Origin of the sequence: Pseudarthrobacter sp. efr-133-R2A-89 (assembly GCF_030209315.1) — a bacterium.
GTDB lineage: Bacteria > Actinomycetota > Actinomycetes > Actinomycetales > Micrococcaceae > Arthrobacter.
Map to the genome: position 1 here is coordinate 55645 of NZ_JARVSE010000007.1, position 56112 is coordinate 111756.

A 56112-nucleotide genomic window follows, 5' to 3' on the forward strand; every position below is an offset into this window, starting at 1 on the left:
GCTGTTGACTGTGATCCGCCGCGAGGGGCCCATCCGGCTGACCGAACTGGCGATGAACATCGGGGTGGGCAAGCCCTCCGTCAGCCGGCAGATCGCGTTCCTTGAAGGCCTGGGGCTGGTTTCCAAGGAGGCCGATCCGTTGGACCGCCGGGCGCAGTCCATCCGGTTGACGCCCAAGGGGGAAGAAAAGATGCACCAGGTCCAGGACGCCCGGCGCCAGGTCTTCCAGGAACGGCTGCGGGAATGGCCGGTGGAGGACCTGCAGGAACTGGCCCGCTACATGGCCAAGCTGAACTCCACCTACGAGCCCGACGGATTCCCGAAGGAAGCACCGGGCGCGTCTCCGGCACGGGAGAGCTAGCCGCCTTCACGCAAGAAAAGCCCCCGGCCATGCCGGGGGCTTCTTTGTTCCGCGGCCCACCCAACGGGTGGGGGCTGCCCCTAACGGGCGCCGGAGAGAAGGCCTGTGGAGAGTTCGTCGTTCAGTTCTGCGTTGAGGTCGCGTTCCAGGTCACGGCCGTAACGCTGGGAGAATTCCTGCGGTACGGTGTCCGGCACTGCAACACCCTCGGCTACTGCCACCCGGTCGCTGACCTCCCGAAGCATGCTGGACAACGGCACGTCCAGGGCGGAGCAAATCGAGGACAGGAGCTCTGACGAGGCTTCCTTCTGGCCACGCTCCACTTCACTGAGGTATCCCAGGGAAACGCGGGCGCTGTGCGAAACTTCACGGAGCGTGCGCCCCTGACGCTGGCGGACATCGCGCAGCACATCACCGATTTCGTGACGAAGTACCACCATCTTGCGCTCCTTCTGTTCGCTCTTAGCCTGTTCGGCGAGGCCCACATCCTTCCAGCGGACAACGCCGTTTACGGATACGGGCTGCTTTACCATCTGTATCGCCTTGCTCCCTCATTGGTCAGGTCCGCCTAAAGGCGGACCGTCTGGTCGTTTCATCCTAGGCGCCTCCGCTCTCCGGAAGCGACACAATGTAATAACTAATCGGTACCGGCTTTTGTTCCCGGCAACTTTACGTGCGGTAACTTGGGCGGGCAAGCGTCAGGCTGAGATCGCCTCAAGGAGCCTTTCAAGGGCCGCCGCACACGCTTCGGCGCGGATGTCAGGCCGGCTGCCCGTGAAGGAATACTCAAATGCCGTGCTGCCGGCGGCGGTGGCGATCCCCACGTAGACCCGCCCGACAGGTTTGCCGTCGTGCGCCTCCGGACCGGCCACGCCGGTGGTGGAAACCCCGAGGTGGGCGCCCAGGACGTCGCGGGCTCCTTCGGCCATGGCGCGGGCGACGTCCGGGTCGACGGAGCCGACGCGGGCCAGGAGCCCGGCGGGGACGTGGAGTACTCCTTCCTTGACCGAGTTCTGGTACGCAACGACGCCGCCCTGAAGCATGCCGGAGGCGCCGGGGGTATCGGCGAGGACGGCGGAGACCATGCCGGCGGTCAGGGACTCTGCGGTGGCAACGGTCAGTCCCGCGTCAAGTGCCTGCCGCACGACCTGTCCGGCGAGATGGTGGAGGTTGCTCACGGTTCCTGTCCTTTCACCGTTCCTGCCTGCCGCCCCTTCGCGCGCAGGCGCAGGGCTTCGATGACATATTCGACGCCGGTCCACACGGTGATGGCCAGCGCCGCCATCATGACGGCGAAAGCAACCCACACCAGCCACGGCGCAAAGGCGCCCAAAGGGAGCAAATACAGGAAGATCGCTGCGGTCTGCACGACGGTCTTGAGCTTTCCGCCGCGGGAAGCGGGAATGACTCCGTAGCGGATGACGAAGAAGCGAAGTGCCGTGATTCCCCATTCCCGGACCAGGATCACGAGCGTTGCCCACCACGGCAGTTCACCCAGCAGGGAAAGCATGACCAGGGCCGATCCGATGAGCAGCTTGTCCGCGATGGGGTCGGCGATCTTGCCGAAGTCCGTGACGAGGTTCCGGCTCCTGGCGATGTCGCCGTCGAGCTTGTCCGTGTAGATGGCGACGGCGAACGCCGCCACCGCGGCCCAGCGCCACGACCCTGCCTCACTGTGCAGGCCGGGGGCATCTGCCACGAGGAACCACACGAAGAACGGGACCAGCGCGATGCGGATCATGGTCAGGACGTTGGGTAGGTTCCAGACCCCGGCACGGCGCGGGCCGGCGGCGGTGGCATCGGTGCTAGTCACGTACCTAGGCTACCTGCCCGGGGCTGCCGCAACGCCGGCGCGGCCCTACCGTCCGGTCAGCGACCAGGCGTCCTCGGAGCCGTCGTCGTCATCCCCGTACCCGCCGGGAGCGGAATCGGAGCCGTCGTAGTACTCGACGTTCTGCTTCCGTTTGTCCAGGTCCGCGGCCACCAGGTCCTCTGCGTAGCCGCCCTGGGCGATGTTGGCGTTGGCATTGTCACTGAGCGCGGCTGTCTGCGAATCCGGGGCGGCCGGTGCGTCCTGGCCCTTCATGGCCGCCAGCACGGCCGCGAGGTCGTCCGGCTTGACCAGCACGTCGCGGGCCTTGGAGCCCTCGGAAGGGCCCACCACTCCCCTGGACTCGAGCAGGTCCATGAGCCGGCCGGCCTTGGCGAAGCCGACGCGGAGCTTGCGCTGCAGCATCGAGGTGGAGCCGAACTGCGTGGTGACCACCAGTTCCGTGGCCTGCAGCAGCACCTCGAGGTCATCGCCAATGTCGTCGTCGATCTGCTTCTTTTCCGCCTCGGGGGCGACGTCATCCCGGTAGACGGCCTGGAGCTGACCTTTGACATGCTCCACCACCTTGTGGATCTCGGACTCGGTGACCCAGGCACCCTGCACACGCATCGCCTTGGAAGCACCCATCGGCAGGAAGAGTGCGTCGCCCTGGCCGATCAGCTTTTCCGCGCCGGGCTGGTCGAGGACAACGCGGGAGTCGGTGACCGAGGAGGTGGCGAACGCCATGCGGGACGGCACGTTGGCCTTGATGAGGCCGGTGACGACGTCCACCGAGGGCCGCTGCGTGGCCAGCACCAGGTGGATGCCGGCGGCGCGGGCAAGCTGGGTAATGCGCACGATCGAGTCTTCGACGTCGCGCGGGGCGACCATCATCAGGTCGGCGAGTTCGTCCACGATCACCAGCAGGTACGGGTACGGCCGGATGACGCGCTTGGAGTCCACCGGCGGGTGGACCTTGCCGGCACGGACGGCCTTGTTGAAGTCGTCGATGTGCTTGAAGCCGTAGTTGGCGAGGTCGTCGTAGCGGGCGTCCATCTCGCGGACCACCCACTGCAGCGCCTCGGCAGCCTTCTTTGGGTTGGTGATGATGGGGGTGATCAGGTGCGGGACGCCCTCGTAGGCCGTCAGTTCCACGCGCTTGGGGTCCACCATGACCATGCGCACCTCGTCCGGGGTGGCCCGCATCAGGATGGAGGTGATCATGGAGTTCACGAACGAGGACTTACCGGCACCGGTGGCACCGGCGACCAGGAGGTGCGGCATCTTGGCGAGGTTGGCCACCACGTAGCCGCCTTCGACGTCCTTGCCGACGCCCATCACCATGGGGTGGTCCGTGCGGCGGGCGTTCTGGCTGCGGAGCACGTCGCCCAGGGAGACGGTTTCGCGGTCCGTGTTGGGGATCTCGATGCCGATCGCGGACTTGCCCGGGATGGGGCTGAGGATCCGGACGTCGGAGCTGGCCACGGCGTAGGAGATGTTCTTGGACAGCGCTGTGACGCGTTCCACCTTGGTGCCCGGCGAGAGCTCGATCTCGTACCGGGTGACGGTGGGGCCGCGGCTGAACCCGGTCACCGTGGCATCAACGTTGAACTGCGTCAGGGTGTCGGTCAGGGCGGCGACGACGGCGTCGTTGGCCTCCGTGCGCTCCTTGGGGATGGATCCCGGGGTCAGGAAGTCCGAAGCCGGCAGCGTGTAGGTGACGTCCCCGGCGAGGGAGAGCTGCTCGGTCCGCTGCGGGATGGGTACCGGTGGCGGAGCGGGCGCTACCGGATTCGAGGGCACCGTGGGTGCGGCGGCCGGCTTCCCGGGAGCCGCGGCGCCGGGAATAACCAGCGGGATGGCCTCGGTGGCGTTCTCCGCGGCAGGCGCCGAACCGGCGCCCAGGCCCTGCGCAGCCTTGATTTTTTCGACGGCGATCTCCGCCTGGGTGGGGCGCCGGACGCCCGGTGCGGGCCGCGCGGGCTCCGGCTCGTCGTCGTCGATGACCGCGTGTTCGAAAGCTTCGTCGCCCACGTAGCCTTCCAGGCCGGCATCGGGCTCCTGGTCCTTGCCGAACAACCTGCGCTTCTTCTTTTTGGGCTCAGCGGCTGCGGGGCGTTCGAGGTAGCTGCGGTCGTGCACGTGGCCGGGGTCCTGGTCCATCAGGTCGATGCCCATGAGGTGCTCGTAGGCTCCGCGAAGGCGGCGCGGGATGGCCGTGAACGGGGTGGCCGTGATGATCAGCAGGGAAACGAAGGCCAGCAGCCCGTAGAGTGCCACCGGCACGGCGGGATGGATGGCGGCCAAGGGACTGGCTGCCAGGAAGCCGAGCATGCCGCCGGCTTTGCGGAGGCCGTCGAAGCCATCGGCAACCGTGGGCTGGCCGCCGAGGATGTGGGCCAGGCCGCACCCCGCGAAAGTCATGATGAGGAAGCCGATGCCCACCCGATTGTTGCCCCGGCCGTCCGAGGGGCGCCTGAACAGGCGGAACGCGCAGACAAAGAGCATGAGCGGGAGCAGCAGGGAGAGCCAGCCGAAGGTTCCGTTGACCACGGCATAGACGGCGTCCGGGAACCAGCCCGTCAGGCCCCACCAGGCGAACGTGGCAATGAACACACCCAGGGCCAGGTTGAACAGCGCGGCACCGTCGCGGCGTTCGTCCGCGGGGAGGTCGCTGACGTCGTAGCCGATCCGGCGTACTCCCCCGCCCACCAGGTGCCCGATTCCGAGCCATGCCCCGCCCACGACGCGCAGGGGCCAAGGCTGGTGGTGTTCGACGGCGGGAAGCTGGCGGGTGCGTGCAGTGCTGGTTGAGCCGCCGCGCCCTGTCTTGCCGGCAGTGGAGCCGGTTCCGCGGCCTGTGGAGCTTCCGGCTTTGCTGCCGGAGCTGCCCCTGCCGGTACCTTTGGGCGCGGAAGTAGTACGTGTGGCCATAGTAGCCACGGTACCGGAAGCATGCTGTGATTCCGGGGATATCGGGGCTGCCGGGCCGCCCGCCGGGGCTTGCCGATGCGCTTGAGGATGCGCATTGCCGGAGGCGCGAAAAGGCCCGGTCCACAGGGAACCGGGCCTTTCGGTGGTGCAGCGAGGCTGTCCGCGCAGGTCAGTCGCGCAGCCGGGCCGCGCGGGGGGCTCAGGCCTCGAGGACCACCGGGATGATCATGGGCTTGCGGCGCAGCTTGCGGTTGACCCAGGTGCCGACAACGCGGCGCACCACCTGCTGGAGCTGGTGGCTGGTGTGGTCGGCGTGGTTCTGGACTGCTTCCTCCAGCGCCGCGTTGATCTTGGGGATGATGTCGTCGAAGACGGAATCGTCCTCGGCGACGCCGCGGGCGTGGATTTCCGGACCGGACACCACCTTGCCGGTGGCGCGGTGGATGACCGTGATGATCGAAATGAATCCTTCGTCACCCAGGATGCGGCGGTCCTTGAGGTCGGCGTCGGTGATTTCACCCACGCTGGACCCGTCAACGTAGACAAAGCCCACTTCCACCTGGCCGACGATGTCTGCCTGGTGGTCGCGGAGGTCGATGACTGTGCCGTTGTCGGCAAGGATTACGCTCGCCTCGGGCACGCCGGACTCGATGGCGATCTTGCCGTTGGCGATGAGGTGCCGGGTTTCGCCGTGGACGGGCATGGCGTTCAAGGGCTCAAGGATGTTGTAGCAGTACAGCAGCTCGCCCGCGGCGGCGTGGCCGGAGACGTGGACCTTGGCGTTTCCCTTGTGGATGACATCGGCGCCGAGCTTCAGGAGGCCGTTGATGATCCGGAAGACGGCGTTCTCGTTGCCCGGGATGAGGCTGGAGGCCAGGATCACGGTGTCGCCGTCGCCCACCACCACGCGGTGGTCGCCGTTGGCCATCCTGGACAGGGCGGCCATCGGTTCACCCTGGGAGCCGGTGGACATCAGCACCACGCGGTTGTCCGGCAGATTGTCGATGTTCTTGATGTCCACGATCAATCCGGCAGGAACATCCAGGTAGCCAAGCTTTTCCGCGATGGCCATGTTGCGGACCATGGAGCGGCCCACGAAGGCCACCTTGCGGTTGTGCTTGGCGGCGGCGTCGAGGACTTGCTGCACGCGGTGGACGTGGGACGAGAAGGACGCCACGATGATGCGCTTGGTGGCCTGGCCGAAGAGGCGCTCCAGGGTGGGGCCGATTTCCTTCTCAGCCGTGGTGAATCCAGGCACGTCAGCGTTGGTGGAGTCGGACATGAAAAGGTCCACGCCCTCCTCGCCCAGCTTGGCGAAGTGCCGGAGGTCGGTGATCCGGCCGTCCAGCGGCAGCTGGTCCATCTTGAAGTCGCCGGTGTGCAGGACCGTTCCGCCCGCGGTGCGGATGAAGACGGCCAGGGCGTCCGGGATGGAGTGGTTGACGGCCACGAATTCGCATTCGAAGGGGCCGAACTTCTCCACCTGGCCCTCCTCCACGGTGAGTGTGTAGGGCCGGATGCGGTGTTCCTGCAGCTTGGCCTCGATGAGGGCGAGGGTCAGTTGCGATCCCACCAGCGGGATGTCGTTGCGCAGGCGCAGCAGGTACGGCACGGCGCCGATGTGGTCCTCGTGGCCGTGCGTGAGGATGACAGCCACGACGTCATCCAGCCGGTCTTCGATGTAGGAGAAGTCAGGCAGGATCAGGTCGACGCCGGGCTGCGTTTCCTCAGGGAAGAGGACACCGCAGTCCACGATCAGCAGCTTGCCGTCGATTTCGAACACGGCCATGTTCCGGCCGATCTCCCCCAGCCCGCCCAGCGGAACGATCCGCAGCGTGCCCTGGGGCAGGCGCGGAGGGGTGACAAGGCCGGTAAGGGCAGTTTGGGTCATAATGCACTACTTTCCAGGCGGAAGGGTGCCGGTCTTAGCCTCAGGAGAAGACCAGCCCCGCTTCCGCCAAATCCCCGCGGATGGTTTCGATCTCGGTTTCGTCCGGCTCCACGAGGGGCAAACGGACAATCGAGTTGGGCAGGACTCCCTGCCATTTAAGAATCTGCTTGGCCGCCACGGCCCCCTGGACGCGGGTCATGGTTGCCCGGACCACCGGCTGGAGTTCGACGTTGATCTTCCGGGCGGTGCCGAGGTCGTTGGCGTTGACGGCGTCGATGAGTTCGCGGAAGCGGCGGGTGGCCACGTGGGTGGTGACGCCCACCAGCCCCACGGCGCCCAGCGCCATCCACGGAAGGGTCAGTCCGTCGTCGCCGGAGTAGAAGAGGAGGTCGGTTTCCGCCATGACGCGGGTGGCCGCAACGAGGTCCGCCTTGGCGTCCTTGACGGCCACAATGTTGGGGTGCTGGGCCAGCCGGATCATGGTGTCGGGTTCGATCGCGATGGAGGACCGGCCCGGAATGTCGTAGAGCATGACCGGAACGTCCACCGCGGAGGCGATGGTTTCAAAGTGGGCGCGGACACCGGCCTGGCTCGGTTTGTTGTAGTAAGGGGTGACCAGGAGCAGTCCGTCGACGCCAAGGGCGGCGGCCTGCTTGGACAGGTGGACCGAGTGCGCGGTGTCGTTGGTGCCGGTACCGGCAATGATCGCGGCGCGGCCTCCGACGGCGTCCTTCACCGCGCGGAACATGCCGAGGTTTTCTTCGTCCGTCAGGGTGGAGGTCTCACCGGTGGTGCCGGTGACCACCAGCCCGTCGCAGCCGTCGTCGACGAGCTTGCTGGCCAGCGCAGCCGCCTGGTCGTAATCCACTGCGCCGTCCTTGGTAAACGGCGTGACCATGGCGGTCAGGAGGGTACCGAGGGCAGGGATGTGCGCGGAAGAATCAGCCATGGAAAAAACGTTACCCTGTCCCCGGCTGGTTAGGACAATGCCACGGGCGTGACGAGCGTCAAACAGCCCGGTTGCCGGGCCCCGGCGCGTTGGTTCCGGCGTGGCAATAGCGGCTGACGGCGGCCTGCCGCAGGTCCTCCGCCCAGGCAGCGAGCCGCTGCGCCGCCCGCACGTAATGGAACAGCTCGGTGGGCGTCAGCGCGTCGATATCCGTCTCGGACAGCCGCCGGGCGAGCTCGGCCCCCTCCGGCTGGGCGGCGAGGGTGATGCCCTCCCGCTCCCACTGGACGTCCTCTGACGGCCGCCCGGACACCAACTGCCGGAACAGGTAGTCCACCACGCCCGGGCTCATTGCCCTCAGCGGCAGGTTGACTGAGTGGGTAGGTGCCGGCTGCAGGCTTTCCCGCCGGGCGGGGGTTCCGGATGATGGCGTGTCCATTCCGCCATGGTATTCGAACATATATTCGAATACAAGGGTTTGCGGCGGCCCCTCCGGCACGGCAGGGCGCCGCCGGGCACCCTTTACATCGCCGGCAAGCCGCGCCGCACGGGCATGTGAGACGATCGGGTCATGACGTCCCGCACCCCGGCTACCCGGTCGCGAAAGGCCCCCGGGCGGAACCAGCCGGGCCGTCTTCGCGGCATCGATGCAGCGCGGGGCCTCGCCCTGCTGGGCATGATGGCCACGCACCTGCTGCCAACGTTCGAGTCGAACGCCAACCTCACCCCGACCTGGATCGGCCTCACCTTCTCCGGACGGGCCGCGGCCCTCTTCGCCGTGCTGGCCGGGGTGGGACTTGCCCTGTCCACCGGAAAGCACCAGCCGCTGGCCGGTCCCGATCTCGCGAAGGCCCGCCGCGGTGTCGCGCTGCGTGCCGTGGTGATTGCCGCCGTCGGACTTACCCTGGGCGGCCTGGAAGTGAACGTGGCCGTTATCCTGGTCCATTACGCCGTGTTGTTCCTGTGCGTACTGCCCTTCCTGGGCCTGGGCGCCAAGGCCCTGTGCGCCTGGGCCGCGGGCTGGATCCTTGGGTCGCCGGTGCTGGCCTACCTGCTGCGCCCCTGGCTCCTTGCCGCGGAGCCGCCACTGAAGCTGGGCCACAACCCGCGGTGGGAGGACCTGGGCACCCCCGGCCAGCTGCTCGGCGACCTCTTCCTGACCGGCTACTACCCCGTGGTGCAGTGGCTTGCCTACCTGTTGGTGGGCCTGGCCATCGGCCGCCTGGTCCTTGGCAAGGCCCTGGTCCCTGCCCTCCTGCTGGTGAGCGGATCGGTGGTGGCCGTCACCGCCAAGGCCATCGGGGTGGCCGCGATCGAGGATTGGGGTGGCCTGGCCGCCCTGGAGAAGGTTGTCAATGCCCCCGGCTACCCGTTGGACAGCGTCTTGCAGGTAAACCTGGCGGGGCTGCCGCAGGACGGCTCCTGGTGGTGGCTGGCCTCTGCTGCACCGCACTCCGGGACCCCCCTTGACCTGCTTCATACTTCGGCGGTGGCGGCAGCCGTCATCGGCGCATGCCTCCTGCTGGGGCGGCTCGCCGAGTGGATTGACCTGGACCTGCTGCTGCCCCTGCGCGGCGCAGGGGCCATGACCCTGACCCTGTACACGGTCCACGTCTGGGTGTTGTCGAACTTCTACCTGAAGCCCCTGCCGGCCGGCTGGACCGAGGACGGCATGTACTTCGCACACGCCGCCGTTGCCATCACCGTTGGCGTGCTGTTTGCCAGGTTGTCTTGGCGCGGCCCGCTGGAATGGCTGGGCCACGCCGCGGGCCAACTCGGCCGCGGTGTGCTGCCCTGGCCTGCTACTGCGGGGTCACGGTGAAACTGGACGCCTGGTCGCCGTAGTCATTGGTGACCACCACCGTGACGGGTCCCTTCTTGACGTCGAAAGCGATAACGCCCTGGCGCGCGTCTCCGGCGCCCACCTGCTCGGTCTGCAGGCCGCCGACTTCCTGGCCCAGGTAGATCAGCCCACCCTCCTTGCCGTCCGCGTCAAAGACGCTGAAGTTTGACGGAGTGGCAAAACTGCTACCCGTTACCGTCTCCCAGGACACCTGCACAGCCAGGAATCCGCCGTTCTTCGGTTCCAGGTAGGACATGCCGGGAATCTCGGCGGTGTAGAGGGAATCGAGCACGCTAACCCTCACCGTGTTGCCCTCGGACATGGTCACCACCGAGGCGTTCGCTTCCGTGGACGTGCCCGGTGACGGCGCCGTAGCGGCTTGGGAGGACGGGAGGGGCGCCTGGGCCGGGACGTTGAAACCCTCAACGGCAGCGGACACTACGGCGATGGAGGCAATGGCCAGCACCGTTCCCGTAATGGCGCCCGCAAGCCAGACGACCGCGGTGATGATCCAGGCCTTTTTCCTGGTCTCCGGATACCCCTCCAGCGGGCGGCCGTGGATGTCCCTGGTGTTCCCGGTCAAGGTCATGACCAGGTCCACGATGGCCCAGATGCCCAGGCCGCCCGCCGTCAGCAGCTTGGCCACGGCGGAACCGGTCTTGCCGAGGTAGAACCGGTCCGCCCCGAAGGTGCCCAGGAGCAGGGACAGGAGCCAGGTGGCCACGAAGGACTTGCGAGGCCCGTCACCGTAGGGAACCTGCGGGTTCGCCTCCGGCGGGTATTCCCCCCGGGGGCTCGTTGCGTAGGGCCCGCCAAACGGGGAGGGTGCCGGCGGAACCGGGGGCACGGACGGTCCCCTGCCGGTCGGCTGGGGGCACCGGGACTGGGGGTAAGGCGGCTGGCTCATGGATCGTCCTTCGTGCGGGTTCGGTGCAGGCATACGGGGTTTCGAAGGACGTTCGTGGCGGAGAACCCGCCCACCCCATCTCCGCCCCCAAGCCGGAAATTATTGCCAGACGAACATACCGCGGGCGGCATGCGGCTGCGATGGGCAGAAATGCCCATCGCAGGAAATCACCGGCAGGCGGCGGCCGTTGAGCCGGCCACGGGAACGGGCGGCTGCTAGGACGCGGCTGTGAACAGCCGGACGGCGTCGCGCATGGAGGCCCTGGCCCGCTTGCGGTCCCCGGCGGCGTCGTAAGCGCAGCTCAACCGGAACCACGAACGCCAGTCGTCCGGAGCCGATTCGGCTTCGATACGGTACTTTTCGAACTCGGCGTCTGCGGCCGCCCGGACAATCCGGCCGCCGGGCGTGCGCGGCAGCTCATCCACCGGCAACCCGCCTTCGGCTTCCAGGACCTTGGCCATCTGCTCGGTGCGGGCACCGAACATCAGTTCGCGGATCAGGGCCCATGCGCCGACGATGGGCAGCACCAGGTACGCCGCGCCAATGGCTTTGGCCGTGAGGTTGCTGTCCGCCAGGAGCAGGAGTGAGCGCTGGAAGGACACCACCAGGTAGAAGACCAGCAGCAGCGTCACTGCTCCCACCCAGATCTTGGTGCGGTTCTTCCGGAAGCCGGCAAGAAGCCCGTTCATGGTCAGAGTCCCAGGTCCAGGTAACCGTCCAGGCCCACGGTCAGGCCGGGGTGCGACGCTACCTGCCGGACACCCAGGAGAACACCGGGCATGAAGGACGCACGGTCGAAGGAGTCGTGGCGGATGGTCAGCTGCTCGCCGGGGCCTCCCAGCAGGACTTCCTGGTGCGCCACAAGCCCGCGGAGCCGGACGCTGTGGACGCGGACGCCATCCACGTCGCAGCCGCGGGCACCGGCACGTTCGCTGGTGGTGGCATCAGGGCTGGGCGGCACCTGCGCGGCGCTGCGCCCGGCGGCGATGAGCTGCGCGGTCCGGACGGCGGTGCCGGACGGGGCGTCCACCTTGTCCGGGTGGTGCAGCTCGATGATTTCCACGGACTCGAAGTATTGGGCGGCCTTGGCCGCGAAAGCCGAGGCCAGGACGGACCCGAGGGCGAAGTTCGGTGCGATGAGCACTCCGGTCTCCGGGTGCCCGGCCAGGACGGATTCCAGCGCAGAGAGCTTGTCCGCGTCCCAGCCCGTGGTGCCCACCACGGCGTGCATGCCGCGTTCAACGGCGAATCGGACGTTCGCTTCGGTGCTCTCGGGAACCGTGAGGTCCACCACGTACTGCGCACCGGAGGACGTCAGTTGATCCAGCGAGTCACCCCGCCCCAGGGCTGCGACGAGCTTCATGTCGGGCGCGGCGTCAATGGCTTTTACGGCCTCGGCGCCCATGCGTCCGTTGGCGCCCAGGACGGCTACCAGCTTGGGGGCGGAGTGTTGTTCGGTCATGCCATCCAGCCTACCGGCGGGACCGGTTGCCGCAGGAACCGGTCACTGTGCGTTACCTCGCACCGGAGCGGACAACCACGCCGGCCCGGGCCAGCCGGTTCCCGGACGCAGCAGGCATCAGCCGTCCGCGCCGACCCATTCGACGGTGCCGTCGGAAAAGAACTGTTCCTTCCAAATGGGAACCTGCTCCTTGATCCGGTCCACCAGTTCCGAGCAGACGGCGAAGGCCTGGCCGCGGTGCGCCGCGGAGACCGCGCACACCAGGGCGGGATCGCCGATTTCCAGCATCCCGATCCGGTGCGCTGCCCAAATCCGGACGGGTTGCCGGACGGCGTCGCCGCCTGCGCCCGGCGCAGCGTCCTGCTCGGCAACCAGGCGGGCCACGACGTCGGCCATCACCTGGTGTGCCGTGGGGTGCGCACTGTAGCTGAGCCGCTCGACGGCCTTGCCGGCGTCGTGGTTGCGAACTACGCCGCTGAAGCTGACCACGGCGCCCGCGGTGTCGCTTTCCACCGCGGCGATCGCCTGGTCGACGGAGATGGGGTCCGCGCTGAGGACTGCCCGGACCACCTCGAATGCCGCGTCAGTGCCCATGTCCGCCTTCCAGCTGGTCGCAGAGATGCCCGATCACCGGGTCCAGGACGGTGAGCCCGTCCATGACGCCCTTGGGTGAACCGGGCAGGTTCACTATAAAAGTAGCTCCGGCTGCGCCAGCGTGGCCCCTGCTCAGGGCGGCCAGCGGGGTCTTGGCGGCGCCGGCCCGCCTGATGGCCTCCATGATGCCCGGAATCTCCCGGTCCAGCAGGGGCAGCGTCACGTCCGGAGTCCGGTCGTCCGGGCTCAGGCCGGTCCCGCCGCTGGTAATCACGACGGCGGGACGCTGGGTCAGGAGCGCCCTGATGGCGGCGCCCACGGGCTCACCGTCCGGGACCACCATCGGCGGAAAGACATCGAAGCCGTGCTCGGCCAGCCAATCGCTGATCACCGGGCCGGTCTCGTCGTCGTAGATTCCGGCTGCGGCGCGGGTGGAGGCGATCACCACGCCGGCTTTCCGTCCCTGGACGTCGCCGTGCCGGTGCGGCTCGGGGGCGCCGAGGGGGTTGGTGTTGGTCACAGCGCCCAGTCTCCGCTCTTGCCGCCGCTCTTGGCCAGCACCTTGATTTCCGTCAGCACGGCGTGCTTGTCCACGGCCTTGATCATGTCGTAAACGCTCAGGGCCGCAACGGACGCAGCAGTGAGGGCCTCCATTTCCACGCCGGTGACGCCGCGGGTCTTCACGGTGGACCTGATGGTGACGGTATCGGGGCCGAGGTCAAAATCGACGGTGACTTTGGCCAGAGGCAGCGGGTGGCAGAGCGGAATGAGGTCAGGCGTCTTCTTCGCGGCCATGATGCCGGCCACCCGGGCCACGGCCAGCGCGTCGCCCTTGGGCAGGCCGCCGGCCCCCAGGAGTTCCATGACCTCCGTGGTGGTCCGGACGGTAGCGGTGGCCGTGGCTTCCCGGGTGGTCTCGGCTTTGGCTGACACGTCCACCATCTGGGCACTGCCGTCCTGGCGCAGGTGCGTCAGGGCGGGGGTCTGTTCTGCGTTCACAGCATCCATACTTCCACCTGATCGCCGGCATCGAGTTCCGTGACGCCGGCGGGGACGTGGACCAGGACGTTCGAGCCCGCGAGCGCATGCATCAGGTGGGAACTCTCACCACCCTCAAGCCGGACGGTGCCGCCGGGCTGCAGGCTGCCCCGCCGGACCTGGTGCTTGTGGCCGGGGGACGTGAGCGGGTGGGCCAGACGTGCCCGCAGCGGCAGCCTGGCCGCCGGTGCGCCCAGGAGTCCGGACAGCGCGGGGCGGAGGAACATTTCGAAGGACACCAGGCAGCTGACCGGATTGCCGGGGAACCCGAGGAAAGGGACGTCGTCGAACGTTCCCAGGCCTTGGGGCCCGCCGGGCTGCATGGCCACGTGCAGGAAATCGACGGGCTGATCCACCATGGCCTGCCGCACCACTTCGTAGGCGCCCTTGCTGACCCCGCCGGTGGTGACAATGAGATCGGCGCCCTGGCCCTCGGAGCGAAGCAGGCCGCGCAGTTCATCCGGATTGTCGGTGGAGATACCGGCCCGCCGGACCGTGAGGCCGGCCTGCATCATGGCGGCTTCCAGGAGGGTCCCGTTGGAATCGTAGATCTTCCCGGGCGGGAGGGGCCGGCCGGGTTCCACCACTTCGTCCCCGGTAGTGACCAGCAGGACGGTGGGAGCCCGGTAGACCGGCACCTCGGCCAGGCCCAATGCGGCGAGCAGCCCCAGCTGGGCCGGCCCCAGGCAGGTCCCGGTGGCCAGGGCCAACTCCCCCGCCGCGATGTCGCTCCCGGCGGACCGCACGTACGTGCCGGGTCCGGTGGCGGGCAGCCTGACCGTGCCGCCCCGGCCGGGTTCCAGGAAGTGGTCCGGCACGGCCCGTTCAATGGGTACGACGGCGTCCGCCCCCGCCGGGATCACGGCGCCTGTCATGATGGGCGCGGCCGTCCCGGGTTCGAGCACGGACGGCTTTGATCCGGCAGCTACCGGGGGCATGGTCTCCAGGTCTGCGCCGCCGTCGGGAATGTCGCCGGAGTGGACGGCGTAACCGTCCATCTGCGAATTGGCGAACGGCGGCAGGCTGACGGGCGCTGCCACATCGGCCGCCAGCCCACGGCCCAGGGCCCTGCTCAGTGGGAGCGTTTCGGTGCGTCCCGGCGCACGGAGCGGCTGCAGGAGTGTTGCGACGGCGGCCGCGTGCTCGGCAACGGAGCGGGCGTGTTCATGCGGGTGCCGGGCACGGCTTTCCGGCGGGTGGCCGTGCGGGGTGGGGCTGGTCATGGGTACGCCTTCGGTCGCGGACTTCAGGATTTCACGTCCACTCTAACCGTGTGGAATCCTGTGGCACCGTCAGGTTCGGGCGGCCGCTCCGTTTCCTCCTGGGGTTTGCCCGTGAGGTCCGTGGCGCGGACCTGGACCTCGTACTGCCCCGGGGTGAGGTCCACTGCCAGTTTCCACTGGTACCAGGTGTCCGCTGACAGGCCCGCAGCGAGTTCGGCCTCGCGCCACGGCCCACGGTTGATCCTCAGCTCAACCCTCCCGATGCCGGTGTGTTGGGCCCAGGCCACGCCCGCGAAGACCACGGACCCTGCGCTGACCGGACGCCCGCTGCGGGGCACGTCGATCCGGGAGGACGTCTTGACCGGGCCGCGCTCGGACCAGCCCCGGGGGGTCCAGTACCCGGCGTCCTGCGCGAACGTGGTGACTTTGAGTTCGGTGACCCATTTGGTGGCGGATACGTAGCCGTAGAGTCCCGGGACGATCATCCGGACGGGAAAGCCGTGCTCGAGAGGCAGGGGTTCCCCGTTCATTCCGACGGCGAGCAGGGCGTCCCTGGTGTCGGTGAGGACCTCCAGGGGCGTCCCTGCCGTCCAGCCGTCCGTGCTCCTGGACAGCACCATGTCCGCTCCGGGGTGGGGGCCCGCCTGGGCCAGCAATTCGCGGACCGGCCAGCCCAGCCAGCGGGCGTTCCCGATCAGGTCGCCGCCCACGCCGTTGGACACGCAGGCGATGGTGATGTGGCGCTCCGTGAGCGGCTTTGCCAGGAGTTCCGCGTAGGACAGCTGGATCTCCCGGTCCACCATGCCGGTGACTTTGAGGGCCCAGTTGTCCGGGTTGACTGCCGGAACGGACAGCGCGGTGTCGATCCGGTAGAACTCCCGGTTGGGCGTCACCAACGGCGTCACTCCGGCAACGTCGAGGTCGGCGCCGGCCGGAACCGGCGGCGCCGGTGACGCCGGAACTGGCAGGGTGATCCGAGCCCTGGCGTCGCTGACGGCATTAGTTGCCCCACGCCACGCACCGGCCAGGACGCCTGCCGCCGCGGACACGGCCGCCGTGCCGGCCAGGGCCTGGAGGAAGCTCCGTCGGGAACTTCCCGGTCCGCCCGGTAGGGTGCCCGCGTTCCATTCGCGAAGCTTTCCGATCAGGAATCGCAGCAGCACCACGGCCACCACCGCGGTCACGAGCGGGAGCGCCACGGCGATCGGCGTCATTTGGGCGCGGGTGAGGACAGCCACGGCTCCGACGGCCCCGAAGATGCCCACCACGGCCGCACCCCGGTAGCCGCGGCGGAACTCCAGCACCCCCGCCAGCGAGGCCAGGACGCCGATGACCAGCGCCATGCCCGCCAGGAGGGCAGCCTTGTCCGCCGTTCCGAAGACGGAGACCGCCCAGTCCTTGACGCCCGGCGGGACGGCGTCGATGACCGCACCGCCAACGGCCGTCAGCGGCGACAGGGAAGGACTGGCAAATCCTGCGAGCAACTCCCCCAACGCCACGCCGCCGGCAACGGCGGCCAGACCCGCGGCGGCGGCCCACCTGCCCGTGGCGCGTAGGGCAGCCTTGTGCGGGGCGGGACGGTCCGGCTGCTCCCCAAGGCGCCCGCCGTCGTCGTCCGCCGCCTCCGAAACCCGGGAATTGTTCACACCTCCAGCATAGGTTTGCCACCGCCCGACGGCACTGGCCCGCAACTGTGACCGGCACCCGTGCTGTTACGGGTGTGATGGGCGGCTCAAGGTGGCGTAGCCTGAATCCATGACTGTCCAGCTAGGCATGCCGCAGCCGCGGGAGGAAGCAGCATCGGAGCTGCCCGGCGTTCCCGCACGCCGTCCCGCGGATGCACCGGACGGGCTGGTGGACCGCTACGGCCGCCGCGCCACGGATATGCGGCTGTCGCTGACGGACAAGTGCAACCTCCGGTGCACCTACTGCATGCCGGCGGAGGGCTTGGAGTGGCTCGCGAAGCAGGCCGTCATGTCTGCTGAGGAGATCGTCCGGATTGTCCGCGTCGGCGTGGAGCAGCTGGGGGTGCGGGAACTGCGGCTGACGGGCGGTGAGCCGCTGGTCCGGCACGACCTCGTGGAGATCATCTCCGCGCTGCGGAACAACCATCCGGACCTGCCCATCTCGATGACCACCAACGGTGTTGGCCTGGCCAGGAAGGCGGCCCCGCTCAAAGCGGCGGGGCTGACCCGGATCAATGTCTCACTGGATTCGCTGCACGAGGAAACGTTCGCCAAACTGACCAGGCGGCCGTTCCTGGACCAGGTCCTGGCGGGTGTGGACGCTGCGTGGGCGGCCGGCCTGGGTCCGGTGAAACTGAACGCTGTCCTCATGCGCGGCATCAACGACGCCGAGTCGCCGCAACTGCTCGCCTGGGCCCTGGAGCGGGGATATGAACTGCGGTTCATCGAACAAATGCCACTGGACGCCGACCATGGCTGGACCCGCCGCAACATGATCACCGCCGCCGAGATCCGCGACCTGCTTTCCAAGGACTATGTGCTCAGCCCCGATGCCCGGGCCCGTGACGGTGCCCCCGCCGAGCGCTTTGACGTCCGACGACGGGCGGCAGGTTCGTTGGAGGCTGACGGTCCGGTGCTGGGAACAGTGGGGATCATCGCCTCCGTCACCGAGCCGTTCTGCGCGGACTGCCGGCGCACCCGGATTACCGCCGAAGGCAAAATCATGAGCTGCCTGTTCTCCCGCGAGGAATTCGACCTGCTGGGCCTGCTGCGCTCGGGCGCAACTGATGACGAGCTGGCGCAGCGGTGGCAGGATGCCATGTGGCTCAAGCCAAAGGCCCACGGCATGGACCACGTGGGATTGGACGCTCCGGACTTCGTCCAGCCGGACCGCAGCATGAGCGCCATCGGGGGCTGACCGGAATGCTTGTACGTTACTTCGCTGCCGCACGCGCCGCCGCCGGGCGTGAGGAAGAAAAGTTCGACCTGCCCGACGGTGCCACGGTCGCCCATCTCTTGGAGGCTGTGCTGGGGGTACCCCGCGCCGAGCCGCCGGCAGGCACTCCTCCGCTCGCTCGGCTCCTGTCCCGCAGCAGCTTCCTGCTCAACGAGGTGGCCGTCCGGGACCAGTCAACGGTTCTTGGGGCCGACGACGTGGTTGACGTGCTTCCCCCGTTCGCCGGCGGGTAGGGCCACGGCCCACAGCTGGAGGGCCGGGCCCTGCCTGCCGACTAGTTCGCGGCCAAGGCCACCCGTACGCGTTCCGCGACCGCGGCGGCCCCGGCCTGGCCCATGATGATCGTGTAGTGGTTGACATCAGGCACCTCCCGGACCCGCAGGATGGGAAGTTTCGCGGCCCACGACTCGAGGTAGCCGGGGGCGTACAGGCCCGCAGGTTCGTTCAGCAGACCACGCGGGGCCCGCAGCACTTCCGCATCGACGGCGAGGCTGTCCAAGGCTTGTAGCAGCGAGGCACCCCGGTGCAGGTCTGCTGTATCTTCTGCCATGGCCTCGTACCGTGTGGCAGGCCTGAGCCCGGGTTCTTCCCCGGTGAGGTCATAGTCCACATAGTCCTCCACGAAAGGCCCCCAGTCGGCGCTGAAGGCAGGGTGCTTCCGCCAGAAGGACCGGTACACTTCGCGGCTGGGGAAGGTGCTGTTGAGGCGCTCGGCGGCGGGTCCAAGGACGGCCGAGATGACTTCCGCGTCGGAAAGGCCTGCCGGGACCTGGAGGGGCAGGCCGCCGTCCACCAGCACCAGCGAGCGGACCCGATCCGGGAAGCGACCAGCGAGGACCACCGACGCAAACCCGCCCATCGAGTGCCCCACCACCGCCACGGGGCCGTCGGCCAGTTCCGCCAGGACGGCAGCGAGGTCTTCTGCGTGCGACGCCATTCCGTACGGGCCCGGAAGCGTGTTGCTGCGGCCGCGGCCGCGCAGGTCCGGCGCGATGATCCGCACGTCGGGCAGCGCCTCGGCCAGGTAGGCCCAGCACTTGTGCGACGCGGTCACGCCGTGGACAGCCAGGATCGTCGGGGCATTCGGATCATCCGGGCCCCAGACCGCGGTGTGCAGCGTTCCGCCGCGGACGGCCACATCCATGGTGCGGTAGGTTTTCCGGCCGGCTGTTTGGGTCATGGGTTCGTCCCTTCCTGGGGCGGTGCGGGGTTGGAGGTGGGGGTGTTGCCGGTGCCGGGAGTGGGCGCCAGGCCACGTTCGATGAACTGCATCATTTCCTCAAAGACTTCCTCTGGCACTTCGGGCCGGGCTCCCTCGACCGGCGGCGCTCCTTCCTCGTCCCAGAGGACCCAGCGCATGCCGATCAGTTCACCGATGCCCATCAGGGCCCAGGCGGCGACCGTGGGGTCCATGTCCCGGACCTCCCCCGCGAGCTGGGCGGACTTCAGGCCCTCGATGTAGCCGTTGACGATCCGGGTGTAGTGCAGGCGGAGGGCACCGGGCGAGACGAACTCGGCCTGGCGGATGATCCGGTACAGCGCGGGGTGCTCGGCGGTGAAGCGGAAGAAGGCCCGGAAGCCGGCCCGTTCGGCGTCGATCCGGTTGCCGGCGCTGCGGGCGGCGTCGGTCATGGCGTGCCGGACCCGGCGGTTGAGGTCCTCCACCACCTCGTCGAAGATGGTCTGCTTGCCGTCGAAGTAGAGGTAGAAGGTCCCCAGGCCGACGCCGGCGGCCTCGGTGATTTTGACGATCGAGGCGTCGTGGTAGCCCACCGACGCGAACACGGCCTCGGCGGCCTCGAGCAGCTTGGCGCGGGTGCGGGTGCCGCGGGCGGTGCGGGGTGCGGTGCTCATCGACCGCCTCCCGCTGCCAGGCCGTTTCCGGCTGTGGAACGGTCCCCCATGCGGCCGGAGAAGTCCTGGCGCAGCTTGGCGCGGAGCACTTTGTTCAGCGCCGTCCGTGGCAGGCCCGGCACCATCTCGATCCTTGAAGGGACCTTGAAACGGGCCAACTGTGAACTGCAGTGTTCCAGCAGCTCCTGTTGGTCGGTGAAACTGCCCGGCCGGACCACCACGAAGGCGAGTCCGCTCTCGCCCCAGCGCGGGTCCTCGACGCCGACGACGGCGGCCTGCGCCACCGCCGGGTGGGCCAGGAGGACGGCCTCCACTTCGGAGGGCGAGACGTTCTCGCCGCCGGAGATGTAGATGTCCTTGAGCCGGTCCACCACCCTGATGTACCCGTCGGCGTCGCGCTCGACCAGGTCGCCGGTGTGCAGCCAGCCGTCGGCGAGGACCGCCGCAGTCGCGGCCGGGTCGCGGAAGTAGCCGGCGAAGACGCCGGGGCCGCCCACCAGGAGCTCGCCGGCGGCCGCGCCGTCGAGGATCTCCCCGGTGGTGGGATCGGCGACCGCCACCTCGACGTGCGGGTAGGGCTTGCCGGAGTAGCCGATCATCCGCTCTGCGTCCTGGTTGGGCAGGCAGAGCACGTTGGGCGACGCCTCGGTGAGGCCGTAGCCCTGGCTCAGCGCCACCCCCTTGCGGTGCCAGATCCGCAGCAGCGGCGCGGGCATGGGAGCCCCGCCGACGACGGCGTGCCGGAGGCCGCCGAGTTCCGCGGCGGCGAAGTCGGGGTGCTCGGCCAGCATCAGGTACTGGGTGGGCACGCCCATCAGCATGGTGACGCCGCGTTCGTCGATCAGCTGCAGCACCCGGCCGGGATCGAAGCCGCGCTCCAGCACCACCGTGGCCCCCACCCACCAGGCCAGCAGCGGCTGGATGTTCCAGCCGCCCACATGGAACTGAGGGAGGACGGCCAGGACCACGTCGCTGCTGCCCATGTCCAGGGTGCGGGAGAGCGAGAGGTTGTTCCAGAAGCAGTTGGCGTGGGTCAGCACGGCGGCCTTGCTGGGCCCCTCGGTGCCGGAGGTGAAGATCATCAGCAGGGCGTCGTCATCCTGCACGGACTGCCTCGGGAGCTCCGCCGGCGCCAGGGCGATCCGGGCGGGCGGCGGGACGGACTTCTCCACCCCGCCCGGGCCCAGTGCCGCGGTCCGCGGCCGGTGTGCGACCAGGGCGCAGGCGGCGGCGCCCAAGGAGTCCAGGTCCGCCTCGACCAGCACCAGGTGCGGCTCCGCGAGTTCCAACTGGGCGGCCAGTTCCCGGGGCGAGAGCCGCCAGGACAGGGGCACCAGCACCAGGCCCGCCTTGGCGCAGGCGAAGAACGCCACCACATGGTCGGTGCTGTTCCCGGTAAGGCTCGCCACCCGGTCCCCCACCCGGTACCCGGCGGCGCGGAACCCCTCGGCCAGGGACGCGGCGCGGCGTTCCAGTTCCAGGTAGGTCAGGGCGCAGCCACGGTCATCGATCGCGACCCGGTGCGGGGTGGCGTGGCTGCGGTCCGTGGTCCAGCGGCCCAGGGTGTGGAGCCCGTCCCCGCGAACATAGCCTGCGATGGGCACCGCGGCGGAATCCGTGTCTCTGGTCATGCTGCGTCCTCCAGGATCTCACGCGGCGTCTCGGTGCCGGCGGCGGTGCCGCCGTTCCGGCCGCGGCGCCGTTGCGCCAGCCGCTCCGCGGTCCCGGCGATGCCGCCCGGGAGGAAGAGCACCACCAGGATGAACAGCGTGCCGAGGATGAACAGCGGCTCAGACAACGGTAACCGCAGGATGTCCGGAAGGCCCTTGACGGCCTCGGAGTTGGCCAGCGCGGTGAGCCGCTGGTCCAGGATGGTGTAGAAGACCCCGCCGATTACGGCGCCCCAGCGCGAGCCGACACCTCCGAGTACCACCATGACCAGCAGGGTGATGGTCAGGTCCGAGGAGATGGCCCGGGGCACGGCGCCGCTTTGCAGCAGCAGGAACACCATGCCGATCACGCCCACCAGAATCGCGGAGACCACGAAGATCAGCAGCTTCACCAGGTACGGCTGCAGGCCCAGGACGCGGACCCGGAGTTCGTTCTCGCGGACCGCGGCCGCGGTGTGGCCGGCCCGGGAGGACTGCACCCAGGTGACGATGATGAAGACAACCACCAGCACGGCCAGCGCCAGCCAGTAGAGGTTCCGGGTGTTCACCACGCCCACCAGGGCCTCGGGCAGGTTGTCCGTGCGTAGGGTCAGGCCCTCGTCGCCGCCGGTCCGGCCGTCCGGGTTGCGGCCAACGATCACCGAGCCGGCCTGGGCGAAGGCGAGGGTGACCATGGCGAAGGGGATGCCGCCGACGCGGAGGCTGATGCTGCCCACCACGTGCGCCAGCACGATCACGACCAGCAGGGTCAGCCCCATGGCCGGCAGCAGCGGGATCTCCAGGTTCTTCAGGATGATCGCGAGCCCGTAGACGCCGGCGCCGAAGTAGAGGGCGTGGCCGAAGGAGAGCAGCCCGGCGACGCCGAGGAGCAGGTGGTAGGTCAGGGCCGCGGCGGCCATCAGCATGCTCATGGCCAGCAGCTGCAGCGAACCTGGCGTGTAGCTGGGGCCGGGCAGGATCCCGGGCAGGGACAGGTTCAGCAGTGGCAGGAGGACCAGGAGCAGGACCCCGGCCAGGCCCGCGGCCCAGCCGGCAATCCGACGGCCGGTGATGGAGCGGACTCCCCTGCCCCGGCCGGTGCCGCCGGGCGTGCCCGAGGTGCGTGCGCCGTCGTCGTTGGCCGCGGCGGCCTCCCCGCGTCGCAGGCGCTCGGTGGTCGTCTCGGTGTTGCTGCCGGTGGTGGTCATGCGGTTCTCCCAAGCAGGCCGGTGGGGCGGACGAGCAGTACGACGCCGAGGGCCAGCACCACGACGAAGTCGCCGGTGCCGCCGAGGTAGAAGTTGGCGAACTGCTGCAGGACGGCGACGGCGATGGCGGCGATGGCCGCGCCGGTCAGCGAGCCGAGCCCGCCGATCACCGTGACGATGAAGGCGAAGATCAGCAGCGAGCCGCCGAGCATCGGTGAGACGTAGCCGAAGTAGTGCGAGGCGAGGACGCCGCCCAGTCCGGCCGCGGCGCCGCCGATGGTGAAGACCAGGGTGAACGCCTTGCGGACGTCGATGCCCAGGGCGGTGACCATGGAGCGGTTCTCGACGCCGGCGCGGATGATCATGCCGTAGCGGGTCTTCTTCAGGAAGAAGACCAGGGCCAGCAGCACCAGAACGGCCGCGAGGATGCAGACGAACCGGTCGTTGGGGACCCGGGCGCCCAGGATGTCGGTGGTGTCCTTGAACCAGGCCGGTCCCTGGATGAAGACCGGGTCGGTCCCCCAGATGCCGTCGAACAGGGCGACGGTGGCCAGTGAGAGGCCAAGGGTGACCAGGACCTGTTCGATGTGGCGCTGGTAGAGGCGCCGGATCAGGACGAACTCGGTGAAGGCCGCGAACGCGGCGCCGGCGGCGGCACCGATCAGCAGGGAGACCAGGAAGATCCCCCAGTTGTCGGATCCGGCGCGGCGGGCGATTTCCCAGCCGGTGAAGGCGCCGAGGGTCAGGAAGGCCCCGTGGGCGAAGTTGAGCACGCCCATCAGGCCGTAGATCAGGGACAGGCCGGCGGCGACGAGGAAGTACAGCGCCCCGAGGCCGAGGCCGGTGAAGAGCAGGAGGATGACGGTACTCACTGGGCGGCACCTTTCACGGCAGCGTGGGAGGCCTGGTCCGCACCGGGGTGCGGGTGGTTGGAGACGCCGAGGTGGCGCTGGATCAGGGCGGCGTCGTCGAGGAACTCCTGTGCCGGGCCGGTGTGGACCACGCGGCCGCCGGAGAGGACGACGGCGTCCCCGGCGAGCTGGCGGACCACCTGGAGGTTCTGTTCCACCAGCAGGATCGGCACGGTCCGGGCGGCCTCGGCCAGGGTCTCGGCGACCTCGCCGACGATCTTGGGGGCCAGGCCCTTGGTGGGTTCGTCGACCAGCAGGACCTTGTTCGTGTTCAGCAGGGCGCGGGCCAGCGAGACCATCTGCTGCTGGCCGCCGGAGAGCGTTCCGGCCATCTGGCCGGCACGGGCCAGCAGGTCTGGGAAGAGCTCCTCGACCAGCTGGCGGCGCGGCGCGGCGTCGCGTTCGGCCAGGCGCAGGTTCTCGGCGACGGTGAGCTTGGAGAACACCTCGCGGTCCTCGGGGACGTAGCCGACGCCGCGCTGGATGATCCGGTAGGTGGGGTCCTTGTCGATCCGTTCGCCGTCGAGCGTGACCGCCCCGGAGCGGTCGATCAGGCCGATGATGGCCTTGATGGTGCTGGTCTTGCCGACGCCATTGCGGCCCAGCAGCGCGGTGATCCCGGCGGCCGGGACGGAGAACGAGACGTCCTCCACCACCTGCTGGCCGGCGATCTTGGCACTGAGGCGGTCCACGGTGAGGATCGGCGTGACGGGGCCTGGGGCGGCGCCCGGGGTTTCGGGGCGGGGGTCCGCGGCGGGGCTCATACTGGTTCTCCGAGGTAGGCGCTTTGCACGGTGGGGTTGGCCATGACGGCGTCGGGGCTGTCCAGGGCCAGCAGGCTGCCGTGGTGCATCACGGCCACCCGGTCCACCAGGCCCAGCACCACGTCCATGTGGTGCTCGACCATCATGACCGTGCAGCCGCGGTCCCGGTGCATCCCCCGGATGATGGCGGTGAGGGACGGGACGTCCCCCGACGCCACCCCGGCCATCGGCTCATCGAGGAGGACGACGGCGGGATCCATCGCCAGCAGCACGGCGATCTCCACCTTGCGCTTCTCGCCGTGCGAGAGGTCCCCGGCCGCCGTCGTGAGCTGGCCGCTGAGTCCCACCTCGGCGATGGTGCCCAGGGCGATCCGGGTGGCCTCGTCCGAGGAGCCGGGGAAGCGCAGGATGTTCAGGCTTCCGCCGAGCTTGGCCTGCGCGGCGAGCCGGACGTTCTCCAGGACGGAGAGCCGGGGAAAGAGGTTGGAGGTCTGGACGGTCCGGCCCAGCCCCGCCCTGGCCCGGCGGTGGATCGGCTCGTTGGTGATCGGCCGTCCGTTCAGGGCAATGCTGCCCGCGGTGGGGCGCAGCACGCCGGAGATCAGGTTGAAGAGGGTGGTCTTGCCGGCGCCGTTGGGGCCGATCACGCCGATCATCTCGCCGGCGTTGACGGTGAAGCCGACGTCCTGGAGGATGCGGGCGCCGCCGATCTGCAGGCCGAGGCCGTCCACCTCGAGGGCGGGCGTGGCTGGGGTAGTCATACGGGTCCTTTGTTCTGGCTCGCAGGCCGGTGCGGCCGGGCCGGGGCGGAATTCTCCGCGCCCGGCCCGGCCGCCGCTGGCTACTTCTTCTCCGGCGGGGCGACGGTGTCGCCGGGCACGGCCTTGATCAGTTGCGGGGTCCAGGCGCCGTCCTTCTGGACGAGCTTGGCCTGGTACATGTCCTGGATCAGGGCGTGGTCCGAGGCACGGACCGTTTCCTTGCCCTTGGGGCCGTCGAAGCTGTAACCCTCGAGGGCCTTGACCATGGCGTCGGGGTCGGTGCCGCCGCCCTGCTTGATGGCCTGGACGATCAGCTGTCCGGCGACGAAGCCGTCCGGGGTGAAGAGGTCGGCCTTGCCGCCGGCCTTCTCGACGCCGGCGATCATCTTCTTCTCGACGTCGGTGCCGGAGGCGCCCGGGAAGTAGTGGTTGAGGAAGCTGATCTTGGAGCTCGCCGGGCCGTAGGCGTTGAAGCTGGAGGCGTCGCCGAGGCCGGTGACCACGGGGGCGGAGTCGAAGACGCCCTGCTGGCTGAGGGCCTGCCACATGGTGCCGGTGGTGGCGCCGGCCCAGGCGACGAAGACCAGGTCCGCCTTGGCGTCCAGCAGCTGGCGCGCGAACGGCGTCAGTTCCTGGTTTTCGGGAACCAGCACGGAGCTGACGTTGGCGCCCTTGGCCCCGAGGACGGCCTTGACCGCGGCGACGTTGCCTTGGCCGAAGGCGTTGTCCTGGGCGAAGACGACGACCTTCTTGCCCTTGGTGTCGATGAACGTGCCCGCGGTGGCGACGTCCTGCAGGCTCTGCCGGCCGGAGCGGAAGGTGTACTTGTTGACGCCCTGGATCGCGTCGGTGGCGGCGGGGCCGGAGATGTAGAGGACCTTGTTCTGCTGGGCCTGTTCGGCGAGCTTGACGGCGATGCCGGAGGAGGCGGTGCCGCCGATGATCTTGTAGCCCTTGCCGATCATGTCCTTGGCGGCTGTGACTGCCTTGTCCGGGTCACCGGCGTCGTCGGTGTAGGTCAGGTTGATCTTGGCGCCGTTGACCTCGCCGGTGCCGCCGGTGGCGTAGTCGATGCCGGCCTGCAGGCCCTGGTAGTAGGTTTCGCCGTAGGCGGCAAGGGCGCCGGTCTTGGAGTAGATGATGCCGACGTTGACAGGTTCGGCGGCGCTGCCGGTGCCTGCGGGTGCCCCCGCGCCCGCTGTGGGCGCGCATGCGGTGAGGGCCAACCCGGATACCACTATGGCGGCCATCAAAAACTTCTTTGTTTCCTTCACGGGATGCCTTTCGGTGAAGATCCGCGGGATGTGAGGTTGTGGGGACGCAGCCCCAAACCTGAAAGGTGATTCAGATTACAGTAAATCTAAAGTGCGGGCAGGATCACTGTCAATGGAAAATGAGAGTCGAGACGCACCTGTGCCGCGCGGGTACTGTGGACAGGCAGCAGGCGCACGGAAGCCGTGCAGGCCGGTACGGCGCAGGGACAGTTTCAGGCCACGTTCAGACCGGCCTCGTCGCGGCAGCCGAAACGGCCCGGCACTCGGTGGTCATCAAGGGGACCAAGACGCTTCGGTGGTCCCGCCACAGACCGGCCGAGTGGGTCAGCAGGCCATCGCGGACGGTCAGCACATGCCGGATGACCGCGCTCCCCCGGCGCCGCTCAACCGTCAAGGCGTGGTCGTGCCAACTGGCCCGGGCGGGCGCTTCGGGCGGCAGCCCCGCAGTGCTGGCGTGGTACCAGAACGTACCGGCATGGAGCGGATCAGCAGTGAAAACGCCCACACCGTCAACACGGGATCCGTCGGGTTCGGTGTGGCGGTAGGACATGGTGACCGCATGGCCGGCAGCAGCCGGGATGAAGGCGACCTCTGCGGCGTCGGTATGGGCGGGATTCCAGGCCGTCGCCTGCCAGTGGGTGGTGCCGCTCCAGTGCCCCAGGAAGTCCCTGATTGCTTCCGGGACTGTGCCCGGCGGCAGTGGTCGGTCCATGGTTCCTCCGAGCAGCCCTGCTTCCCGTTCCCCGGAACCATCATCCGGCCGCAGCCAGCCGCTGTAAAGGCGGGCAGCGGCTGCTCGGCCGGATCTACGGCGCGGAGGCTACAACCCGAACGTCTCGTCTTCGTCGAACGGGCCCACCACGGTGACCGTGCGCGGCGCGGCGGCGAGTTCAGCGGCGAGTTCCTGGACCTGCTCCGCAGTGACGGCTTTGATCTGGCGCAGGGTTTCGTCGATGTCCTGGTATTCGCCGGAGACCAGTTCGGCCCGGCCCAACCGGGACATCCGGGACCCGGTGTCTTCCAGCGCCAGGACGATCCCGCCGCCGAGCTGTCCCACGGCCTTGCGCAGTTCATCGCCTGAAATACCGTGCTCCGCAAGTTTGTCGAGCTCCACGCCCAGCAGGTCCAGCACCTGGCGGACCTTTGACGGAGTGCAGCCGGCGTACATCCCGAAGTAGCCGGCGTCGGCGTAGGACGAGGCAAAGGAATAGGTGGAGTACACCAGGCCGCGCTTCTCGCGGATTTCCTGGAACAGCCGGGAAGACATGCCGCCGCCCAGGACGGCGTTCAGGACGCTCATCACGTAACGGCGCTCATCCGTGGCAACAATGGTGGGGCACCCCATGATGATGTTGGCCTGTTCCACCGCACGCTTGACCACATGCAGGCCCGCCGTTCCGGTGATCTGGGCGCGTTCGGTGGGGCGCCGGCTGACCGGGGCCGCGTCCGGCTCAAGCGACCATCCGGCGGATTCGAGGGCATCCACCACAAGCCCGCAGACAACCTCGTGGTCCAGCCCGCCCGCGGCAGTGATGACCAGTTCCTCGGGCTTGTAGTACCTGCGGTAGTGGTCCCACACGGAGTCGCGGGCCACGGCCTTGATCGCTGCGGGGGTCCCGCCGATCGGCCGTCCCAGGGGGTGGCTGCCCAGGACGGCGGCCACAAAGTGTTCGTGCGCTACGTCGGTGGGGTCATCGCTGTCCATGGCGATTTCCTCAAGGATGACGTCACGCTCCTGCTCCATCTCATCCGGGTCCAGGACCGCGCCGGTGATCATGTCCGCAATGACGTCGATCGCCATGGGCAGGTCCGAATCCAGGACTCGGGCGAAGTAGCAGGTGCTTTCCTTGGCGGTCGCGGCATTCGATTCGCCGCCCACCTCGTCAAATGCCGAGGCGATCTCCAGGGCGGTGCGCCGGCGGGTTCCTTTGAACAGGAGGTGCTCAAGGAAATGCGTGGAACCGTGCTGTCCGGGCGCTTCGTCACGGGACCCGACGCCCACCCAGAACCCGATCGTTGCCGACCGTTGGCCCGGCATCGCTTCCGTCAGTACCCGCACTCCCCCCGGCAGCACGGAACGGCGGACCTCGGACCCGCCGTCGGAGCCATGGACCAGGGTGTCGCCGGCGTGGTTCTGCTCAAGCGGCAGGGGTACAACAGTCATTGAAGCCTTTCGGGACGGGCGGCCGGATCTGGCTGCCATCGTAACAGCGGCGGGACCGGTGGATCATCCACCGGTCCCGCCGATTCATGCTGGTGCCAAGCGAGGGCTGTTAGACGTCAGCGCCTTCAGCCGGCTCCGTGGCGTGGGCGCGCTCGGTGTCGGCCGGAGCCTCTTCCTCGGCGACCACCGGGGCGAGCGAGAGCTTGCCGCGGTCATCGATCTTGGTGATTTCCACCTGGACCTTCTGGCCCACGGAAACGACGTCCTCGACGTTGTCCACGCGCTTGCCGTTGGCCAGCTTGCGGAGCTCGGAGATGTGCAGGAGGCCGTCCTTGCCCGGGGTCAGCGACACGAAGGCACCGAAGGTGGTGGTCTTGACGACCGTGCCCAGGTAGCGCTCGCCGATTTCCGGGACCTGCGGGTTGGCGATGGCGTTGATGGCGGAGCGTGCTGCGTCTGCAGACGGGCCGTTGGTGGCGCCAATGTAGACCGTGCCGTCGTCCTCGATGGAGATGTCGGCGCCGGTGTCTTCCTGGATCTGGTTGATCATCTTGCCCTTGGGGCCGATGACCTCGCCGATCTTGTCCACGGGGATCTTGACGGCGATGACGCGCGGTGCGAACTCGGAGAGCTCGTCCGGGGTGTCGATGGCAGAGTTGATGACCTCGAGGATGTGCAGGCGGGCTTCGCGGGCCTGCTTCAGCGCTGCGGCCAGCACCGAGGCGGGGATGCCGTCGAGCTTGGTGTCCAGCTGGATGGCGGTGACGAACTCGGCCGTACCGGCAACCTTGAAGTCCATGTCACCGAAGGCGTCTTCGGCGCCGAGGATGTCGGTCAGTGCCGCGTAGCGGGTCTGGCCGTCAACCTGGTCGGAGACCAGGCCCATGGCGATACCGGCGACGGCGGCCTTCAGGGGCACACCGGCGTTCAGCAGGGACAGGGTGGAGGCGCAGACGGAACCCATCGACGTGGAGCCGTTGGAGCCGAGGGCCTCGGATACCTGGCGGATGGCGTAGGGGAATTCCTCGCGCGACGGCAGCACGGGCACCAGGGCGCGTTCGGCCAGGGCGCCGTGGCCGATTTCGCGACGCTTGGGCGAGCCCACGCGGCCGGTTTCACCGGTGGAGTACGGCGGGAAGTTGTAGTTGTGCATGTAGCGCTTGCGGGTGACGGGAGACAGCGAGTCGATCTGCTGTTCCATCTTGAGCATGTTCAGCGTGGTGACACCCATGATCTGGGTCTCGCCGCGCTCGAAGATGGCCGAACCGTGAACGCGGGGCAGGACCTCGACCTCCGCGGTGAGCTGGCGGATGTCCGTCAGGCCACGGCCGTCGATGCGGATCTGGTCCTTGAGGATGCGCTGGCGCACAACGTGCTTGGTGACCGAGCGGAAAGCAGCGGAAAGCTCCTTTTCGCGGCCTTCGAACTGACCGGCCAGGCCCGCCAGGACTTCGTCCTTGAGCGCGTCGGAGGCGTTGTCGCGTTCCTGCTTGTCGGCGATCTGGAAGACAGCTGCCAGCTTGTCGGCGGCAGCGGATTCGACGGCGGCGTAAGCGTCATCCTCGTAGTCCAGGAAGACCGGGAATTCGACCGTGGGCTTTGCGGCGCGGGCGGCGAGATCGGCCTGGGCGTCGCAGAGTGCCTTGATGAACGGCTTGGCGGCCTCGAGGCCTTCGGCCACAACCTCTTCGGTGGGGGCGGTGGCGCCCTGTTCCTTGATGAGGTTCCAGGAGTTGTCGGTGGCTTCGGCTTCAACCATCATGATGGCGACGTCGTCACCGGCAACGCGGCCGGCAACCACCATGTTGAAGACTGAGTTCTCCAGCTGGGAGTGCTTGGGGAACGCAACCCACTGCGAACCGTGCTCGTCGGCGACGAGGGCAACGCGGACGCCGCCGATCGGGCCGGAGAACGGCAGGCCGGACAGCTGGGTGGACATCGAGGAGGCGTTGATGGCCACGACGTCGTACAGCTCGTCGGGGTTGATGGCCAGAACTGTCACCACGATCTGGACCTCGTTGCGCAGGCCCTTAATGAAGGCGGGGCGCAGCGGGCGGTCCATCAGGCGGCAGGCCAGGATGGCTTCGGTGGAGGGGCGGCCTTCGCGGCGGAAGAACGAGCCCGGGATGCGGCCGGCAGCGTACATGCGCTCTTCGACGTCGACCGTCAGCGGGAAGAAGTCGAAGCCTTCACGCGGGTGCTTGCCTGCGGTGGTGGCGGACAGCAGCGCGGTGTCGTCGTCGATGTACACCATGGCTGCGCCGGCGGCCTGCTTGGCGAGGCGGCCGGTTTCAAAGCGGATTACACGCTTGCCGAAGCGGCCATTGTCGATGACAGCCTCTGAGAACTGGATTTCGGGACCCTCCAAGAGAGTCACCTCCGTTTCTGTTTCACGGAAGTCCAGCCGCATCAACCCAGCCCAGCATCTGTCTACTGGGCCCTTGCACCCGGTCATCGATCGAGACCCACGGGCCGCCGGCTTCAGTCAACGAAGCCGTTCCCGGGGATCACTACCGAGGACCGCGAATGCGTGATGCGGTTGATCCTCCTGTTTAGTTTTTCATTTGAAGAAGGCGGCCCGTTCCGGAAGGAATGGGCCGCCCCAAAGCCAGACTAGCGGCGCAGGCCGAGGCGCTCGATGAGCGAACGGTAGCGGGCGATGTCAGTCTTCTTGAGGTAGCTCAGCATACGCTTGCGACGACCAACCATGGCCAGCAGACCGCGCTGGGTGTGGTAGTCGTGCTTGTGCTCCTTCATGTGCTCAGTCAGATCCTTGATCCGCTGGGTCAGGACGGCAACCTGGACCTCGGGTGAACCGGTGTCGCCTTCGGCGGTTGCGTATTCCTTGATGATGGACTGCTTTACAGCGGCGTCAAGTGCCACGATAACTCCTTGGGAATGTGCCGTGAGGGCCCAGGTCAGAAGTTCACTGCCGGGTCTGCCATGCACGTCCTGTCCCGGAAACCGGGGAAAGCCGCAACGACAGGACCCAGCCGCCACGGACTGCAGCCGGATCCATCGTCCAGTTTACCGGGCCGGGCCTAACCTTGTCGAAACAGTCCTGGCGGACCCGCGGCCCGCTCCGGCGCCGGGCGTCAGCCCTGAAGCCGGTCCCGGATGGCGGCCATGCCGTCGAGTACCTCGGCGAAGCTCGTGCTCAGCGGCGACAAACCCACCCGGATCCCGTGCGGTGAGCGGAAGTCCGGGATGACATCGCCTTCCCAGAGCGCTTCCACGGTGGCTTTGCTGAAGTCCGGGTGGTCCACGGTGATGTGGCCGCCCCGCTCCCCCGCGTCCCTGGGCGAAGCCAGTTCGGCACCCAGCGGGGCGAGCCAGGCGTCGAAGACCTCGATGGCGAAGGCGGTCAGCGCCACGGACTTTTTCCGGATGGCAGCCATCGAGGCTTCTTCGATGAGGTCCAGGGTGCCTTGCATGGCGATCATGCCGAAGATGGCGGGCGTGCCGCTGAGGAAGCCGCGGATGCCTGCCGCCGGTTCATACCCGGCGGCCATCTCGAAAGCGTCCTTGCGGCCCATCCAACCCCAGATGGGCTGGTTGAGCGCCGGCAGGTGCCGGGCGTTGACATATGCGAAGGCGGGTGAGCCGGGGCCGCCGTTGAGGTACTTGTAGGTGCATCCGGCGGCGAAGTCCGCGTCCGCGCCGTCGAGGCCGATCTCCACCGAGCCCGCGGAATGGCAAAGATCCCACACCACCAGGGCGCCGGCGTCGTGCACGGCCGCAGTGATTCCGGGCAGGTCCGCCAGGTGCCCTGAACGGTAGGCGATCTGGCTGAGGAGCACGACGGCGGTCCGCGGCCCAGTGGCCTGGCGAACCTGGTCGACGGTCACCCCGGCTGCCGGATCGGGATCGATCCACCGGAGGGTCAGCCCTTCCTCCAGCGCGATGCCCTCCACCAGGTAGCGGTCCGTGGGAAAGTTCCCGGTATCGAGCACGAGCTCATTGCGGTCCGGGTCCGGCACGGCGGCCAGTGCGGCGCGGAGCAGCTTGTAGAGCACCACTGTGGTGGAATCGGCGATGATCGTTTGTCCCGGGGCCGCGCCCAGGACGGCGCGGCCCAGCTGGTCTCCGATGGCCTCCGGCATGGCTAGCCACTGTTCGTCCCAGCCGCGGATGAGCCGGCCGCCCCATTCGTTCCGGACGAAGGCGGCGACGTCGTCGGCGGTCCGCTTCAGGGGCCGGCCCAGGGAGTTGCCGTCAAGGTAGGACAGCGGAGTCTCGGTACCAATGAAGTGGTCCCGGTATGCCGCCAGCGGGTCCTGGCGGTCCAGTTCCGCGGCCCGGCGCTGGAGTGCCTCAGTGGTCACGCCGGTGGGTTCATCCTGGTGGATGCTCATTGTCCGATCTCCGTCCTGACGGCGAATAATTCCGGGAAAAATGTCAGCTCCAGGGCCTTCTGCAGGAAGGTGACCCCGCTGGAACCACCCGTGCCTGTCTTCATGCCGATGGTCCGCTGGACGGTGCGCAGGTGCCTGAACCGCCAGAGCTGGAAGTTGTCCTCCAGGTCCACCAGTTCCTCGCACGCCTCGTAGGCGGCCCAGTTCTCCGCCGCGTTTTCGTAGATGTGCTTGAAGAGCGGGACCAGGTCCGGAGTGAACTCATGGGCGCGCGTCACGTCCCGGTCCAGGACGGACGCGGGAACCTCAAATCCGTGCCGGGACAAGTAAGCCAGGAACTCGTCGTAGATGCTGGGGGCCGCGAGCAGTTCCGCCAGCATGGCGTGGGCCTCGGGATCGGATTCGAAGACCGGCAGCATCTTGCGGTTCTTGTTTCCCAGCACGAACTCGACCGCCCGGTATTGGGCGGACTGGAAGCCCGAGGAGTTCCCCAGGAAGCCGCGGAACTGCGAGTACTCGGTGGGTGTGAGGGTGGCCAGCACGGACCACTGTTCGGTGAGGGTCTTCTGGATGTGCTTGACCCGGGCGATGCCCTTCAGCGCCGACCCGAGGTCGTCGGCACGCAGCCAGGCGGCGGCGCTGCGCAGCTCGTGCAGGACCAGCTTCAGCCACAACTCGGTGGTCTGGTGCTGGATGATGAACAGCAGCTCGTCGTGGTGCTCCGGCTCGCTGACCGGCTTTTGGGCACTTAGCAGTGTGGGCAACTGCAGGTAGGAGGCGTAGCTCATCCGCGAGCTGAAGTCGCGGACAATCCCATCGTCGAGCTTGCGGGTGTTCTTTTCGACGGACACGCACTGCCTTTCGTTGTTAGGGCCCCGGCAGTGCTGTCAGCGGGCGGCCAGGAGCTGATGGGCCTGCGCCACATCCAGCCGCATCTGTTCCACCAGGGCCTCAGGGCCACGATAGGCCACCATGCCCCGCAACCGTTCGACGAATTCCACGATCACTGTCTGGCCGTACAGATCGAAGTCCTCCACGGCTTCCTTGGGCCGGTCGATGACGTGGGCCTCGACTTGCCGGCTGACGCCGTCGAACGTGGGATTGGAGCCCACCGAAATCGCCGCCGGCCAGCGCGTTCCGGCCTGGTCCACCAGCCAGCCCGCGTAGATGCCGTCGGCCGGGATCAGTCCCGAGGCATTGGAGGCGAGGTTTGCGGTGGGGAAACCGAGCGCCCTGCCGCGGGCGGCACCGTGGACCACTTCGCCGCGCATCCGGTGGGCCCGGCCCAGCACGGCAGCGGCGGTGGCGACGTCGCCCTCCTGCAGCGCCTCGCGCACCCAGGTGGACGAGCAGCGCCGGTCGGTGGCTTCGTCGCCGTGCAGCGGGTAGCCCTCGGAGCCGAATTCGCTGATCACCTGGACATCGAAGCCGAACTTTTCGCCCAGCGCCTTCATGGTGTCCAGGTCACCGGAATTGCCGCGGCCAAAGCGGGCGTCGTGGCCGATGACAACGTGGCTCGCGTGCAGGCAGTCCACCAGGTACTGCTCCACGAATTCCTCGGCCGTCAGGCTGGCGAGGTCCAGGGAGTACTTGACTACCAGGACGGCGTCCAGGCCGAGCTCGCCCAGGGCCTCCAGCTTGTCCTCCAGGCCCATGATCAGTTCCGGTGCGGCCTCGGGGCGGTGGATCAGCGCGGGGTGGGGATCGAAGGTGACGGCCACGGCCTTGGCGTGCGCCAGGCGGGCCGAGCGGATCAGCTGGGAGAGCACCTGCTGGTGGCCGCGGTGAACGCCATCGAAGTTGCCGAACGTGACAACGGATGGGCCGAAGTCCGCCGGGACATCGGACGGATCGTTCCAGATGTAGACCATCACCCTCGCCTTAAGCTGCCTGCAAAATCGGTGTTCCGGGGCCAGGCCGGCCGCGGAACTCTTCAAGGTTACCCGGATTCACTGCGCCTCTTTGGCCCGGGACGGGCGGCGGCGGTACAGCCACGCCAGCCCCAGGATGGGCAGCAGCAGCGGGATGAAGCCGTAGCCGCGGCCGAACAGCGACCAGACGGTCTCGTGCGGGAACTGCACGGAATCCAGGACACTCAGGGTCCCCACCACCAGGACACCCGCCAGTTCCACCAGGACGGCCGCCACGGACACCTTGAACCAGGTGCTGCCTGACTTGGCCAGGGAGACGGTGGCCACCACATACACCAGGGCGGCGAAGGCCGAGAGCAGGTAGGCCAGCGGAGCCTCGGAGAATTTGGTGAGGATCTGGTACCCGGCGCGGGCCGTGGCGGAGATCGCGAAAACCCCGTAGACCGCAATCAGCAACCTGCCGGGTCCGGTATTGCGGGTGTTGCGGGCGGGTGCGTCGGCGGCCGGGCGGGCCTGCTGGTCTTTCATTGTGCTGTCTCTTCCACTTCAGTACCAGATCTGGTTCATCCGCGCCGCCATCACCAGTGCGGTGACGCCGACGGCGGCCAGGACAAAGTTGCTCCACCGCGTCCGTTCCAGGATGGACCAGTACGCCGCTGCCGGGGGCAGGAGCATGGCTGTGGCCATGTAGCCCCAGAATTCCCAGGCTTCGCCTGCGATGTGTTCGCCGGCGATGACCCGCACGATGGAACCCACCAGGTAGACCACGAGGGCCAGTTCAACCGCGGCGACGGAGAGGATGGTGACGTCGTTGGGCGCTTTCTTCAGGATTCCGGCACCGAGGCAGAGCACCGTGGACACCAGGCCGACCACCAGGATGGTCCAAAAATATGCATCCACGCCTATGCCTCCGCCGCGGTGGTCGCCGCCGGGCCGGTGCCGGGGGCAAAGACCAGCACCGGTTTGGCGTAGCTGCCTGCATCGGCGAGGAGGGCCACCAAGGTGCCGTCCGGGGCGAAGGCTGCGGCCGGGTGTTCCGCCGTGGCGGTGCCCGCGGTGCCGGGGGCGGCCCCGGCAGCGATCCGCCGGCCGAAGGAGATTTCCGTGGTTTCCTCCGCGGTCAGCTCACGGTTGGGCATCAGGGCCCGGGCGGCCTGCGACATTTCCAGGATGGTGAGTTCTTCGGCGAGCTCTTCGAGGGTTCGCGCCTGGTCCAGCGAGTAGGGGCCCACTTGGGTCCTCCGGAGGGCGGTGAGGTGCCCGCCGGTGCCGAGGGCGTTGCCGAGGTCCCGGGCGAGGGCACGGATGTAGGTGCCGGAGGAGCATTCAACCGTGACATCGAGGTCGATAACGTCCGCGTCCGGATCCCGCCTGACGGCATGGACCTCGAACCGGTGGATGGTGACGGGGCGGGCGGCCAGCTTGACGTCCTCACCGGAGCGCACCCGTGCATAGGCGCGTTCGCCGTTGACCTTGATGGCGCTGACGCTGCTGGGCACCTGCTCGATCCTGCCGGTGAGGGCTGCGACGCCGTCGTAAATTGCCTGCTCGCCCACCCCGGACGTGCCGGCCGTGGCGGTGACCTCCCCTTCGGCGTCATCCGTCACGGTGGACTGGCCCAGCCGGATGGTGGCCGTGTAGGTCTTGGAGGTGCCCACGATGTAGGTCAGCAGCCGGGTCGCCTTATTGATACCGAGAACCAGGACGCCCGTGGCCATGGGGTCCAGGGTTCCTGCGTGCCCCACTTTCCGGGTACCTGCGAGGCGCCGCATCCGGCCAACCACGTCATGGCTGGTCCATCCCTGCGGCTTGTCCACTATCACCAGTCCAGAAAGCACGCCTCCCAGTATATCGGCGCAGGTTGGGGCGCCCGCACGCCAAGCGGAGGGCGGACGTGGACGGCTAGGATGGCTGGCATGCCCGAGCTTGCCGCCCACGTCCGCGACGTGCCCGTCAACCAGATCCGCGAGATCACCGAGGCGGCCTGGCGCACCCCGGACGCGCTGGTGCTGAGCATCGGCGAGCCCGGCTTCCCGCTCCCCCGCCACGTCCTGGACGCCGGCATTGCCTGCCTGGACCGCGATGAAACCAACTACACGCCGAACGCGGGCATCCCGGCCCTGCGCGAGGCGTTCGCGGCCAGGTTCCGCCAGGACCAGGGCGTCGATGTCGGGGCCGACCAGGTCTACGTGGTGTCCGGCGCGCAGCAGGGCCTGCACTTCGCCATGAGCCTGCTGCTCTCCCCGGGCGACGAGATCCTGATCCCCAACCCGGGTTATCCCACCTTTGCCATGACCAGCCGGCTGCTCAATGCCGTGCCCGTGCAGTACCCGCTGCACCCGGACCACAACTTCCAACCCCGGGTGGCCGACGTCGAAGCCCTCATCACCGGCCGCACCCGGGTGCTGGTGCTCAACTCCCCGTCGAACCCGCTGGGGGCCGTGCTGGGCGAGGACCTGGTCCGCGACCTGATGGACCTGGCCCGCCGGCACGACCTCTGGGTCATCTCCGACGAGTGCTACGAGGCGTTCACGTACGACGTGCCACACGTGAGCCCGGCACGGTTCGACGCCGGCACCCCGGAAGGGGCCCGCGTGTTCACCTCCCTGACGCTGTCGAAGACGTACGGCCTCACCGGACTGAGGATTGGCGCGCTCATCTGCCCGCCGGGCCTCAAGCAGAAAATGGACAACGTCATGGAGTCGATCGTGTCCTGTGTGGCGTCCGCCCCGCAGTATGCGGCGCTCGCCGCCCTGACCGGGCCGCAGGACTACGTCCGGCACGCCCATCAGCATTACCGGGAAAACCGGGACGCGGCCTCGGCGGTCCTGGCGGCCAAGGGGATCCGTTTCCTCCCGGCGCAGGGTGCGTTCTACCTGTGGGCCGATCTGTCCCACGCGACCGGTGGCGATGTGCGGGCCTGGGTGCGGCGCTTCCTGGCGGACGCCGGCGTGGCGCTGGCACCGGGGACCGCATTCGGCTCAATTGGCGAGGGCTGGGTGCGGATCGCGTTGTGCGGGCGGAAGCAGGAACTCGTCGAGGGCGTGTCGCGGCTTCCCGCCGCGTCCCGGTAGCGGCGCCCGCAAGACTTGGCGGCCGGCGTCAGGTCCGGGCGCCGGCGAGTGCCCGGTCCAGCCAGGAACGCAGGACGTCCGCCGGCGCGGCGCCGGCTTGGCGGGCCACCACCTTGCCGTCCACGATCACCATCAGCGTCGGAATGGCCTGGACATCGAAACGCCGCGACAAGCCTGGAGATGCGTCTACGTCCACCTTCACCAGCTTGATCTTTCCTGGCCGCTCCCGGGCCAGCTTGTCCAGGACCGGGCTGACCATCCGGCAGGGCCCGCACCATGCGGCCCAGAAGTCCACCAGGACCGGCACTGCCGATTGCTCGGCCACGGCGGCAAAGTCCGCATCGCCGGCAGACACAATCCAGGGAAGGTCCGCCTTGCAGTTGCCGCAGCGCGGATGCCCGGCTGCCCGGACGGGCACCCGGTTGGTTTTGCCGCAGGCGGGGCAGGTGATGAGCGCGGTTTCCATGGCTAGTAGTCCTTCCTGCCGGCGAAGGCGCCCCACGCCTGGAAGGGGAGGTCCGACGTCGGGATGTCGCCCCGGGTGACCGGCATCAGGTCCGGCCGGATGCCGCTGAAGTAGTCGTAGAAGAGGGCGTCATCGAAGCCCGCGGCCGCCGCCCCGTGCCGGTCTGCGGCAAAGTACACATGGCCGATCCTGGCCCACAAGGCTGAGGCCAGGCACATGGGGCACGGCTCGCAGCTTGCGTAGAGCACCGATCCGGTGAGGTCGAAGTTTGCCGTGGCTGCCGCTGCTGCCCGGATGGCCACCACCTCCGCGTGGGCGGTGGGATCGTTGTCCCGGGTGACGCGGTTGACTCCGGCGTGGGCTCGCCCGTCGGGGGTCACCACCACGGCAGCGAACGGTCCCCCGCCCAGGCCGACGTTCCGCGTTGCCAGGTCCACTGCCTGCTCCAGGTACGTGGCGGGGATGCCGTGCTCGTCGGAGGTCATAGCACGATCCTAGCCACGTGGGCGCTGTTGGGGGATAGAAAGGGGGCCAGGCAGGGGGGATTCCCCCAACGACAACCCGTTGGCAGGAGCCTACGCTTGCGCGCGGGGGAACATTTTGCCTCCTCGGAGGCTTCCTATCCAGCCCGTCAAGGGCCCCGCACCCGGAGAACCCAATGAAGAAAAGACTCGCACTCTTAGCCTGTATCGCGGCCACCGCCGCCGCCATGGCGTCCGCTGGCCCCGCTTCCGCCTCCACCCGCACACACGACTACGACGTCCTTGCAGATGGACTCATTTCTCCCCTGCACGTCGCGGCAGGGACCGGGAAATCGGTCCTGGTGTCCCAGGACTTTGCCGGGAAACTCACCCGCATCAGCAAGGACGGTTCCACGAAGGACCTGGCGACGGAGACGCCCCCGGGCTGGGAAGTGGCCGGCTCCGACACCCGCGGCAGCACCACGTACTACCTTGAAAGTGTGGGCGCCGGCCAGGGAGACCCCGCCGCGCTGCACGGATACCTCAAGTCGATCGACGCCAAGGGCGATGTGGACACCATCGCCAACTTTGCCGACTACGAACGGCGGCACAACCCGGACGGCGACCAGCACTACGGGTTTGGCCGTGACGTCAGCGATCAGTGCCTGGCCGGTTGGCCCGCGTTCCCGCCGGCCAAGTACAAAGGCACGGTGGACTCCCACCCTTATGCCTTGGCGGTCAAGGATGACACCGCCTATGTGGCCGACGCCGGCATGAACGCCGTGCTCAAGGTGAACCTGGAGAACGGTGACATCGATACGGTCGCTGTCCTGCCGCCACGGCCGGCCACCGTTCCTGCGGGTTTGAAGATCCCGGTGGACATGCAGGGGAACACCATGACGGTTCCGGACTGCGTGGTAGGGCATAAGTACGCCTTCGAGCCCGTGCCTACCGATGTGGCGATCGGCCCGGACGGGATGCTGTATGTGACGTCCCTGCCGGGCGGACCGGAAGGACCGGAGCTTGGCGCCCGCGGTGCGATTTTCAAGATCAACCCGTGGAACGGCGACACCGACCTCTGGGCGGACCACATCCTCAGCCCCACGGGCCTGGCGGTGGCCGGCAATGGTGATGTGTATGTGGCGTCGCTGTTCGGCGGTGAAATCCTGAAGTTCACGTGTGAGGGCAGCCGTTCCCAATTCCTGGCCGTGAACATGCCCGCTGACGTCGACATCAGCGGCAACACGCTCTACGCCACGGCAGACGTGCTCGGGGATCCCTCGCAGCCGCCGTTGGGGAAGGTCATCAAGGCTGACCTGCACTAGGGCTACAGCACTGATGGGTTAAAAGCGGCAGGGCCCGGGAACAGCTCCCGGGCCCTGCCGACGTCTTACTTGTTGCTGTCCTCGTCGACGTCACCGTCGCTGCTGAGGTCGGTGTCCTCTTCGTCGAAGTCGTCTTCGTCGATGTCGACGTCGTCGGACTTGTACGGGTCGGCGTCGCCGGCGTGCTGCGCATTGGCGGCCAGCGCGGCCACTTCGGCGTCACGTTTGCGGGCTTCCCGCAGGAGTTCCTCAAGGTTCGAAGCGTTGACCGGGATCTGGTCTGCCACGAACTCCAGGGTGGGGGTCAACCGGACGGTGATGTTCCGGCCAACTTCCTGCCGCAGCACGCCCTTGGCCTTTTCAAGCCCCTTGGCGGCGTCGGCCTGGACAGTCTCGTCGCCGAACACCGTGTAGTAGACAGTGGCGTGCTGCAGATCATTGGTCACCCGGGCGTCGGTAACAGTGATGCCCTCAAGCCGGGGATCCTTGGCCTTCCGGCCCAGAGCCTCAGCAACAACAACCTTAATCCGCTGCGCCAACTTGGCAGCACGTGCCGGATCAGCCATGAATAACTCCTATAAGAAGAAAAAAATAAGGGACGTACGAGGGCGACGCCGCTACTTGGGCGATTACGTCGCCCCGGGTGGTGCGCGCCTTGGTAAGCCAGGGACGACGCCGTCGGGATCTTCCGGCGGCGCTTTGGAGCCGTGAAGGGGGCCCGGGAGTGGCATCGGGCCTGCCGGAGACGGGTGGCTGACGATCGCAGATCGTCGGCCACCCGTCGTAGGGGCGGGGCCCCCTTTACGGCGGAAAAGCGGGGGCCGCCGGGAGATCCCGACGGCCCCGAAACAGACAGCCTAGACGCGCGGCTTCTCGCGCATCTCGAAGGTCTCGATGATGTCACCCTCGGTGATGTCGTTGTACGAGCCAAGACCGATACCACATTCGAAGTCCGTGCGGACCTCGGTGGCGTCGTCCTTGAACCGCTTGAGCGACTCGACCGTGAGGTTGTCACCAATGATCTTGCCGTCGCGGGTGACGCGTGCCTTGGCGTTGCGGCGGATGATGCCCGAGCGGACGATCGAGCCGGCGATGTTTCCGAACTTGGAGGAGCGGAATACTTCGCGGACCTCGGCGGTGCCAAGCTGGACTTCTTCGTACTCCGGCTTGAGCATGCCCTTGAGGGCTGCTTCGATGTCATCGATTGCTGCGTAGATGACGGAGTAGAAGCGCATGTCCACGCCTTCGCGGTCTGCCAGTTCGGCGACCCGCTCGGCGGGCTTGACGTTGAAGCCGATGATGACGGCGGAGTCGACCGTTGCCAGGTTGACGTCGTTCTGGGTGATGGCACCCACACCGCGGTGGATGACGCGCAGCTGCACGCCTTCGCCGACGTCGATCTTGAGCAGCGCGTCTTCGAGGGCTTCCACGGCACCGGACACGTCACCCTTGAGGATGAGGTTGAGGGTGTCGATCTTGCCTTCGGCGACGGCCTGGTCGAAGTCTTCCAGGCTGATCCGCTTGCGGCGCTTGGCCAGGGCGGCGTTGCGGTCGGCGGCTTCACGCTTCTCGGCGATCTGGCGGGCGGTGCGCTCGTCAGCGGTCACGAAGAAGGTGTCACCGGCGCGCGGGACGTTGGACAGACCCAGCACCTGCACGGGGCGGGACGGGCCTGCCTCGGTCAGGGCGCTGCCGTCGTCGTCGAACATCGCACGGACGCGGCCGTGAGCCGTGCCTGCCACGATGGTGTCGCCGACGCGCAGGGTGCCGGACTGCACCAGGACGGTGGCAACCGCACCGCGGCCCTTGTCCAGGTTGGCTTCGATCGCGATACCGCGGGCGTCCTTGTTCGGGTTGGCGCGCATGTCCAGGGCGGCGTCCGCGGTGAGCAGGACGGCCTCGAGCAGCTCGTCGATGTGGAGGTTCTGGCGGGCAGAAACTTCCACGAACATGGTGTCGCCACCGTATTCCTCGGGAACCAGTCCGTACTCGGTCAGCTGGCCGCGGACCTTTTCCGGGTTGGCGCCTTCCTTGTCGATCTTGTTCACTGCCACGACGATCGGCACGTTGGCCGCCTGGGCGTGGTTGAGCGCCTCAACGGTCTGGGGCATGACGCCGTCGTCCGCTGCGACCACCAGGATGGCGATGTCGGTGACCTTGGCACCTCGGGCACGCATGGCGGTGAACGCCTCGTGGCCCGGGGTATCGATGAAGGTGATCTTCCGGTCGTCGCCTTCGTGGTTGTGCGTGACCTGGTAGGCACCGATGTGCTGGGTGATGCCGCCGTGTTCGCCCGCCATGACGTCGGACTTGCGGATGGCATCGAGCAGTCGGGTCTTACCGTGGTCGACGTGGCCCATGACGGTGACTACCGGAGGACGTGCCTCAAGTTCCTCATCGCCTTCGGCTTCGAGCTCGGCGTCAAAGTCGATGTCAAAGCTGGAGAGCAGCTCGCGTTCTTCGTCTTCAGGGGAGACGACCTGGAGCTTGTAGCCCAGTTCCTCGCCGAGGAGGGCGAAGGTGTCTTCGTCCAGGGACTGGGTGGCGGTAGCCATTTCACCAAGGTGGAACAGCACGGTCACCAGTGCAGCGGGGTTCGCCTCGATCTTGTCGGCGAAGTCCGTGATGGACGACCCGCGGCGGAGCCGGATCACAGTGTTGCCGTCGCCGCGGGGTACGCTCACGCCACCCAGCGACGGGGCACTCATCTGCTCAAGTTCCTGGCGCTTGGCGCGCTTGGACTTGCGCTGCTTGCCACGGCCTGCGCCGCCCTTGCCGAAGGCACCCTGGGTGCCACCGCGGCCGCGGCCGCCCTTGCCGAATCCACCACCGGCGGGAGCACCGCCGCCGCCACCGGGGCCACCGGTACCGGGAGCGCCGCCTGGGCGTCCGGGTCCGCGGCCGCCGCCGGGACGGCCGGCACCTGCGGGTGCGGGACGCTCGGTGCGGTTGGGCATCATGCCGGGAGTTGGACGGGGACCGCCGGGGCGCGGGGCGCCGGGACGGGGTCCGCCGGCACCGGCTGCGGGACGGGGCCCACCGGCACCGGCTGCGGGGCGCGGCCCACCGGGACGGGGTCCGCCGGCGCCGGCTGCGGGACGGGGACCGCCGGGACGGTCGCCATCGCGGCCGCCGCCCGGACGGGGCATGCCCTGGGAGGTGGCGAACGGGTTGTTGCCCGGACGTGGAGCGCGTTCACCGTCTCCGCCGCGGCCACGGGGCATGCCCTGTGACGTGGCGAAGGGGTTGTTGCCCGGACGGGGACCGCCGGGCCGGGGCCCGGAAGCACCCGGCGTGGAACCACCCGGACGGGTGGAGGGAGCCGGGGTCTCTGCCTTCGGGGCAGGGCGGGCGCCGGGCTTGGCGCCCGTGGACGGAGCCGCGGGGGCGGCAGGCGCCGGGGTTTCAGCTGCGGGAGCTGCCGGGGCAGCCTGGGCAGGCGCGGCCGGTGCTTGCGCCGCGGGGGCCGGGGCCTTGGGCGCAGCCGGGCCGGGCGCGGGTGCTGAAGGACGTGATCCTGCTGCGGGTGCGGGCGCCTTGGGGGCGGCTGCGGGCGTCGCGGCAGGGGCTGCCGATTTGGCAGCGGCGTCCGGGAAGGCGTTGCGCAGTTTCCGCACAACGGGGGCCTCAATGGTGGATGAGGCGGAGCGAACGAATTCGCCCAGTTCCTGCAGTTTTGTGACTGCATCTTTGGAAGTTATACCGAGCTCTTTGGCGAGCTCATGTACGCGGACCTTGGCCACATTTCTCCTGTCTCGGTCCGCACCGAGCCAGGCACGAACCGTCTACTTCTTACTGCGGACCCCAGCCGCTGATACTGCGGAAGGGCCCATTGCAGAGCGCAACAAAGTTGTCATCGTTACGCACTCATCGCTGGGAACTCATCGGGTTTCCATCAGATTTCTGACCCGCTTTCAGGTTGGACGGTTGGTGTTGCAGCCGCCGTGGCGACGTCAACGGCCGGGCCTGACGTGATCCGGCGTTCAACTGCGGCGGTCCCGGTCGCGCCCGGAAGGGCACGTCCGAATGCTCGCCGCTTGATCGCCAGAGCCAGGCACGATTCGTTGGGGTGCAGCCAAGCACCCCGGCCAGCCATCCGGCGTCGTTCATCCACCAGGACAGCGGTTGACCCGCTGCCTTCGGCGACGAGCCGGAGCAACTGCGACCGCAGGCCTTTCTTCCGGCATCCGATGCAGGTACGTTCGGGCTGACTCCCGGTGGAAAGCACTTCTGCCACGGTCATCGTCCTGACGTTCATTCTGCTGGCACTGGAATGCCCGCCTCCGGAGTACCGGAAAACTGGCATGCACAGGGCACACGGCTGCCGGCCGTTAGGCGCGGTCTTATCTATTCTAGCCCCTTTGGGCCATTCTGCCCGAAACCGGGTGGCTGCCGGAATCCGGCAGCCACCCTGCCCTGGACGTTATTTGTCGCGGGGGGCCGCGGCGTCGGAGACGATGTCGATCCGCCAGCCCGTCAGCTTTGCCGCCAGGCGGGCGTTCTGGCCTTCCTTGCCAATGGCCAGGGACAGCTGGTAGTCGGGGACCACCACTCGGGCGGACCGCGTTGCTTCGTCGGTGATGGTGACGGAATTCACGCGCGACGGCGAGAGGGCGCTGGCGATGAAGGTCGCCGGGTTGTCGCTGAAATCGACGATGTCGATCTTTTCGTCGTTGAGCTCGGTCATGACGGCCCGGACCCGCGACCCCATTTCCCCGATGCACGCGCCCTTGGCGTTGATCCCGGGAGTGTTCGCCTTCACGGCAATCTTGGTGCGGTGTCCGGCCTCGCGGGCCAGCGCAACGATTTCCACCGAGTGGTCGGCGATCTCGGGCACTTCGAGTTCGAAGAGCTTCCGGACCAGGCCCGGGTGCGAGCGGGACAACGTGACCGACGGACCCTTGGTGCCGCGGTGGACGTCGATCACCAGGGCGCGCAGGCGGTTGCCGTGGATGTATTTTTCCCCGGGGACCTGCTCCGGCGGCGGCAGCAGCGCCTCCAGCGATCCGAGGTTGACCTGGATCATGTGCGGGTTGTTGCCCTGCTGGATGGTGCCGGACACCAGCTCGCCCTCGCGGCCCTTGAACTCGCCCAGGACGTTGTCATCCTCGACGTCGCGGAGCCGCTGCAGGATGATCTGGCGTGCGGTGCTGGCAGCGATCCGGCCGAACCCCTCGGGGGTGTGCTCGAATTCGCCGATCGGAGCCCCGTCGTCGTCGATTTCGACAGCCCAGATGGTTACGTGGCCGCTCTTGCGGTCCAGCTCGGCGCGCGCTTTTTCGAAGGCGCCGGGCGACTTGTGGTAGGCCACCAGGAGCGCCTGCTCGATGGTGGGGATCAGGAGGTCCAGCGGGATTTCACGCTCACGCTCCAAAAGCCTCAGTGCGCTCATGTCAATATCCATCAGGCCTCCTCGGAAGGTCCATTGTGTTCAGGTTCCAGACCATCTTCGGAGAGGTGGCTGAATTCGATCTCGACTTTTCCGTTGCGGATCCTGTCGAAAGGAAGCTTTACGGGTTCACCCTGCCGGGGCTTCATGCCTTTCTTGACGGCGACCTCCGGGACCAGGGTCACGCCGTCGTCGCCCACCGACTGGATGCGCCCGGTGACGTTCTCACCTTGGACCACGTTGACCTTGACCATCCGGCCACGGGCACGGTGCCAGTGGCGTGGTTCGGTCAGGGGGCGCCCGACGCCGGGCGAGGACACCTCGAGGTCGTAGGGGCGCGTGTCGGCACTGGGGTCGCTGTCCAGGACGTCGGAGAGCACCTTCGAGATGTCGGCAATGACGTCCAGGCTGACACCGCCCGTTTCCTCCTCGGGCAGGTCCACCACGACGTTGACCACCCGGTGCGAGCCGGCGATGTTGATGGCCACGTCCTCAAGGTAGAGCCGGTTGGCCTGGACGGCGGGCTCCAAAAGAGCCCGGAGCCGGGCGGCTTCGGGGTTGTGGGCCGGTGCGGATCCGCTTCCCGTACCGGTGTGGTCTGGTGAAGCCGTGGCTTCTGCATTGCTCACGATGCCGGCCGCCCTCCCTATAGATGATGTGTGTTTACTAGCGTAGCTATTTTACCGGTCCAGTGGTGCACCGGGGTCCCCCGCAGCGTGACACCATGGTCTGTTGTGAATGACCGCCGCCCCGACAGCCACCCGCGCCTGCGTCCGTTCCGTGTTGCCGCCCTCGCCCTGGCGGCGCTGGTTGTCCTGAGCCTCGGTTTCGCCCTGGTTCCCGCGGAAAAGCCCGCGCCGGCGGTTCCTTCCTTTTCGGAGCGGGCCATGGCGGCGGCGCTCACGGACGCCCTGGAACTGCGGGCTGCGGGACAGGGCCTGGCGGCCAGCGGTGCCGTGGATTCCGCTACGGTGGACGCTGTTGTGACGTTGCTGACCATCCAGGCCAGGGCGCTCCAGTCCCCTTCCCCCGAAGCCGGCGCGCAGGGGTCGGCGTCCCCGTCACCGGCCCCTGCCATCCGTGCCAAGGGGGCGGCAGAGATGGTCCAGGCACTCGCCGCGAGCGGCCGCGTCCGCATCAGGGACGCAGGAGAGGCCGACGGCGGGTCGGCCCGCCTCCTGGCCGGGACCGGCACCGCCCAGCTGCTGGCCGCCGGCAGGCTCGCTGCGGCGGCCGGGCTGCCGGCGCCGCAGGGCATGGCAGCTGGGCCGGACGGGGACGTATCCGGGGCTGCCTCCAGCGCGTCACCGTGCGCGGCACCACCGGCCACGGCGGCCGCGCCGGAGTCCACCGGGCCCGGCGCTCCTGCCGGCGCGCGCCAGGCTTTGGCAGCCGTAACCGTCGCCGAGCAGCAGGCCATCTATGCCTACCAGGCGGCGCTCCCCCGCCTCGCGCCGGCGGAGGCGGGCCCGGCGTCGGAATTCCTGGGCCGGCACAAAGGCCTGGCCGCGTCCGCGGACGCACGCCTCCGGCTCGCCTGCGGAGTGCCCGTGCCGCAGCAGCCGGGCTATATCCTCGATGGCAGCTTCCTGGCCGCACCTGCGGCGGGGCTGGGCCGGATCGAAGCATCAACCCTGGCGGCCTACGGCGATGCTGTGGCATTGACCCAGGGCCAGGACCGCGCCTGGGCACTGGGGGCGTTGGAGTCGACGGCGGTCCGGGCCGCGCGGTGGGGCGCAGACCCGGGTCCGGTTCCAGGCCTCATCCTGGACGTGGGGCAACTGCCCCCTCTTCGTGTCGGCGAATCCGCCACGGACTCCCCCACACCATCCTGACCGCGAACTGCGCCCCGTTGAATGCCAAGGCGCCCGCTTGGAGGGGACCATGCCGGAGGGGTGGCACCGGAGCGTCCGGAGTGGTTTGCTGAAGGCATGAACACGGACGAACCGGCCGACGCCCGGGGCACCACCCCGGAAACCCCGGGGCTGACCCGCCACCGTGGGACCGAACCCCACGGCGACGATATAGCGCACCGGCTGAACTGGCTGCGCGCCGGTGTCCTGGGGGCCAACGACGGCATCGTCTCCGTGGCGGCGATCGTGGTGGGCGTGGCAGGTGCCACCGCCGCATCCGGCCCCATCCTCACGGCGGGCGTCGCCGGCGTAGTGGGCGGTGCGGTGTCAATGGCCTTGGGTGAGTACGTTTCCGTGAGCAGCCAAAGCGACAGCCAGCGGGCCCTCATCGAGAAGGAACGCCGGGAACTGGCGGAAGAACCGGACGAGGAACTGGCCGAGTTGACCGCCATCTACCAGGCCAAGGGCCTGACACCTGAAACTGCTGCCAAGGTGGCCCGGGAACTCACGGCCCATGATGTGCTGGCTGCACACTTGTCCGCGGAACTGAACATTGACGAAACAGATATCGTCAGTCCATGGCACGCGGCGTTCGCCTCGGCGCTTGCCTTTACGATCGGCGCCATCCTGCCCATGCTGGCGATCCTCCTTCCGCCGCCGGAGCTCCGGATCCCGTTGACCTTCGTGTCGGTTTTGGTGGCCCTGGCGTTGACGGGAGCCCTGGGGGCCTGGATTGGCGGCGGTTCAAGAACCAAGGCAGCCGTCCGGGTGGTGGTGGGCGGGGCGCTGGCATTGGCGGCGACGTTCCTCATCGGCAACCTGCTCGGCGCCTCGGGCGTTGTCTGACCCGGTGACCAGGGCGCAGGCAGTTTCCATCCCTCCGGACCTGGAGTCCCGGTACGCACGCACCAGCGCCGGCCGGGCCTGGATCGGCGCCTTGCCTGGGTTGGTGGAGGACCGCCTGGTGCAGTGGGGCCTTGAGGTCGACCTGGCACCCGGCAGCCTCCCATGGAGCGGGCACGGCGGCATGGTGGTCCCGGTCCGGCGGGACGACGGCTCCCCCGCGGCCCTCAAGATCGCCTTTCCCCACGACGAGGCCACGGTGGAACGCCATGCGCTGGCGCTTTGGAACGGGCAGGGGGCAGTGGCCCTGCTGGCCTCGGACACCGGATCATGCGCCATGCTCCTGGAACGCCTTGACGCCGGCCGGCCGCTGGCTGCCCTGCCGGTGGACGACGCCGTCCCGATCTGGGGCGCCCTGGTCCGGCAGTTGGGGTTGGTCCCGGATGAACGCCCGCAGTGGCTGGAGTTCGGCCACATCGCAGCGCGGGCGGAGCAGTGGAGCGACGACTTTCCCGCGGACTGGGAGCAGCTTGGACAGCCTTTTCCCCGCTGGCTGCTGGAAGCGGCCCTGGAGGTGTGCCAGACCCGGGGCGCGGTGGGCCGGAGGTCTGCCCGGGACCTGCTGGTCCACACGGATCTGCATTTCCTGAATGTCCTCGCCCGTCCCGGCACTGCGGCACCGGATGGACCACACTGGCGGGACGGTTACTCGGCCATCGACCCGCAGCCAATGATCGGCGAGCCGGAATTCGCCGTCGCGCCCCTGTTGTGGAACCGCCTCGCGGACTTGCCGGCAAAAGACGCCGGCCGCGGCCTGCTCCGGCGGTGCCACGACTTCAGCACGGCCGCCGGCCTCGACCCGGACGCGGCCCGGCAATGGGGCATCGCCAGGGAGGTGGACAACGCGCTGTGGTACGCCGCGCACGGGCACCACGGCGACTTGGCCCGGTCGCTGTGGGTTGCCAGCACGCTGGCCGGGGGCACCCTGGAGGGCTTGCCGCACCCCCATTCCCTGCCGGAGCCGGGCCAGGGCGGATAGGAGCCGGCAGCCGGCCGCTACGTCCCGCCCCCGGAAATGGTCACGAAGTCCGCACGGCGGCCAGGGCTGAGCGGACGGCCTCCACGGCGGTGGCGACGTCCTCACCGCCGGTATGCCAGTTGCTCACGGAGACCCGGAGGATGTCGCGGTCCTGCCAGCGCGAACCGGACATCCATACCTTCCCGTCCTCGATGATGCGGGCCGTCACCGCACGGGTTGTCTCGTCGTCCCCGAACGCGATGCATACCTGGGTGTAGCCGACGTCATTGAGGACCTCCACGCCGTCCAGCGCTGCCAGGCCGTCGGCGATCGCGGCGGCGGCAGCCGCGAGACCGGCCACCTGGGCTGCGACCCCCTCGCGGCCCAGGCTTTTCAGGGCTGCCCAGACCGGCACTCCGCGGGCGCGCCGCGACAGCTCCGGGACCTTCTCGAACGGGTCCCCCGGGCCTTCGGCATCGTGCACGAGGTAACTGGCGTGCAGGCCCATGGCGGACCGGAGCGCCCCGGCGTCCCGGACGATCGCAATGCCGCAGTCGTAGGGCACGTTCAGGGTCTTGTGGGCATCGGTGCCCCACGAGTCTGCTTCCTCGAAGCCTGCGGTGAGGTGCCGCAGTCCCGGTGCGGCCGCCGCCCACAAACCGAACGCACCGTCGATGTGCACCCACGCCCCGTGCTTGCGCGCGACGGCGATGGCGTCCGTAAAGGGGTCAAAGGCGCCGGAGTGCAGGTTCCCGGCCTGAAGGCATACCAGGGCGGGTCCCGTGCCGGACGCGAGGGCGGCATCCAGCGCGGCAGGGACCAGGCGCCCCTGCCCGTCGACGTCCACCGCCGTCGGCTGTCCCAGCCCCAGGTACCGCAGGCCAAGGTCCACGGTGTCGTGCCGCTCCTTGCCCACGAAGCAGCGGATCCGCGGCGCGCCGGACAGGCCGTCGCGGTCAAGGTCCCAGCCTGCGCCGGTCAGCAGCCGCCACCGGGCGGCAGCCATGCCAGTGAAATTCGCCATGGTGGCGCCGGTGACGAACCCGACGTCCGCGGTGTCCGGCAACCCCAACAGGTCCAGCAGCCAGCTACCGGCGGCTTCCTCGATGGCAGCCGTGGCCGGGGTGGCATAGCGCAGGCCGGCATTTTGGTCCCAGGCGCTGACCAGCCAGTCCGAGGCAAGGGCAGCGGGAAGGGTGCCGCCGATCACCCAGCCGAAGAACCGTCCGGCGGGCATGGCCATGAGTCCTGGTTCGGCCGCGGCGGCAAGCAGGTCGATGACCCCTGCGGCCGGCATGCCGGCGTCCGGGAGCGGGCCGCCAAACGCTCCGGCAAGCTCTGAGGCGTGCAGGCTGGGCCCCACCGGCCGGCTGGGAAGGCTGGCAAGCCAGGCCTGGGTATGCCTCGCCGCGGCCGCAAGTGCCGGTGCATACTCGTCATCCCCGGGTGCCATACCTGCATGCTACGCCCGGGCGGGTTCCGCCACGAGGAGCAGTTTTGCGCACCGGTCAGGCGAAGTTGTCCTGCCAGACGTCGTAGCCGAGCTTGACGATCAGCGCGGCCACAACCACCAGGAAGACCACCCGGACGAACTTGCTGCCCTGGTTCACCGCGGTGCGGGCGCCAAGGTAGCCGCCGGCCATGTTGGCCGCCCCAAGCAGCAGTCCGATGCCCCACAGGATGGACCCGTGCGGCAGGAAGAACAGCAGCGCGCCGGCGTTGGTGGCCATGTTCACGATCTTGGCTTTGGCGCTGGCCTCCAGGAACGCGTAGCCCATGGCGGACACCAGTGCGATCACCAGGAAAGACCCCGTCCCGGGGCCGATGAGTCCGTCATAGAAGCCGATCACGGCACCGATGAGGCAGGCGACGACGTAGTGCTTGTGGCCGTCGTGCCGCAGCGCCGTCAGCTCGCCCACATTGGGCTTCAGAGCGGTGAAGAGCGCGACGGCGACCAGCGCTACCACGATGATCGGTTTGAACACCCCGGCGGGCAGGGAAGCGGCCAGGCTGGCGCCGCCGAAACTGCCCGCCAGGGCTATGGCTGCCATGGGGACGGCGGTCCGAAGGTCCGGCCCCACCCGCCGGTAGTACGTCGCGGCACTGGTGGCGGTTCCGAAGATGGAGCCCATCTTGTTGGTGGCCAGTGCCTGCACGGGCGCGATGCCGGGAACCAACAGCAGCGCGGGAAGCTGGATGAGGCCTCCCCCGCCCACTACCGCGTCAACCCAGCCGGCTGCGAACCCAGCCACCACGATCAGGATGATGGTGGTGAGCTGGATCGACTCGAAGCCGGAGATCACCGGTTGCGGACGGCGTTGACCACGTAGTCGACGGCCTTGTCCACGGCAACGTTCTCGGCGTCGCCGCTGCGGCGGTCCTTGATCTCCACCACGCCGTCCACCAGTCCGCGGCCTACGGCCAGGATGGTGGGCACGCCCACGAGCTCGGCGTCGCCAAACTTCACGCCGGGCGAGACCTTGGGGCGGTCGTCGTAGATGACGGAGAGACCGGCCTCTTCGAGTTCTGCGGACAGCTTTTCCGCTGCCTGGAAGATTTCCTCCCCACGCCCCACGGCCACGACATGGACATCGGCCGGAGCCACGGTGCGGGGCCAGACCAGGCCGCGGTCATCGTGGTTGGCTTCGGCCAGTGCGGCAACGGCACGGGTGACGCCGACGCCATAGGAGCCCATGGTGACCACCACCTGCTTGCCGTTCTGGTCCAGGACCTTGAGGTCAAGGGCTTCGGCATACTTGCGGCCGAGCTGGAAGATGTGGCCCATCTCGATGCCGCGGGCGGTCTCCAGGGGGCCCGAACCGTCAGGTGAGGGGTCCCCTGCGCGGACTTCGGTGCACTCAATCACGCCGTCCCAGCTGAAGTCGCGGCCAGCCACCAGGCCGAAGACGTGCTTGCCTGCCTCGTTGGCACCGGTGATCCATGCCGTTCCGTTGACCACGCGCGGGTCCACCAGGTACAGCAGCTTGGTGGCGCTCTCCGCGCCCAGCAGCGGCTGGTCAAGCGACAGGCCGGGGCCCAGGTAGCCCTTGACGATCAGGGGCTGCTTCTTGAGGTCTTCCTCGCCGGCCTGCTCGAGGCCGATCTCGCCCGCGATCGGCAGGAACGCACCGATGTTGGCTTCGACGCGCTTGAGGTCCACGGCGCGGTCGCCGGGAACACCGATGACCACCAGCTGCCGCTCACCCGTGGGCAGCGTCACGGCGAGGACCACGTTCTTGAGCGTGTCTGCGGCAGTCCACGCGCCGCCGTCGGCTTCTGCCCGCGGGGCAATCTGGTTCGCAGCCGCTACGAGGGTGTCGATGGTGGGCGTATCCGGGGTGTCCAGGACTTCCGCGGCCGGGGCGTTGCTGAAGTCGATCTCGTCAGGAACCACGGTGGTGACGGCCTCGACGTTGGCTGCATAGCCGCCGGCGGAGCGGACGAACGTGTCCTCGCCGATTTCCGTGGGGAACAGGAATTCCTCGCTCCTGGACCCGCCCATGGCACCGGCGGTGGCTGCCACCGGAACTACCTCGAGGCCCAGGCGCTCGAAGATCTTCAGGTAGGCGCCCCGGTGGGCTGCGTAGCTGGCATCCAGGCCGGCGTCGTCGACATCGAAGGAGTAGGAGTCCTTCATGATGAACTCACGGCCGCGCAGGAGGCCCGCACGCGGGCGTGCTTCATCACGGTATTTGTTCTGGATCTGGTACAGGCTCAGCGGAAGGTCCTTGTAGGAGGAATACAGGTCCTTGACCAGGAGCGTGAACATTTCCTCATGCGTGGGAGCCAGCAGGTAGTCGGCGCCTTTGCGGTCCTGGAGCCGGAACAGGCCCTCACCGTACTCGGTCCACCGGTTGGTGGCCTCGTAAGGCTCGCGCGGGAGCAGTGCCGGGAAGTGCACTTCCTGGGCGCCGATGGCGGCCATTTCCTGGCGGATGATCTCCTCGACCTTGCGCAGGACGCTCAGCCCCAGCGGAAGCCACGTGTAGATTCCGGGAGCCGCGCGGCGGATGTAGCCGGCGCGGACCAACAGTTTGTGGCTGGCAACCTCGGCGTCGACGGGGTCTTCGCGCAGCGTGCGCAGGAAAAGCTGGGACAGTCGTAGGACCACGGGTGGTATCCGTTTCTGGGGAAGTGCTGGGTCAGCAGGGCCGGACAATTCGTCTGGGTACTAATCTACCGGCACACACCCTGCGGCACTGACTGGCCGGGCAGTCCGCCCCGGCGGGAAGCCCGCTGCGTCCGGGAAACAGTAGGGCCACGCCCGGAAAATACAAAGCCCCTGGCCCCCCAGTGAGGCTGGTCATCGCATCCGGGCGTGGCCCAACGCCGTTATCGCCTAAGTACTGGTGAGGACTGGTGAGACCGCCCACCCCACTTCCAGCGCAGCTAGATTGAACCTATGTGATGGTGAACACGTTTGACAAGTGTTTTTGCGCCGCAGGATTCCCTTGCCCCCTTGTCCGCCCCGTCCTACATTTAATTCACCAGGTGATGAATTCCCGCGGCGGGTCCGTCGGGGAAAGCCCTGCGGCAGCGACGGAGGCGGCATGTCCCACCCGGAAGCACCCCTGGCGGCAGCCCGCAGGCAGGACACCGCGGCCGTCATAGCGTCGGCACTGACCGTGAAACTGGGACGGCGCCCCGTGCTGGCCGGTGTGGACTTCAGCATTCCCGCCGGACGCATCACCGGCCTGCTGGGACCCTCCGGAAGCGGCAAGACCACGCTGATGCGCACCATCGTGGGCGCGCAGCGGATAGCCGGCGGCACGGTCGAGGTGCTGGGCCTGCCGGCCGGCAGCGCCACCCTGCGGCGGCAGGTTGGCTACGTCACCCAGTCCCCCAGCGTCTACCCGGACCTGACCGTCGAAGCGAACGTCCGCTATTTCGGTGCCATGCACCGGAAGGGGAAAGCCGACGTGGCCGAGGCGATTGCCGCCGTCGGCCTCGAAGCCCTGGCACGCCGCAAGACCGCCGACCTCTCCGGCGGCCAGGTCAACCGAGTCTCCCTGGCCTGCGCACTGGTGGCCCACCCCCGCCTGTTGGTGCTGGACGAGCCCACCGTCGGCCTGGATCCCGTCCTCCGGGCCGACCTGTGGGAACGGTTTCGGGCCATGGCACGGGCCGGGACCACCCTCCTGGTCTCCAGCCACGTCATGGAGGAGGCCAGCCGCTGCGACACGCTGCTGCTGTTGCGGGAGGGCCGGCTCCTCGCGCAGCTCACTCCGGACGAGCTCAGCAGGCGCGGGCACAGCAGCAACCTGGAACAGGCCTTCCTGGCCATCATCCGGAACGCGGACGACGGGACAGGCGATGAACCGGAAGCCGTGGCATCCTCCCGCCCGGAGGGGACGGTGCACTGATGGACATCCTGATGATGCTCGCCACCACCCGCCGGGTGCTCAGCCAGCTCCGCCACGACCACCGCAGCATCGCCCTGATCCTGGTGGTGCCGGCGCTGCTGCTCACGGCGGTGTACTTCCTCTATGAGAATGAGGTGCTGCCGCCGGGTGTTCCCCGGACGTTCGACCGGGTTGGCCTGATGATGCTGGCCATCTTTCCGTTCGTGGTGATGTTCCTGGTCACGTCCATCACCATGCTGCGGGAACGCACATCCGGAACCTTGGAGCGGCTGCTCACCACGCCGGTGCACAAGGCGGACCTGCTGTTCGGGTACGGGGTGGCCTTCTCCCTGATGGCCGCACTCCAGTCACTGGTGGCCACAGCGGTGGCCTACTGGATTCTTGGCCTGGACATCGCCGGCGCCCCGGGCTACGTGGTGCTGATCGCGGTGATCAACGCCGTCCTGGGCGTCGCGCTTGGCCTGTTCTGTTCGGCCTTTGCCAGGACCGAATTCCAGGCCGTCCAGTTCATGCCGGTAGTGGTGGTGCCGCAGATCCTGCTGTGTGGCCTGTTCGTTGCCCGGGACCGGATGAATGACGTACTGGAAGCCATCTCCAACGTGCTCCCCCTGACGTACTCCGTGGACGCCCTCCAAGAGGTCGCCGCCCATGCTGAGGCAACCACCCGGTTGTGGCAGGACGCTGCGGCTATGGCCGGCATCTCGCTCGGCGTGCTCGTGCTTGCCGCGTTGACGCTCCGCCGGCGGACGGCGTGACCCGCCCCGGACAAGGGGACCCGGCAGGGAATCCGGCAGCGGATCCGGCTGGCCGCCCGGCGGGTTCCGCCGGCCGCCGCGGACGCCGCGGGGGGGCCACCGCGTCCCGGGACCACATCCTCGACGCCGCCCGGAAGCTTTTCGCCGAGCACGGCTTCGACGGGACCAGCCTGCGCCAGGTGGCCCGCGCCGCGGGAGTGGATCCGGCCATGATCCACCACTTCTTCAACGGCAAGGACGAACTCTTTGCCCTCAGCGTGGAACTGCCGGCCGACCCGGAGCAGGTCCTTGCGGGCATGGCGGAATCGGACCCCGGCCAGCGGGCCGAGCTGATGGTCCGCACGGTCCTCCGGCTCTGGGAAAGCCCCGCCCAGGCCGGCCTCCTGGCCTTCCTGCGCGGAACCATCGGGTCCACGGCCAGGACGTCGCTGCTTCGGGAGGCGGTGGCACGCAGGGTGATCAGCAGGATCACGGCTTCGGTTCCCGGACCGCCGGAGGAAGTGGCGCTGCGCGGAAACCTCGTGGCAACCCAGATCGTGGGTTTGATGATGGTCCGTTACGTGGTGCGGCTGGAACCGCTCGCGTCAGCACCCGCCGAGGATGTGGTGCGGCTGGTGGCACCCACGGTGCAGCGCTACCTCACCGGCCCTATTTGACCAGGGCAGCGGCCGAGTCGAGGAGCGCACCGGCACGTTGGACGGCGTCGGCCTCGCTCGCGCCTCCGGAGGCGACGGAGGTGAGCACCACGCCCTGCTGCACCGCCTGGGCCGTGACTGTGGACTGCGTGCGGCCGTCCGGCAACGTGCTGTCCGTGCGGTAC

At 68.3% G+C, this 56112-nt stretch carries 56 protein-coding genes (2 of these 56 cut by a window edge); 12 read left to right on the forward strand and 44 right to left on the reverse strand.

Features of this window, described 5'->3' with window-relative positions; genetic code table 11:
- On the forward strand, positions 1 to 361 hold the 3' portion of the coding sequence (locus tag QRM95_RS13475) for a MarR family winged helix-turn-helix transcriptional regulator (protein ID WP_285248075.1). Its footprint begins 170 nt before the window's first position; 361 of the gene's 531 nt are visible here — the last part of the coding sequence; the start codon falls outside the window, past its left edge; it ends in the stop codon at positions 359 to 361.
- An 80-nt stretch (positions 362 to 441) separates the two neighbouring features.
- On the opposite strand, the gene QRM95_RS13480 is transcribed toward QRM95_RS13475, so the two are convergent.
- From QRM95_RS13480 to QRM95_RS13510, 7 genes are all read right to left on the reverse strand, one after another.
- The gene (locus QRM95_RS13480; protein ID WP_018763632.1) at positions 442 to 894 is read right to left on the reverse strand and encodes a helix-turn-helix domain-containing protein; all 453 of its coding nucleotides are present in this window, start codon (positions 892 to 894) and stop codon (positions 442 to 444) included.
- A gap of 165 nt (positions 895 to 1059) precedes the next feature.
- Positions 1060 to 1539 carry a CinA family protein gene (locus QRM95_RS13485; RefSeq protein WP_285248076.1) on the reverse strand — a complete coding sequence of 160 codons (480 nt, stop codon included), beginning with the start codon at positions 1537 to 1539 and terminating at the stop codon, positions 1060 to 1062.
- Positions 1536 to 2174, reverse strand: a complete 639-nt coding sequence (pgsA, locus tag QRM95_RS13490; RefSeq protein ID WP_285248077.1) for a CDP-diacylglycerol--glycerol-3-phosphate 3-phosphatidyltransferase — start codon at positions 2172 to 2174, stop codon at positions 1536 to 1538. Before pgsA ends, QRM95_RS13485 begins: the two co-directional genes overlap by 4 nt.
- A gap of 45 nt (positions 2175 to 2219) precedes the next feature.
- Positions 2220 to 5105, reverse strand: a complete 2886-nt coding sequence (locus QRM95_RS13495) for an FtsK/SpoIIIE family DNA translocase (protein ID WP_285248078.1) — start codon at positions 5103 to 5105, stop codon at positions 2220 to 2222.
- 199 nt (positions 5106 to 5304) lie between these two features.
- Positions 5305 to 6996, reverse strand: coding sequence for a ribonuclease J (locus tag QRM95_RS13500; protein ID WP_043455217.1), 1692 nt, complete (start codon positions 6994 to 6996; stop codon positions 5305 to 5307).
- Between the two features lie 40 nt (positions 6997 to 7036).
- Positions 7037 to 7945, reverse strand: a complete 909-nt coding sequence (gene dapA, locus QRM95_RS13505) for a 4-hydroxy-tetrahydrodipicolinate synthase (RefSeq protein ID WP_285248079.1) — start codon at positions 7943 to 7945, stop codon at positions 7037 to 7039.
- 58 nt (positions 7946 to 8003) lie between these two features.
- The gene (locus QRM95_RS13510; protein WP_285248080.1) at positions 8004 to 8384 is read right to left on the reverse strand and encodes a hypothetical protein; all 381 of its coding nucleotides are present in this window, start codon (positions 8382 to 8384) and stop codon (positions 8004 to 8006) included.
- Positions 8385 to 8516: 132 nt separating this feature from the next.
- On the opposite strand from QRM95_RS13510, the gene QRM95_RS13515 reads away from it, so the two are divergent.
- Positions 8517 to 9767, forward strand: coding sequence for a heparan-alpha-glucosaminide N-acetyltransferase domain-containing protein (locus QRM95_RS13515; RefSeq protein ID WP_285248081.1), 1251 nt, complete (start codon positions 8517 to 8519; stop codon positions 9765 to 9767).
- On the opposite strand, the gene QRM95_RS13520 is transcribed toward QRM95_RS13515, so the two are convergent.
- From QRM95_RS13520 to QRM95_RS13555, 8 genes are all read right to left on the reverse strand, one after another.
- The gene (locus tag QRM95_RS13520) at positions 9748 to 10695 is read right to left on the reverse strand and encodes a TM2 domain-containing protein (RefSeq protein WP_285248082.1); all 948 of its coding nucleotides are present in this window, start codon (positions 10693 to 10695) and stop codon (positions 9748 to 9750) included. The two genes, QRM95_RS13515 and QRM95_RS13520, sit on opposite strands and share 20 nt — an antisense overlap.
- Before the next feature lie 215 nt (positions 10696 to 10910).
- Complete coding sequence (locus tag QRM95_RS13525) at positions 10911 to 11384, reverse strand: hypothetical protein (RefSeq protein WP_285248083.1); 474 nt, start codon at positions 11382 to 11384, stop codon at positions 10911 to 10913.
- Between the two features lie 2 nt (positions 11385 to 11386).
- On the reverse strand, positions 11387 to 12157 hold the full coding sequence (gene dapB, locus QRM95_RS13530; protein ID WP_285248084.1) for a 4-hydroxy-tetrahydrodipicolinate reductase: 771 nt from the start codon (positions 12155 to 12157) through the stop codon (positions 11387 to 11389).
- A gap of 117 nt (positions 12158 to 12274) precedes the next feature.
- Positions 12275 to 12751 carry a molybdenum cofactor biosynthesis protein MoaE gene (locus QRM95_RS13535; RefSeq protein ID WP_018763643.1) on the reverse strand — a complete coding sequence of 159 codons (477 nt, stop codon included), beginning with the start codon at positions 12749 to 12751 and terminating at the stop codon, positions 12275 to 12277.
- Complete coding sequence (locus QRM95_RS13540) at positions 12741 to 13271, reverse strand: MogA/MoaB family molybdenum cofactor biosynthesis protein (protein WP_285248085.1); 531 nt, start codon at positions 13269 to 13271, stop codon at positions 12741 to 12743. Before QRM95_RS13540 ends, QRM95_RS13535 begins: the two co-directional genes overlap by 11 nt.
- A complete protein-coding gene (gene moaC, locus QRM95_RS13545) occupies positions 13268 to 13759 on the reverse strand; it encodes a cyclic pyranopterin monophosphate synthase MoaC (protein WP_285248086.1) in 492 nt (163 codons plus the stop codon). Before moaC ends, QRM95_RS13540 begins: the two co-directional genes overlap by 4 nt.
- Positions 13747 to 15012 (reverse strand): molybdopterin molybdotransferase MoeA, encoded by a 1266-nt coding sequence (locus QRM95_RS13550; RefSeq protein ID WP_285248087.1) that lies wholly within the window; start codon positions 15010 to 15012, stop codon positions 13747 to 13749. Before QRM95_RS13550 ends, moaC begins: the two co-directional genes overlap by 13 nt.
- 23 nt (positions 15013 to 15035) lie before the next feature.
- On the reverse strand, positions 15036 to 16511 hold the full coding sequence (locus QRM95_RS13555) for a molybdopterin-dependent oxidoreductase (RefSeq protein WP_285248161.1): 1476 nt from the start codon (positions 16509 to 16511) through the stop codon (positions 15036 to 15038).
- A 256-nt stretch (positions 16512 to 16767) separates the two neighbouring features.
- On the opposite strand from QRM95_RS13555, the gene moaA reads away from it, so the two are divergent.
- Together moaA and QRM95_RS13565 are read left to right on the forward strand one after the other, a co-directional pair.
- Positions 16768 to 17895, forward strand: coding sequence for a GTP 3',8-cyclase MoaA (gene moaA / locus QRM95_RS13560; RefSeq protein ID WP_285248088.1), 1128 nt, complete (start codon positions 16768 to 16770; stop codon positions 17893 to 17895).
- Between the two features lie 5 nt (positions 17896 to 17900).
- Entirely contained in the window at positions 17901 to 18167 is a 267-nt protein-coding gene (locus tag QRM95_RS13565) for a MoaD/ThiS family protein (RefSeq protein WP_141181168.1), read from the forward strand.
- Between the two features lie 41 nt (positions 18168 to 18208).
- Here the strand turns inward: QRM95_RS13565 and QRM95_RS13570 are convergent, their stop codons facing one another.
- The 18 genes from QRM95_RS13570 to truB all read right to left on the reverse strand — a co-directional run bounded on the left by QRM95_RS13570 (position 18209) and on the right by truB (position 36583).
- Positions 18209 to 19114, reverse strand: coding sequence for an alpha/beta hydrolase (locus QRM95_RS13570; protein ID WP_285248089.1), 906 nt, complete (start codon positions 19112 to 19114; stop codon positions 18209 to 18211).
- Positions 19111 to 19788: a TetR/AcrR family transcriptional regulator gene (locus QRM95_RS13575; RefSeq protein WP_285248090.1), complete on the reverse strand. Its 678-nt coding sequence runs from the start codon at positions 19786 to 19788 to the stop codon at positions 19111 to 19113. The genes QRM95_RS13570 and QRM95_RS13575 overlap by 4 nt, the downstream gene beginning before the upstream one ends.
- Entirely contained in the window at positions 19785 to 21419 is a 1635-nt protein-coding gene (locus QRM95_RS13580) for a class I adenylate-forming enzyme family protein (protein ID WP_285248091.1), read from the reverse strand. The genes QRM95_RS13575 and QRM95_RS13580 overlap by 4 nt, the downstream gene beginning before the upstream one ends.
- Positions 21416 to 22645 (reverse strand): branched-chain amino acid ABC transporter permease, encoded by a 1230-nt coding sequence (locus tag QRM95_RS13585; protein WP_285248092.1) that lies wholly within the window; start codon positions 22643 to 22645, stop codon positions 21416 to 21418. Before QRM95_RS13585 ends, QRM95_RS13580 begins: the two co-directional genes overlap by 4 nt.
- Positions 22642 to 23517, reverse strand: coding sequence for a branched-chain amino acid ABC transporter permease (locus QRM95_RS13590; RefSeq protein ID WP_285248093.1), 876 nt, complete (start codon positions 23515 to 23517; stop codon positions 22642 to 22644). Before QRM95_RS13590 ends, QRM95_RS13585 begins: the two co-directional genes overlap by 4 nt.
- On the reverse strand, positions 23514 to 24320 hold the full coding sequence (locus QRM95_RS13595) for an ABC transporter ATP-binding protein (protein ID WP_285248094.1): 807 nt from the start codon (positions 24318 to 24320) through the stop codon (positions 23514 to 23516). The genes QRM95_RS13590 and QRM95_RS13595 overlap by 4 nt, the downstream gene beginning before the upstream one ends.
- A complete protein-coding gene (locus QRM95_RS13600; RefSeq protein ID WP_285248095.1) occupies positions 24317 to 25081 on the reverse strand; it encodes an ABC transporter ATP-binding protein in 765 nt (254 codons plus the stop codon). Before QRM95_RS13600 ends, QRM95_RS13595 begins: the two co-directional genes overlap by 4 nt.
- 80 nt (positions 25082 to 25161) lie before the next feature.
- The gene (locus tag QRM95_RS13605; RefSeq protein ID WP_285248096.1) at positions 25162 to 26355 is read right to left on the reverse strand and encodes a substrate-binding domain-containing protein; all 1194 of its coding nucleotides are present in this window, start codon (positions 26353 to 26355) and stop codon (positions 25162 to 25164) included.
- A gap of 223 nt (positions 26356 to 26578) precedes the next feature.
- Positions 26579 to 27067 (reverse strand): DUF1579 domain-containing protein, encoded by a 489-nt coding sequence (locus QRM95_RS13610; protein WP_285248097.1) that lies wholly within the window; start codon positions 27065 to 27067, stop codon positions 26579 to 26581.
- A 108-nt stretch (positions 27068 to 27175) separates the two neighbouring features.
- Positions 27176 to 28519, reverse strand: a complete 1344-nt coding sequence (locus QRM95_RS13615) for a M16 family metallopeptidase (protein ID WP_285248098.1) — start codon at positions 28517 to 28519, stop codon at positions 27176 to 27178.
- Between the two features lie 109 nt (positions 28520 to 28628).
- Positions 28629 to 30887, reverse strand: coding sequence for a polyribonucleotide nucleotidyltransferase (locus QRM95_RS13620; RefSeq protein WP_285248162.1), 2259 nt, complete (start codon positions 30885 to 30887; stop codon positions 28629 to 28631).
- Positions 30888 to 31132: 245 nt separating this feature from the next.
- Entirely contained in the window at positions 31133 to 31402 is a 270-nt protein-coding gene (gene rpsO, locus QRM95_RS13625; protein WP_043452786.1) for a 30S ribosomal protein S15, read from the reverse strand.
- Between the two features lie 212 nt (positions 31403 to 31614).
- Positions 31615 to 32874 (reverse strand): kynureninase, encoded by a 1260-nt coding sequence (locus tag QRM95_RS13630; RefSeq protein ID WP_285248099.1) that lies wholly within the window; start codon positions 32872 to 32874, stop codon positions 31615 to 31617.
- Complete coding sequence (gene kynA, locus QRM95_RS13635; RefSeq protein WP_285248100.1) at positions 32871 to 33725, reverse strand: tryptophan 2,3-dioxygenase; 855 nt, start codon at positions 33723 to 33725, stop codon at positions 32871 to 32873. Before kynA ends, QRM95_RS13630 begins: the two co-directional genes overlap by 4 nt.
- A gap of 36 nt (positions 33726 to 33761) precedes the next feature.
- Entirely contained in the window at positions 33762 to 34745 is a 984-nt protein-coding gene (locus QRM95_RS13640; protein ID WP_285248101.1) for a bifunctional riboflavin kinase/FAD synthetase, read from the reverse strand.
- A 78-nt stretch (positions 34746 to 34823) separates the two neighbouring features.
- On the reverse strand, positions 34824 to 35273 hold the full coding sequence (locus tag QRM95_RS13645) for a hypothetical protein (RefSeq protein WP_285248102.1): 450 nt from the start codon (positions 35271 to 35273) through the stop codon (positions 34824 to 34826).
- A gap of 18 nt (positions 35274 to 35291) precedes the next feature.
- Positions 35292 to 35645 (reverse strand): hypothetical protein, encoded by a 354-nt coding sequence (locus tag QRM95_RS13650; RefSeq protein WP_285248103.1) that lies wholly within the window; start codon positions 35643 to 35645, stop codon positions 35292 to 35294.
- A gap of 2 nt (positions 35646 to 35647) precedes the next feature.
- Positions 35648 to 36583, reverse strand: a complete 936-nt coding sequence (truB, locus tag QRM95_RS13655) for a tRNA pseudouridine(55) synthase TruB (protein ID WP_285248104.1) — start codon at positions 36581 to 36583, stop codon at positions 35648 to 35650.
- Between the two features lie 78 nt (positions 36584 to 36661).
- Between truB and QRM95_RS13660 the strand changes: the two genes are divergently transcribed.
- Entirely contained in the window at positions 36662 to 37819 is a 1158-nt protein-coding gene (locus QRM95_RS13660; RefSeq protein WP_285248105.1) for a pyridoxal phosphate-dependent aminotransferase, read from the forward strand.
- 28 nt (positions 37820 to 37847) lie between these two features.
- Here QRM95_RS13660 and trxA read toward each other — a convergent pair whose 3' ends face one another.
- Positions 37848 to 38285, reverse strand: a complete 438-nt coding sequence (trxA, locus tag QRM95_RS13665) for a thioredoxin (protein WP_285248106.1) — start codon at positions 38283 to 38285, stop codon at positions 37848 to 37850.
- 2 nt (positions 38286 to 38287) lie between these two features.
- Positions 38288 to 38770 (reverse strand): nucleoside deaminase, encoded by a 483-nt coding sequence (locus QRM95_RS13670; RefSeq protein ID WP_285248107.1) that lies wholly within the window; start codon positions 38768 to 38770, stop codon positions 38288 to 38290.
- Between the two features lie 173 nt (positions 38771 to 38943).
- On the opposite strand from QRM95_RS13670, the gene QRM95_RS13675 reads away from it, so the two are divergent.
- The gene (locus tag QRM95_RS13675; RefSeq protein WP_285248108.1) at positions 38944 to 40071 is read left to right on the forward strand and encodes a ScyD/ScyE family protein; all 1128 of its coding nucleotides are present in this window, start codon (positions 38944 to 38946) and stop codon (positions 40069 to 40071) included.
- Positions 40072 to 40136: 65 nt separating this feature from the next.
- Here QRM95_RS13675 and rbfA read toward each other — a convergent pair whose 3' ends face one another.
- The 5 genes from rbfA to rimP form a co-directional block, all read right to left on the reverse strand.
- On the reverse strand, positions 40137 to 40637 hold the full coding sequence (gene rbfA, locus QRM95_RS13680; protein ID WP_285248109.1) for a 30S ribosome-binding factor RbfA: 501 nt from the start codon (positions 40635 to 40637) through the stop codon (positions 40137 to 40139).
- Positions 40638 to 40928: 291 nt separating this feature from the next.
- Positions 40929 to 43814, reverse strand: coding sequence for a translation initiation factor IF-2 (gene infB, locus QRM95_RS13685; protein ID WP_285248110.1), 2886 nt, complete (start codon positions 43812 to 43814; stop codon positions 40929 to 40931).
- A gap of 152 nt (positions 43815 to 43966) precedes the next feature.
- Positions 43967 to 44377, reverse strand: coding sequence for a YlxR family protein (locus QRM95_RS13690; protein ID WP_502934966.1), 411 nt, complete (start codon positions 44375 to 44377; stop codon positions 43967 to 43969).
- Between the two features lie 117 nt (positions 44378 to 44494).
- Positions 44495 to 45475: a transcription termination factor NusA gene (gene nusA, locus QRM95_RS13695; protein WP_285248112.1), complete on the reverse strand. Its 981-nt coding sequence runs from the start codon at positions 45473 to 45475 to the stop codon at positions 44495 to 44497.
- Positions 45475 to 46089 carry a ribosome maturation factor RimP gene (gene rimP, locus QRM95_RS13700; protein WP_285248113.1) on the reverse strand — a complete coding sequence of 205 codons (615 nt, stop codon included), beginning with the start codon at positions 46087 to 46089 and terminating at the stop codon, positions 45475 to 45477. The genes nusA and rimP overlap by 1 nt, the downstream gene beginning before the upstream one ends.
- A gap of 105 nt (positions 46090 to 46194) precedes the next feature.
- On the opposite strand from rimP, the gene QRM95_RS13705 reads away from it, so the two are divergent.
- The 3 genes from QRM95_RS13705 (at position 46195) to QRM95_RS13715 (ending at position 49195) form a co-directional block, all read left to right on the forward strand.
- On the forward strand, positions 46195 to 47295 hold the full coding sequence (locus QRM95_RS13705; protein ID WP_285248114.1) for a DUF4439 domain-containing protein: 1101 nt from the start codon (positions 46195 to 46197) through the stop codon (positions 47293 to 47295).
- Positions 47296 to 47391: 96 nt separating this feature from the next.
- Positions 47392 to 48159 carry a VIT1/CCC1 transporter family protein gene (locus QRM95_RS13710; RefSeq protein ID WP_285248115.1) on the forward strand — a complete coding sequence of 256 codons (768 nt, stop codon included), beginning with the start codon at positions 47392 to 47394 and terminating at the stop codon, positions 48157 to 48159.
- Positions 48160 to 48163: 4 nt separating this feature from the next.
- Entirely contained in the window at positions 48164 to 49195 is a 1032-nt protein-coding gene (locus QRM95_RS13715; RefSeq protein WP_285248116.1) for an aminoglycoside phosphotransferase family protein, read from the forward strand.
- A gap of 40 nt (positions 49196 to 49235) precedes the next feature.
- Here QRM95_RS13715 and QRM95_RS13720 read toward each other — a convergent pair whose 3' ends face one another.
- The 3 genes from QRM95_RS13720 to QRM95_RS13730 are packed head-to-tail and all read right to left on the reverse strand — an operon-like array spanning position 49236 to position 53285.
- Positions 49236 to 50627, reverse strand: a complete 1392-nt coding sequence (locus QRM95_RS13720) for a pyridoxal phosphate-dependent decarboxylase family protein (protein WP_285248117.1) — start codon at positions 50625 to 50627, stop codon at positions 49236 to 49238.
- Between the two features lie 55 nt (positions 50628 to 50682).
- Complete coding sequence (locus QRM95_RS13725) at positions 50683 to 51477, reverse strand: sulfite exporter TauE/SafE family protein (RefSeq protein ID WP_285248118.1); 795 nt, start codon at positions 51475 to 51477, stop codon at positions 50683 to 50685.
- Entirely contained in the window at positions 51474 to 53285 is a 1812-nt protein-coding gene (locus tag QRM95_RS13730; RefSeq protein WP_285248119.1) for a proline--tRNA ligase, read from the reverse strand. Before QRM95_RS13730 ends, QRM95_RS13725 begins: the two co-directional genes overlap by 4 nt.
- Before the next feature lie 439 nt (positions 53286 to 53724).
- On the opposite strand from QRM95_RS13730, the gene QRM95_RS13735 reads away from it, so the two are divergent.
- Genes QRM95_RS13735 through QRM95_RS13745 form a run of 3 tightly spaced genes read left to right on the forward strand, consistent with a single transcriptional unit; the run spans position 53725 to position 55948 of the window.
- On the forward strand, positions 53725 to 54537 hold the full coding sequence (locus QRM95_RS13735; RefSeq protein WP_285248120.1) for an ABC transporter ATP-binding protein: 813 nt from the start codon (positions 53725 to 53727) through the stop codon (positions 54535 to 54537).
- Between the two features lie 11 nt (positions 54538 to 54548).
- Positions 54549 to 55292 carry an ABC transporter permease gene (locus QRM95_RS13740; protein ID WP_285248163.1) on the forward strand — a complete coding sequence of 248 codons (744 nt, stop codon included), beginning with the start codon at positions 54549 to 54551 and terminating at the stop codon, positions 55290 to 55292.
- Entirely contained in the window at positions 55289 to 55948 is a 660-nt protein-coding gene (locus tag QRM95_RS13745) for a TetR/AcrR family transcriptional regulator (protein ID WP_502934967.1), read from the forward strand. Before QRM95_RS13740 ends, QRM95_RS13745 begins: the two co-directional genes overlap by 4 nt.
- On the opposite strand, the gene QRM95_RS13750 is transcribed toward QRM95_RS13745, so the two are convergent.
- Positions 55941 to 56112, reverse strand: partial view of a hypothetical protein gene (locus tag QRM95_RS13750; protein WP_285248121.1) — the 3' end only. It continues 587 nt past the right edge of the window; 172 of the gene's 759 nt are visible here — the last part of the coding sequence; its start codon lies beyond the right edge, outside the window; its stop codon occupies positions 55941 to 55943. The genes QRM95_RS13745 and QRM95_RS13750 overlap by 8 nt on opposite strands.

Bases quoted from the DNA above. Each gene is read 5' to 3' on its own strand.
- QRM95_RS13480 (WP_018763632.1), bottom strand. From the start codon at position 894: ATGGTAAAGCAGCCCGTATCCGTAAACGGCGTTGTCCGCTGGAAGGAT.
- QRM95_RS13495 (WP_285248078.1), bottom strand. From the start codon at position 5,105: ATGGCCACACGTACTACTTCCGCGCCCAAAGGTACCGGCAGGGGCAGC.
- QRM95_RS13500 (WP_043455217.1), bottom strand. From the start codon at position 6,996: ATGACCCAAACTGCCCTTACCGGCCTTGTCACCCCTCCGCGCCTGCCC.
- dapA (WP_285248079.1), bottom strand. From the start codon at position 7,945: ATGGCTGATTCTTCCGCGCACATCCCTGCCCTCGGTACCCTCCTGACC.
- QRM95_RS13510 (WP_285248080.1), bottom strand. From the start codon at position 8,384: ATGGACACGCCATCATCCGGAACCCCCGCCCGGCGGGAAAGCCTGCAG.
- QRM95_RS13515 (WP_285248081.1), top strand. From the start codon at position 8,517: ATGACGTCCCGCACCCCGGCTACCCGGTCGCGAAAGGCCCCCGGGCGG.
- QRM95_RS13520 (WP_285248082.1), bottom strand. From the start codon at position 10,695: ATGAGCCAGCCGCCTTACCCCCAGTCCCGGTGCCCCCAGCCGACCGGC.
- QRM95_RS13525 (WP_285248083.1), bottom strand. From the start codon at position 11,384: ATGAACGGGCTTCTTGCCGGCTTCCGGAAGAACCGCACCAAGATCTGG.
- dapB (WP_285248084.1), bottom strand. From the start codon at position 12,157: ATGACCGAACAACACTCCGCCCCCAAGCTGGTAGCCGTCCTGGGCGCC.
- QRM95_RS13535 (WP_018763643.1), bottom strand. From the start codon at position 12,751: ATGGGCACTGACGCGGCATTCGAGGTGGTCCGGGCAGTCCTCAGCGCG.
- moaC (WP_285248086.1), bottom strand. From the start codon at position 13,759: ATGGATGCTGTGAACGCAGAACAGACCCCCGCCCTGACGCACCTGCGC.
- QRM95_RS13550 (WP_285248087.1), bottom strand. From the start codon at position 15,012: ATGACCAGCCCCACCCCGCACGGCCACCCGCCGGAAAGCCGTGCCCGG.
- moaA (WP_285248088.1), top strand. From the start codon at position 16,768: ATGACTGTCCAGCTAGGCATGCCGCAGCCGCGGGAGGAAGCAGCATCG.
- QRM95_RS13565 (WP_141181168.1), top strand. From the start codon at position 17,901: ATGCTTGTACGTTACTTCGCTGCCGCACGCGCCGCCGCCGGGCGTGAG.
- QRM95_RS13570 (WP_285248089.1), bottom strand. From the start codon at position 19,114: ATGACCCAAACAGCCGGCCGGAAAACCTACCGCACCATGGATGTGGCC.
- QRM95_RS13575 (WP_285248090.1), bottom strand. From the start codon at position 19,788: ATGAGCACCGCACCCCGCACCGCCCGCGGCACCCGCACCCGCGCCAAG.
- QRM95_RS13580 (WP_285248091.1), bottom strand. From the start codon at position 21,419: ATGACCAGAGACACGGATTCCGCCGCGGTGCCCATCGCAGGCTATGTT.
- QRM95_RS13585 (WP_285248092.1), bottom strand. From the start codon at position 22,645: ATGACCACCACCGGCAGCAACACCGAGACGACCACCGAGCGCCTGCGA.
- QRM95_RS13595 (WP_285248094.1), bottom strand. From the start codon at position 24,320: ATGAGCCCCGCCGCGGACCCCCGCCCCGAAACCCCGGGCGCCGCCCCA.
- QRM95_RS13600 (WP_285248095.1), bottom strand. From the start codon at position 25,081: ATGACTACCCCAGCCACGCCCGCCCTCGAGGTGGACGGCCTCGGCCTG.
- QRM95_RS13610 (WP_285248097.1), bottom strand. From the start codon at position 27,067: ATGGACCGACCACTGCCGCCGGGCACAGTCCCGGAAGCAATCAGGGAC.
- QRM95_RS13615 (WP_285248098.1), bottom strand. From the start codon at position 28,519: ATGACTGTTGTACCCCTGCCGCTTGAGCAGAACCACGCCGGCGACACC.
- QRM95_RS13630 (WP_285248099.1), bottom strand. From the start codon at position 32,874: ATGAGCATCCACCAGGATGAACCCACCGGCGTGACCACTGAGGCACTC.
- QRM95_RS13640 (WP_285248101.1), bottom strand. From the start codon at position 34,745: ATGGTCTACATCTGGAACGATCCGTCCGATGTCCCGGCGGACTTCGGC.
- QRM95_RS13645 (WP_285248102.1), bottom strand. From the start codon at position 35,273: ATGAAAGACCAGCAGGCCCGCCCGGCCGCCGACGCACCCGCCCGCAAC.
- QRM95_RS13660 (WP_285248105.1), top strand. From the start codon at position 36,662: ATGCCCGAGCTTGCCGCCCACGTCCGCGACGTGCCCGTCAACCAGATC.
- trxA (WP_285248106.1), bottom strand. From the start codon at position 38,285: ATGGAAACCGCGCTCATCACCTGCCCCGCCTGCGGCAAAACCAACCGG.
- QRM95_RS13670 (WP_285248107.1), bottom strand. From the start codon at position 38,770: ATGACCTCCGACGAGCACGGCATCCCCGCCACGTACCTGGAGCAGGCA.
- QRM95_RS13675 (WP_285248108.1), top strand. From the start codon at position 38,944: ATGAAGAAAAGACTCGCACTCTTAGCCTGTATCGCGGCCACCGCCGCC.
- rbfA (WP_285248109.1), bottom strand. From the start codon at position 40,637: ATGGCTGATCCGGCACGTGCTGCCAAGTTGGCGCAGCGGATTAAGGTT.
- QRM95_RS13690 (WP_502934966.1), bottom strand. From the start codon at position 44,377: ATGCCAGTTTTCCGGTACTCCGGAGGCGGGCATTCCAGTGCCAGCAGA.
- nusA (WP_285248112.1), bottom strand. From the start codon at position 45,475: ATGGATATTGACATGAGCGCACTGAGGCTTTTGGAGCGTGAGCGTGAA.
- QRM95_RS13710 (WP_285248115.1), top strand. From the start codon at position 47,392: ATGAACACGGACGAACCGGCCGACGCCCGGGGCACCACCCCGGAAACC.
- QRM95_RS13720 (WP_285248117.1), bottom strand. From the start codon at position 50,627: ATGGCACCCGGGGATGACGAGTATGCACCGGCACTTGCGGCCGCGGCG.
- QRM95_RS13735 (WP_285248120.1), top strand. From the start codon at position 53,725: ATGTCCCACCCGGAAGCACCCCTGGCGGCAGCCCGCAGGCAGGACACC.
- QRM95_RS13740 (WP_285248163.1), top strand. From the start codon at position 54,549: ATGATGCTCGCCACCACCCGCCGGGTGCTCAGCCAGCTCCGCCACGAC.